Genomic DNA, 49507 nt, shown 5'->3' on the forward strand with positions numbered 1-49507 from the left:
TCTCCAATGGCGATTTTACCGCTTCCATGGATATTCAGACAGCCGATGAGATGGGGGTTATGGCAAATCGCTTCAACTCCATGACGGCAACCCTGCGCGAAACGCTAGGTCAAGTCAGCTTCAACGCTCAACAGGTTGCTGCTACGTCTGAACAATTGATGGCAAGTGCGGAACAGACAAGCAAAGCAACAGAGCAGATCGCTCAATCCGTTCAAGAAATTGCCTACGGTACGGAGCAGCAAGTGGACGCGACCGTTCAAGGCTATGAGGTTATCAACGAGATTGCCGTCCACATCGAAACGATGGAAAAAGGCATTGAGGATGTAAATCTCTCTACACAAGAAGCGAACCGTCAAGCCACAGATGGCAATCAGATGGCAACCAAAACGGTCGAGCACATGGATGTAATCCATAGCCAGATGGCCAAGACCTCTACCATTGTCAATTCGCTAGGCCAACGCTCCCAAGAGATTGGAGAAATGATCTCACTCATCACGACGATCGCCAATCAAACCAACCTCCTCGCTCTGAACGCCGCTATCGAAGCAGCGCGCGCCGGAGAACAAGGACGAGGCTTTGCGGTTGTAGCCGACGAGGTGCGCAAGCTGGCGGAGCAGTCGAGCTCAGCCGCCGAGCAGGTCAGTCACATCGTCACGGTGATTCAGCAGGACACAGGCTCAGCAATTGCGGCAATGAATCATGGCGCTACTATTTTGGGAGAAGGCATGACTCTCGTTCGCTCAACAGGAAATGCATTTGAGCAAATTACGGGCTCCACGTCGGAGTTGCTTGTCCGCATGAATGAAGTGACAACGGAAATGAGCAAGATCAGTCAGCAAATGCAGTCGATTGTATCCGCCATTACACATATTACACAAATCGCAGAGCAATCAGCCGGTAACTCTCAAACCGTTGCAGCAGCAGCGGAAGAGCAAACCGCTTCCATGGAGGAAATCTCTTCGGCTGCAACGATGCTCGCGAAAATGGCAGAAGAGCTTAATGATGCAGTACGAACATTCAAGTTGGAGTAGTTCGTCCATAACACAAAGAAAAGCCGGAGCACAAAAGCCCCGGCTTTTTTGTTTCCTATTCTTTTACCATCGCTTCGTATTTGTCTGCATCCATCAGCTTGTCCAACTCAGCTGTATCAGACAATTCGACGACGATCATCCATGCTTGCTCGTATGGCGAAGAGTTAACCAGTTCAGGTGCGTCTTCCAGTTCGCCATTTACTTCTACTACTTTACCAGTTACAGGAGCGTACAGTTCAGAAACGGTTTTTACCGATTCCACGCTGCCAAACGGCTCATCCTGTTGGATTGTCGCGCCTACCTCAGGCAACTCGACAAACACGATGTCACCCAGCTCTGCTTGAGCAAAAGAAGTGATTCCGATGTACGCCTTGTTTCCTTCTACTCGCACCCACTCATGCTCTTCACTGTAACGTAGATTTTTCGGGAATTCCATCGTTTACATATCCTCCTATCGGGTACAATCCATTACACATACATAATTAGACGAACATTCTAGGATTCCTCTTTGATCCCCAAAATTCTGAACAAGCGTTTTTTTACCAGTTGAAGACCCTTCTCTCCTGCCTGAAAATGACGTAACTGAAGAGTCTGGTCAAACAAATAAAAAGCGGGGACGTATTCATTCTGGAATGCATCGGCTATCTTTCTATCATTATCGATTGCAATAGGGTGTGTCAAATGTTGTTCTGCAATCGCCTTCTTGATCATCTCGATATCTGTATCTTTTTCCGAATGAGGCGTATGAATTCCAATGACCTTCAAACCGTTAGCAGCGTATTGGTCTCGCCATTCATTTATGCTTGGCATCGATTCCTTGCACATGTAACAACTGACGGACCAGATGTGCACCAAAACAGGATTTCCAGCCAAATCAGCTTTGGTTGCTTGCCCGTTGATCCACTCCGTAATCCCAGGAAAGTCAGGCATTTCTTCGCGCAAACGCATGAAAGCTCATCCCCTCTTTTTTGACTTCAACCGTTACACACTTGTTTTCATGCGAAGAATCCCGGATTGATCAATGGCTGCCACCGCCTCTAACAGGACCTCAGGAGGTTGGACGAGGGCAATTCGTACATACCCTTCTCCTTCTTCACCGAAGGCACTTCCCGGAACGACCACGACTCCGGCTTGCTCCAGTAAAGCGAAGGCAAACTCTCGTGACGTCCAGCCGTTCGGTACAGCTGCCCAGACGAACATGGTCGCCTTGGGAGATGGAATACTCCATCCTGCCTTTGCCAATGCCCCCAGCAGCACATCACGCCGTTCCTGGTAAACGGGCGCGACTGTGTTTTCCCCACCCGATTCCCGATCCTTTCGCAAAGCCTCAATGGCCATTTGCTGTACAGGCAAAAAGACACCGTAATCGATATTCGATTTAACGATCGCAAGCGGCTTGATGATGTCTGCGTTCCCTACAACGTAAGCAATCCGGCAACCTGCCATGTTGAAGCTCTTGGAAAACGAATTAAATTCAATTCCCACTTCCTTCGCTCCCGGCACTTGCAAAAAGCTCGGCGCTTGGTAGCCGTCAAACACCATCTCCGAATAGGCCAAATCATGAACCACGATAATGTCAAAACGCTTGGCAAAAGCCACGACCTCTTCAAAAAAGGCAAGGGTAGCGACCGCGGAAACCGGATTATTCGGATAGTTCAGAATCATAAACGTTGCACGAGCCGCAATCTCCTCTGGAATGTCTGTCAGCTTTGGCAAAAATTCATTTTCTGCCCGCAGAGGCATCCGGTAAGGTACCGCTCCCGCCAAGTGAAGACTGCCTTCGTAGATCGGATACCCAGGATCAGGTACGAGAACGATATCTCCAGGATCGGTCCATGCCAAAGCAAAGTGAGCCAAGCCATCCTGTGAACCCATCAAGGAATGAACCTCCCCATCCGGTGCCAGCTCCACCCCAAAACGATATTGATACCAGCGGGCTACCTCTTCTCGGAAGGCCGCAGTCCCCTCGCTCAACGGATAGCGAAAAGAGTTTGGTTGCCAGATAGCATGGATTAGCGTTTGCAGAAGCTTCTCGTCAGGCTGCTGATCAGGACTGCCAATACTCAAGTCGTATACCGTTCTTGTTTTGGCAACTTCCCTTTTGCGAGCATCCATTTCTGAAAAAATATCGGCGGAGAGATGATTCAGTCTTTTGGAAGGTTGGCGCATCATGCCTTCCCTCCCCAAGCCTTCTCCAGTTCTTCTTCTTTGAAACCAAGAGTTACAGTGCGATCACTTGCGATAAGAGGCCGTTTGATCAGCTTGCCATTGGAAGCCAACAGCTCAAGCATTTCATCCTCTGACATCGTAGGGAGCTTGTCCTTCAAGCCCAGCTCGCGGTATTGGACGCCACTCACATTGAAAAACTTGCGCAAATCGAGGCCACTTGTCTGCCAAATTTGGCGCAGCTCTTCTTTAGACGGCGGTGCATCCACGATCGGAATTTCTTCGAAGCCAATATTTTGATCCGTGAGCCATTTTTTCGCTTTGCGGCATGTATCACATTTGTTGTATAGATACGCTTTCATCGTCATATTCATTTCCTCGCTTTTGGTTTATGTCGTCGTTTCTTTCATTGTAAAAGAAGTACACCTAGCGGACAACGTTTACCGTCTCCACCGAATCTGTTTCGCTTTGGGATGTTTTGATCAAGAGATAGGTTTTGCCGTTTAGAGCGGTGTTAAATGACTGGCCCTGACTGTTTTGAATAAGCAGCTTCGCCCACGCTTGGATTTGCAAATCGGCTTCGGCTAGCTCCATCACACGATAGGTTGGATACATATTTTTCGGAAGCAGGTCTTGCTCTTGCTCCAGATCCGTGCTATACCCAGCTGTCATGTTGTACCCTTCTACCGACCACATTTGATGATGATTACTCCTTTTTTCATCGTCACCTCACACCACCATCGCTACCCAAGAAGAATCCAACCAGACTCGCATCGTCTGCCTCCTCACGTATTCACCGTGCTAAACAAAAACGACAGCCATCACGTTCTCTGGCTGTCGTTCATAAGTAAGCTGCTATTGCGGCAAGTTGCTTTCATTGCTCCTGCGATCCTCAGTCTCTTCTTCATTGGTCTGAACATCAGGATTTACCTGCCACATTTGCGAAAGCGGCGAGAAGGGCACCCCTAGTTGCTTGACATCCTGGTCTTCCACGGCCTCAGCCAGTGTCCCGGTTAAAGGCATGGTGTACTCGATGTGCTCATCCATCTGCCATCCTCCTTCACATGTCCTAGTGTGAGGAGTTTGCAGGTCATTATGCAGACGTTTTTGCTTTGATCTCGACTTGGTAGCCAGCGTGCTTTCTTACCTGGAATACACCCGTTTCAAAAATCAAATACTGTGCTTTCACACCAATCAATCGTCCGCCGAGTTGTTCTTCTTTATCAAGCGTCTTGGAATTAATTTTATCCAGTGACTCCAAGATCGGATAAGCAATATCTACCCATTCATCCTCGCGATATTGGAATGCTTTAAACTGTTCAGGAAAATGACCGTACACTTCGTCACGCATGGCGAGCAAGTCGATTTCCTTCACATCTCCCTTGAGCATTTTGCGCCAGTTGGTCTTGTCCGGCAAAAACTGACTCAAGTGGAATTCAAGCTCCCCAGCCATCCGACGAGTAGGAACCTCTGCAATCGGAATCGCGCGAATTGCGCCTTGATCCACCCAGCGTCTTAATTCATTATGCTTGCGAGTCAATCCTACCTTTATATCACTCGACACTGCCAGATAGACAAAATGCGGAATCATGCAATATCTTTCGCCGAAGCTCTCGTCCCGGCAAGTCCCCAAGTCAAAATGACATTCATGCGGCTTGACGATGCATAAGTCATTTTCCGGCAGCTTGGTAAAACAGGGATAGCAATACCCGCTGTTAAACGTCTTGTTTGTTTTGCGGCCACAGGCAATGCAATTTTTTTCGCCTAAAAACGAAATCGTCAATTCACTGCCCAGCCATTCATTAAGCGGAAGGCGATACCCGCCGATATTCAAATAGTAATCTACCGGCTTGTCCCCTCCATGGTACTCGTGTGTTAGTCCTTGCAAAATACCGCGGAGTTCCACCAAACTCTCTCCTCTCCTATGTACGGTTCTTCCATTTTAACATAACCACCACCTACTCTGACCGCTGTTTTCTTTTGGTAGCATGTTTTCCCTGGTAGGAGGTGAACCTAATCACATCCCAGAAGAAGGAGGCGATTGTTCATGCGCAACTACATAATGTACGCCTTGCTACTCGCCTGCCTTCTTGGCTACGGCACCCTACCTGCTTTTGCCCAGCAAACACTGCCTTCGTATGAGCCAATCCACAGAATCGACACAGAGAAAAAGGTCGTCGCTCTCACTTTTGATGATGGGCCGGATGCTATCTATACGCCCAAAATTCTTGAGGTGTTGCATCAGTACAACGTTCGGGCTACGTTTTTTGTCCTTGGCTCCCAAGTGGACAAGCATCCAAAGGTCATGCAGTGGATTTACAAGGCTGGGCACGAAATCGGAAACCACGGCTACCACCATTTTGATCTGAACAAGCTGACCGAGCATGAAGTGTACGAAGAAATCAAGCATGCAGAGCGCTCTATTTTGAAGACGACCGGCATTTTGGCGCAATACTACCGTCCACCCTACGGCATCCTGACACATGACGTCATGAGTGCGGTTCAATCCAGTGGCTACGACATCATTCACTGGTCGATTGATCCTCGTGATTGGTCTTTGGCACGCACGGCTAACGTCATTGCCAAAAGCGTCAAGAGCAATGTCTCCTCCGGGGATATCATCCTGTTTCATGACGGGGGCTTAAACCAACGGCAAACAGTCGCCGCTCTCCGGGAGCTTATCACTGATTTGCGTTCCCAGGGTTATCGATTTGTTACGGTCAGTCAATTGTTGGATGCAGCAAAATAATACGGCACCAGTGCCTCGTTTTCCTGATACGAAACGAAGCAGCTGGTGCCTTTTTTTTCACGCCAATACCTTGCCTAAGAATGAACGCAAGCGGTCGTTGATTTTATTGCCAAAAACCTCACTGGGATGGCCTTCTGCCATAATGATACCTTGATCCATAAAGATGATTCGGTCGCCCACTTCCTTGGCAAAATTCATTTCATGCGTCACGATTACCATTGTCATGCCTTCTTTGGCTAAATTTTTGATGACGGCAAGCACCTCTCCTACCAGCTCTGGGTCTAAGGCGGATGTCGGCTCGTCAAACAGCATAACCTTTGGATTCATGGCGAGCGCCCTTGCGATTGCTACTCGTTGCATCTGCCCCCCAGAAAGCCGCTCGGGATACACATCGGCCTTGTCCTGAAGCCCTACCTTCTGCAAGAGAGCCAAGCCTTGCATGCGGGCTTCTTCCTGAGACATTTTCTTTACTTTTACAGGGGCCAGCATGACGTTTTCCAGCACCGTTTTATGCGGAAAGAGATTAAAGCGCTGAAAGACCATCCCGACTTCTTCTCTCACTTTATTGATATCGGTCTTGGGGTCTGACAGATCATGTCCGTTGATGACAATCTTTCCGCTGCTCATTTCCTCCAGCTGATTCAAGCAACGTAGAAACGTGCTTTTTCCTGAGCCTGACGGACCAATGACACAGACTACTTCCTTTTCTGCTACCTGAGTCGTAATGCCCTTCAACACTTTCAGATCGCCGTAGTTCTTCGTCAAATTCGACACCTGTATAATCATTTGTCTGTCCCCCTATTGCGATAAAACAAGCTTGATTGTGGTTCATCCTCTTTCATCTTACCGCAATAGTCTAAAAATTGCATGAATTTACTATTCGGTGGGTGAATGCAAGCCTCATAGACGATCGACTCCATCCCATTTTTTCCAGTGCTTGTCGCATGCGTAACTATGCTCCCGGCGGCTCATGCTAAGTGTGAGGTGGTTTTCATGCATCGAAAAAAATGGGTCGCTCTTTTAATCGTACTGGCCGTTTTTCTATTAGGGCTTTTGGTCGAAGGTATTTACGGGACTTATACAGATCTCGTCGACCATCCTGGGTTCGCTTGGGAAGAAAATGTGGTATCCGGTTATGGCAACAGCAAAATTGTGCAGCTGTTTGTGAACGGCACTATTTCGGGGCAACAGAATAGCGCCGGGGTGCCTTCGATGACGGAGCTATTGACTGAACAGCTACGCCGAATTGAAGAGGATGAGCTGGTGAAAGCCGTGGTCCTTCGCATTGATAGTCCAGGTGGAGAGGTGGTCGCTACTGATGAACTACACAGACGCTTGCTACGGCTCAAGCAGGTTCGCAATCTTCCCATCGTCGTTAGCATGGGTTCCACAGCAGCCTCTGGTGGCTATTACCTGGCCACGACAGGCGATGCGATTTTTGCCAATCCCAACACACTAACTGGCAGTCTGGGCGTGATTTTCAATCTGTTTAACTATAGTGAAGCTGCGAACAAGCTGGGTGTGCATCAATACGCGATCAAAAGCGGACGCTTCAAAGACATCGGCAGTCCATCCCGGCCACTGACGGACCCCGAACGGCACATTTTCCAAACACTCGTCAACGAAAGCTACAACAATTTCGTCGACGTCATCGTTAAGGGCCGCAACCTCTCCCGTCAACGCGTACTGGAAATCGCTGACGGCCGTGTCTATTCCGGTGAGCAAGCAAAACGCCTGGGACTCATCGATGAATTCGGTGATCTGGAGGAAGCGACACGCTACGCGCTCTCTTTGTCTGGAGAAAAAGAAGCCATGGTCATCCGCTATGCAGACCAGCTCTCCATCAGCAAGCTATTATTCAGCATGAAGCAGTACTGGTCGAATCCAGATCCGCTTGGTCTCAATCGAATTTGGGACCGCCAAAGCTCACCTCGCCTCCTGTATCAGTTCATGCCTTAGCCTGTTAAAAAGGAAAGGAGTGGCTTCTCATGAACCAGCTTCCCGACGATGAAAAAGCACATGATCCTGCATCCCATGAGTCCTATCATGAAGCCCATCCACAGCATTCGTATGCAGGCTTCTGGATTCGTGTGGTGGCATCGCTCCTTGATTCGATGTTCTTGATTGGGATTAGCTACCTCATTTTCAATCCGTTGCGCCGTGTTTTTGCCGTTCCTTACGCCTCTTTTCCATTCATTGATTTTTTGGAGGTGTTGTTTGATCTCCTCTATATGATCATACTGACCTGGTGGACCGGACAAACCTTGGGAAAGCTGATCACAGGCATCCGTGTCATCAGTGCCAAGCAGGTGCGAGGCAATCTGACAGGCGGACAAGTATTTTTACGAGAAGTCATCGGTAAATTCGTCGCTTCACTCGTATTCGGACTGGGCTATCTATGGGTTGCCTGGCACCCACGCAAGCAAGGCTGGCATGATCTGATCGCCAAAACGTATGTCATCCGGGATCGTCGCCCGTAACCTCCGCTCTATAGCGGGGGTTTTATTTTTGCTTCCTTGGTCCCTATTTTTGTAGAGGCTTCCTGCCGATACCATTACCAACAAGGCAGATTCTATCTCAACCGAGGAGGAAGATACATGCGTAAACACAAAGTAACCAGCATCCTCGCCCTGAGCCTTTCGCTGGCTCTGCTCGGCCACGTTGCCCCTGTCCTTCCTGTTTCAGCTGCAACGGCTGCCCCTCAAGCAGCAGCCGTTAAAACCAATAACGTCTATAATCTTCAACTAGGAATGAGCACAGCGCAGGTCGAACAAACATTAGGCAAGCCTGCCCGCATTGATCCTAGTCATACGGGTGTGGAATGGTGGATTTACAATCAAGATTTGAACAACTACATTCAAGTCGGCATGCAAAACGGCAAAGTTGTGACATTGTTTACCAATGGAGCCAAGCTGAATTTGAAAGGCATCACGATTGGATCTACCACTAAAGACCTACAAAATAGCTGGGGTGCACCGCAAGACACGCTGACGATCATGCCGAGTTTGCGTATCCAAAAAAATACCCTTGCTCATCCGACCTATATCCAAAACAATCAAGCAATCACCTTCTCTATCGATCAGCTGGGTGGAAACAAAGTCGCAGGAGTACGCATCTCTACTCCTGAGCATTTTGCCACTATTGCGATTGGCTTGATGTATCCCATTTCCTATACGAAATTACCGGAACTGCCGAAACTGACAGACGCACAGATGAAGCAGGCAACGCTCGCATACGAGAAACAAAATTTGGACTTGCTCAACGTGGCGAGACAACGTGCCAAACTGCCTGTTATCACTTGGGATGAACAAGTGGCAGCAGTAGCTAGAGCACACAGCCAAGACATGGGCCAGCATAACTTTTTCAACCATACCTCCCCTTCTACGGGAAGTCCGTTTGACCGTTTGAAGAAAGCCGGCATTCGTTACAGCACAGCTGGTGAAAATATTGCCTACGGACAGCTAGATGGGGTCGAAGCCCATATGAGCTGGATGAACTCCGCAGGCCATCGTCAAAACTTGCTCAATCCAAAATTCAAGCAGCTCGGTGTCGGTATCGTTATGAAAGATGGCCGCCCGTATTTCACGCAAAATTTTGTTACTCGCTAAGTTTTGCGTGACTGCTTCAAAAGACGACCCTATCCTCAAATTTTTGGGGATAGGGTCGTCTTTTGTATGTTCCATTCAATACTCCTATCCAAGTACCTATAGATGCACGGTGCATTCGAGACTTTCTATCTATTGTTTGTCACCACTTCACATCCGATATCTCAATGTATGGGTATTTTCCCCTTTATTTATATAGATTGGATATCAGTCATTCATCTTTCAACACAAGCATCTTCCATCTGTATAGGAATCTGCCTGAGAGGAGGAGACTGCATGCCCAATATTGAAGATATCACCGTCCAAAAATCGAATGCGGAACGCAAGAGTTACGTGGTTGTTGGTGCCATTCTATCATGTAGCAACGGCAGTAAGGTAAGTCGGTTAAAAATGACGTTCAGTCATGGTGTTTTTGTAAAAGGGAAGCCCCAAATGAACATCATGGATTTTGTTCCCAATGTAAACATCATGCCTTTCGGAAAATGCAGTAGCTTAAAAAATCCCGTAGTCGCTTCTGCCACAGCAGCCAACAATGGCGTACTTACACCTATGCCGTGCACACCTCTGACGACAATGCCATGGATCGATGGCAAAGCGGACAAAGTGGTCGGAGACTATCCGGCATTGCTGAACAAATCAACCAATATGTGCTTCCATTGTGGACTGATCAAGATTGAAGATGATGGGCAGGATTTGGGTGGGGTGACGATAGGAGTTCAGTCGCTAGCACAAAGCGGGTCGACAGAATCCGGTTTTGGACAAGGACCAGCTTGCGAGAAGCCACAGGAAAAGCCAACTATGTGGGATAACTTCGTGAAAGGAATCTCCAAGTTGGGAGACGTTCCTGCTGCGATGCAAAAGGCGACAAGTGAGCTGCCCGGGGCTTTAGAGAAAGCCGCAAATGATTTGCCGAAAGGTTTGCAAAAGGCGGCAGAGGATTTGCCCAAGGGTGTTGGAGTATTTGTAAGGGAAGGCTATATCGAGCCAATGCAAGAGGACATCGATACGTTGCGGGATGATACTATCAATATCGCAGATGGAATTGCAATCGGTGGACTTGCCTTGCAAGCAATTACCTTGGGGAGAAGTAAAAACATAAAGGATTTAATCGATGCGGCAAAGAAAGGAAAGAAAGTACAGCGTAATATTCAACAAAATTTATACCGCCGAACCTCAAACACTGGAGAATTCAAAGACCTGTCTGAACCCATGCAATTAAGGCACGTTGAAAAAGTTGCAGAAGATGCAGGTATTGGATTAAAAGGAATTAAAATAGAAATAAATCGAGACGCTGAATTAGTTGGTAAGGACTTGTATGGGTGGGCTGACCCAAAAGGAAACAGGATAATATTATACCCTGATGCTTTTAGCAATAAGGAAAATTTAGTTAAAACATTAGGACACGAGAGAATTCATATTTACCAAACAAAAACTTTCGGGAAGCCCCAAGACCATGAAATGTTACTTGAGTTTGAAAAAGGGGCATATGGTTCAGAAGACTCATGGTGGGAGTATTATAAACGAAAGAGGAGATAGCAATTGAGTAACTCACAATTTAAGGATTGGATTAAGCTAACCACTATCATCGCTGAAATTGACCAAGAAGTTCCTGAAATTGAATGCCCTGATTGCCATCAATTAAAAATTGATTATCAATATGTCGGAGATTTAAAATCCAGAGCAGGATTTTTAGATATCTGGTGTAATTCTTGTCTGCACGGCATTCATTTATCTCGAACAAAAGCACCCGAAAATGTTAGCTTGCTTTCATTTGATGCTGCTGAAGAATACAAAAAGAAAGTGCCTAAGTTTACTCCAATAGAACCATAATGAAAGATGTTTGGGTACTTTCACTTTGGTGAGACTATCCAGTATTAGATAAAATCTGAGGTAGGAAATTAATATTTATTCATCCGAATCGAATCAATCGCATTTTTTCTAAAGAAAAAGGTACAGTCTCCTCATCTTTTGTGAGTGACTGTACCTTTCTCAGATCAACGGTCTTTTTTGTAGCCTCTTTGTCAGTTGCTATGGCTGCGAAGTTGCATTTGTAGTGGCAGGTGCAGGTGCAGACGGTTTCGGAGACTGGTCGTCATCTGAGAAAAACGGGATGATTACCAGACTGAGGACGAAAAATAAGATCCAGGCAATGCCTCTTCTGAAAATGCAAGGTGTCAGCATTGGGTAACCCCTTCCAATCATGCTGTTCTACTTACTATTCATACGCTTCCCTCCTTGATGCCCGTTTATGCTTTTTTGGGCAAAAAATAAAAGCCTCGCCAAAAACTTGGCGAAGCTTATCCTCCTTGTTTTTACCCCTGTTTTTGCAACGGCATTGAATACGTCTGTTCCTGCGTTGCTTTTTGCTTGAAAAACAGGCAAGCTGCCGCGAACACAATGAGCAGTGATCCCATCAGCCAAAAGATCGTCCACGGCTCCCACACGTCCATCAGCAGACCATTCACATTCGGAGCCAAAATACTGGCGACACCAAAATTGACGCCTGCGATAATTCCTGCGGTAGGAACCATCGAGGCTGGTAATATATCTGCAGAAAAAGCCAAGCCCAGCGAGTAAAACGAGCCGACAGCCGCTCCTGCTATGGCCAACAACAGCATCATCAGCCATACGTTTTCGCCTGCAAACGGGAACAGGAAGAAGGCCAACCCCCCTACAAGCGCACACACGAGCATGACCTGCTTTCGTCCGACTCGGTCACTCAATGCCCCCAGCGGCATCTGCAAGATAATGCTTCCCACGACAAACGACGGAAGGATCAAGGAAACCCATTCAACGGACAAGCCGGTACGCAAGGCGTAAACGGGAAAACTGCCATTGAGTGACGTCTCCATGAATCCGTACAAAAACGAAGGAATCAGCGCCAGCCAGGCAAGTCGCAATACAAATGCATATTTGTTTTGCTTCTTTTCCGTTTGTTCAATCTGTGCTGGGAATTCATTTTTGATCCGGGATAATAATAAGAAGGCAATCAGATAAAGAACGAGCAAGCCACCAAAAGGTACCCAAATCCCCAAATGCAGCACGCTTAAGCCTAGTGGACCAACACTAAAGCCCACTCCATAAGCCAACCCGTAAATGGAAAGATCACGTCCACGATTCTCAGGAGCTGCAATCTTCGTCACCCACATTTGGCTTGCATAATGTAAACCACTATCGCCCACACCCATCAATAAGCGTAATACGAACCAGACTGCCAAATGACTGAACATCGGGATGAGTGCTGTTGCGATCGTCACTAACAGCAATCCCCATAATATCGTGGATCGGTATCCAATGCGCCGCAGTGGGATTTCCAAAAATGGATTGACCATGACCATCCCAATATACAAGGCAGCAGCATTGAGCCCGTTCATTACGGATGAAACCCCTTGTTTTTCCAATAAAACCGTCAGCATCGGGATCGTCAAGCCTTGGCTTACCCCCGCAATACCGACAGCCAAAATCAACACCCAAAAGGTGTAACGTGACTGTGACATGGTGTTGTTTCTCCTCCCTAGCCTCCTATTAAGCACTCTCTACGGAAGCACTCCCCTGCTGAAGCTGATACATTTTTTGATAAAGACCATTTTGCGCCATGAGTTCATCATGGGTACCTCTTTCCATGATTTCACCTCGGGACAAGACAAGAATCTGGTCCGCGTGTTGAATCGTTGACAAGCGGTGTGCAATGATGAATGTCGTCCTACCTTTTGATAGTACATGCAACGCTTCCTGAATGGCTAGCTCTGTTTCACTGTCAATGCTTGCCGTTGCTTCATCCAGGATCAGCATCGCGGGATCTGCAACCAATGCACGTGCAAAAGAGATCAATTGACGTTGACCGGCGGATAGTGTCATGCCTCGCTCGACGACCGGTTCGTCATATGCGCCCGGCAGTTTGGAGATGAATTCGTCAGCACGTACCGCTTTTGCAGCCCGCTTCACTTCTTCATCCGTAATCGTATTCTTGTACATACGAATATTGAATCCAATGCTTCCCGTAAACAAGAACGGGTCCTGCAAAACGAGGCCGACATGACTGCGCAATGAGTGCGTATCAATCTGTCTCATATCTTGTCCGTCGATTAAAATGCTCCCTTTCGTCACCGGATAGAACCCGAGCAGCAAATTCATCAAGGAGCTTTTTCCCGATCCGGTGTGCCCTACCAGCGCAATCGTTTGACCAGGCTGCGCCGTAAAGGAGACGTTTTTCAAAACGTAATCATCACCCTGATAGGCAAAAGAAACGTTATCAAAGACAACCTCACCACGCGGGCGCTCGATTTGCGCACCAGCTTCTTTTTTCTCCGGCAGCTCATCCATAATTTCAAAGACGCGTCCCGCCGAAATAGTCGCCTGCTGCATTTGCGACAACCGATTCATGATCATATTGATCGGTTCGAAAAAACGCCCCATATAATCGACAAATGCAAAAAGCGCACCGAAGGAAATCGCACTGTGGAAAGATGTAGAGCCGTAATACCAGACGATCAGGGTCAAGGAAATTTTCCAGATCAAATCTACCGCTGGGCGCAAAAGCAAAGATTCAAGATTGATTTCTTTCATCCGCACCTTGAAGTAGTCTTCGCTTACATCAGCAAACTCCTTTTGTACACCTTTCTCCCGACGAAAAGCCTGCACAATCGTCATGTTCTGGATCATTTCATTGATCGTTGTGTTCATATCACCGAGCTTCGCGCGAATCACTGCATAGTAGCGAGAGCTGTACCTTTGATACACGTAGACTAACAGTACGAGCACTGGCACTGTCAAAAAGCAGAAGAGGGCGAGCTCAGGCTGCAAGAGGTAGAGTGCGATCAAGATTCCAATCAAATAAAGACCGTTCTGTACAAATGTGGCGAGCACACTTACATACAGCTCACGGATGGCTTCTGTATCATTGCTCACACGGGAGACAAGCGCACCTACTGGCGTTTTGTCAAAAAAGGCAACCGGGAGCTTTTGCAAATGGATAAACAGCTTCATCCGCATTTGCTGAATGATGCGCTGTGCGATTTTTTGTAGCCACAAAATCTGGACGTAATTGAATCCAGCTGAGAGCAAAATCAGTGCCCCATAACCTACGGACAGCCAGACAATAGGCAGAACATCCCCTTGGTACATCCCCTTGACTTCCTCTGCGGTTAGCCGAATCCCTGTGGAGGACATCTTTTGACCTGATGGATCCTTCGTTGTTACCTCGAAGAGTTCCCTGCCGTTTTCTGGCGCAATCGGGGTGAATTTCTTCTCCGTATTTGGATTCACCTTGCCAGAAACCAAGTAATAAGTCGTGCCTTCTGTCAGCACAGTTACTTCTTTTTGATTGCTCCTGTCCAAAGCAAGTCCTGTCTTTGCAGCGACATCTTCACGAATATAGTTCGTACCGTTTACTGAGGCGACTTGCCCCGCTGCTTGTGGTGGCACTTCGTCCAGCTGATACCAAGGCTTTTGGATCGCCAGGATGTGATTATCAATCATGACCTTGGCTAAAAAAGGCCCCGCTAGCTCTGCACTCGTTCCCAGCAAGAGCAGGAACAATGCGCCTAGTATTTGCTTTTGAAATGGCCTGGCGTACTCGGTCAAACGCCCCCATACATTTTGTTTGCTCATGAAACGTTTTCCCCCTCTCTCAACCAGCCACATCCTGCTCCATTTGCTGACGACGGTACTGCTCTGCATACCAGCCGTTGCGCTGCATCAGCTCGTCATGTGTCCCCCGCTCGACGATCTGCCCCTCATCTAGCACGAGAATCAGTTGAGCGTGCTGTACGGCAGAGAGACGATGAGCAGTAATAATGGTCGTTTTATCCGCGCGCTCCTGTCGCAGATGACGAAGGATACTCTCCTCCGTCCGCGCATCCACTGCCGATAGTGAATCGTCGAGAATCAGAATCCCCGCATCCATCAAAAGAGCGCGTGCGATGGAAATGCGCTGTTTTTGCCCCCCAGAGAGGGTGACCCCCTTCTCCCCAACCATGGTTTGCAAGCCCTCTCTGAATTGGGCCAAATCTCTCTTCATCTCCGCAAGCTCCAGCGCATGCATCACTTCCTCGGTCGTCGCTTGTGGTTTCCCGAATGCAACATTTTCGGCAATCGTCCGTGAGAACAGCAAATGCTCCTGGGGCACATAGCCGATTTTTTCCCGCAGCGTATCGAACGCGAGTCCTTCAATTGGGATGCCCCCGATAAACAGGACTTGTTCCTTCATCTGATATTGATGCAACAAGGCACGGCACAACGTCGACTTGCCGCTTCCCGTCCTCCCGACAATCCCAAGCGTCTCTCCTTCACCCAAACGAAACGAGATGTCGGTGAGTGCTGGCTTGTCAGTGCCCGGATACGTAAAGGAAAAATGGCGTGCTTCTACGGTATTGGCGATTTGGCTCGTGACTGGATTCGCTGCCTCCGTCACATCTGGCTGCTCCACCATTAGCTCTGTAAAACGTTTGTGGGAGGCACCACCACGTTGCAACACATTAACCAGCCAACCAAAAGCGAACATCGGCCAAATTAAAAGTCCCAGGTACAAATTGAACGCAACCAAATCCCCTAAGGAGATAGCGCTAGTGAACACCAAATACGTGCCATAGCCCAGCCCGATCAAAAAGCTGAAGCCAATAATAATCGCGATCGTCGGCTCGAACAAGGCGTCGATCCGCGAAACGCTCACATTTCGCTCCAACGTTTTTTCACTCACCCGGCGATATGCCTCGATATCGGCCTTTTCCTGAACAAATGCTCTCAATACCCGAACGCCCGATACGGATTGTTGAACATGATCATTCATCTCTCCGAAGGCTTCCTGTGCCAAGTAAAAGCGATCATGCAGCAACTTTCCATAGTACGCCGTTGACCAAGCCAAAAACGGCATCGGGATCAGCGCAGCCAGCGTCAGCTTCCAATCAATCGCGGTCACCATGACGCCTAGCGTTAACACGGTCATGAACAACGCATCGACAAGCGTAAGCACCCCTGTACTCGCCGTTTGTTCAATGGCGGGAATGTCGTTGGTAGCCACGGCCATCAGATCACCACTGCGCTTGCGATGAAAAAACGACGGGGTCATTCTGGTCAAATGGGCAAACAGTCGCTCACGTAGCGTTCTTTCCAGAATCAAGGCTCCCCCATTTAACAAGTACCGCCAAAGAAACCGCAACCCATACAAGCTCACACCCAATACGAGCAAGATGACCACTGTTTGCGTCAAGTCAGCGTCCGTCAGGGAACTGTTGCGAATCGAATCGACCGTATCCCCGATTAATTTCGGCGGCCATAGCATGAGAACATCGATGACAAACAGCACAGAGATTCCAATGACGTATCGCTTCCAATAGGCACGAAAAAACCAAGATAATTGCCGAAGTGTCTGCATGTAAATCACCTCTATTTATTTAGACCTAACAGCACGACTAAAAAAGGGCTTGCGAATCACGCGCAGCCCTCTTGATCTGTCTTCACCATCGTAATTTACAGAATTTTCATTGTCAATCAATGCATACAGTTCAATCTAAGATTTTTTATCGGTTTTCCAGTCAAGCCATTCCTCTTTTAGCAGGCTGTAAGTGGCATGATCCACGTAATGATCGTAAAGGAATTCATTCCGGCGAAGTATCCCTTCCAGTTGAAACCCTAATCGTTCCGGGATCGATCTGCTCTTGTAGTTTTCCGTAGCAGCCTGAATCGTTACTTTTTCCAAATCCCATGATCCAAAGATTAACACGTCCAAGTAGGTCGCCACTGCTTCTGTCATCAGGCCCTTTCCCTGAAATTGCGCACCCAGCCAATAGCCAATGGACGTCTTTTTGTTGATCCAATCCACTGTATGTACGCCGACTGTACCAGCCAGACGTCCTTGGTACCAAATACCGTAGTGGATGCCGCGATTATCGTTGTACTGATGAATCGTCGCTTGGATGAATTGGCGAGAATCCTCTACCTTCTTCGTATAATTCAGCCACGGCAGCCATTCCATAAGATTCTCCCGGTTCGAATCCGTAAGCAAAAATAACTGCTCAGCATCGGCTAATTCTAATTGCTTCAAGTACGTATCTTCATTGATTGCTATCTGTTGGATCGTTTGCATACGAATCTCCCCTTTTCTTGGATATTTTACTAGAAAACGCCAAAATGAGCAAAAAGCGCCCGCCAGCAACAATAGGCGAACGCATATAAAAATGTCTTTTATTTTTTGCTATTGCCGATCTCTTCCGGCTTGAAAATGCCTGTCTCGGTAACGATCGCTGTAATGTACTTCGCAGGCGTTACATCGAACGCAGGATTGTACACCTTGATATCGTCTGGAGCTACCTGTTTGCCCAAGCCATGGGTAATTTCCTCGGCTGGACGCTCTTCAATCGGAATATCTGCGCCTGTCGGTGTGTCCAAATCGACGGAGGACAAAGGAGCTGCCACGTAAAAAGGAATGCCGTGAGCTTTTGCCAATACCGCTACCCCATAGGTACCGATTTTGTTGGCGACATCGCCGTTCGCTGCTACGCGGTCTGTCCCCACGATGACAGCCTCTACTTTTCCTTGGGACATGACCATCGCCGCCATGTTGTCGCAGATCAGCGTCACATCAATTCCTGCTTGCTGCAATTCGAATGCAGTAAGACGAGCGCCTTGAAGAACAGGACGGGTTTCATCCGCGTACACCTTCAGGTTCCAACCGCGTTCCTTTGCCAAATAAAAGGGAGCAGTAGCCGTGCCGTACGCTGCTGTAGCCAATGCCCCTGGGTTACAGTGCGTGAGAATTCCCATACCATCATGCAACAGAGTGAGCAGATGCTCCCCGATGGTTCGGCATACTTCAGCGTCTTCCTTTTGAATCGCCAATGCTTCATCGAGTACTGCCGCCTTCAACTCGGCAATCGACGCACCGCTTGCTTTTTCAACACGAGCCTTGATGCGATCCAACGCCCAGAACAGATTCACCGCTGTCGGACGGGAAGAGCCCAGGTAGTCTGCCTGCTGGTTCAATTCCTGCCAAAACTCGTCGTAGTTACTCGCTTCACTTCCACGAATGCCCAGGTAGAGCCCGTAAGCTGCCGCCATGCCAATGGCTGGTGCGCCACGTACTTCCAAGCGTCGGATGGAACCCCATACTTGCTCGGAGGTGGTCAAGTTCAAATAAATCGTTTCTACTGGCAGACGCGTCTGGTCAAGCAAGACCAATGCGTCATTCTCCCACTTTACAGGTGCCAATTGAGTGCTGGTTGTCATACTGCTGTAGCCTCCTGGTAGTAGCGTTCAGTTATTGTGCGTACGATGTCCGTGATATCTGTCGATTCCTCGATGCCGCCGCGACCGAGAATCAGCGCTTCTCCAATCGAGAGAGCCAGACGCTCTGCTTCTGCGCGAGTCTGGTCGTCTTCGATGGCATTCAGGTCCGCTACGCCTGCCAAGCCAATGACACGACGCAAGATTTTGCATCCGGCATAGCCTGCTGTATCCTGAATCAGGCGCTTCACGTAGCTTTGCCACAGTCCTTCGACATGGGCGCTGCGCTCTTTGGCGTGCTTGTGCCAGAGTTGAACGAATTGTGAAACGAATTCATTCCAGACATCCTCGACTGTTTCCAGTAAGTATTCGCGGTATGCTTCCCGTTCTCCTTGATCTTTTTGCAGACCGTGCTGTCCTGCGTAGTTGAGCAGCAGATTGGCAATAATCGCTCCAATGTCAAAGCCGATTGGGCCGTAGTAAGCGAACTCTGGATCGATTGCCTTTAGGCTGTTTTCCGTGATGAAAATACTTCCAGTATGCAAGTCACCATGCAGCAGCGCCTCCGATCGCGTAAGGAAATCGTATTTCAGCTTGGCGATTTCCAGCTTCAGCGGCCTGTTGTTCCAGATCGCCTCGACTTCGCGGCGGATCAACGGGTTGAAGTCGTTGGTAGGCGCATTTTCATACGGATCGGTAAAGACGAGATCTTCTGTTATTTTGCATAATTCTGGATTTATGAATGTTCCGACTAGCGTTTTTTTATCGTATGGATGTGCGCCCAGATCGGATGTGAAGAATAACGTTTGCGCGAGAAAACGGCCAATCTGCTTCGCAAATAGCGGATACCGCTTTCCTTCGATCAACCCTTTGCGCATGATGATATGGTCCCCAACGTTTTCCATGACGGTCAACGCAAGTTCCCCATCGAAATGATACACCTGTGGCACCAGGTCTGGAACGTATTTGTGCTGAATCCGGAGTGCCTCGCTCTCGATGCGAGCCCGATCAATCGTAAGCGGCCAAGATTCCCCCACAACGCGGGCAAAAGGCAGTGCTTGCTTGACAATGACGCTCTTACCGGTTGCTGGCTCTTGAATGTCAAAAACCAGATTGAGGTTGCCATCCCCGATTTCTCGGCTGGTCAGCTCTGCTCCTTCGCTAAAAAGACCCGGTATTCCTTTTACGTACTCCACTGCTTCCTGTTCAGTCAATGCGCGATATGCCATGATTCCAAAACTCCCCTCTACTTATTTTTCCTCTATCTCTACTTGTTTTGTTTGTGTCATGAGAGCAAAAAAGACCTCTTTTCCCGAAGAAAAGAGGTCGCTGTCGTCACGTGTAAGAACCGTGTTGATGTCCCCCTTATCTTCCAGACCACTTTTGTTTCTGCAGGAATTAGCACCGTGCATGTCGCCTGTTAATCAGTCGCTTTCTCGCGTCTAAATGGCGTCATGTCGGTTGCCGGGTATCATCGGGCCAGTCCCTCCACCTTCTCTGGATAAGGTATCCAAAACGTATTCGGTTTTTGATTTAGTTTGAATCATACAACCAACGCTTCCACGATGTCAACACCCTTTTGTGCAAAAATTCGCACCTTGCTATCAGTAGCTGTATTGTGTTCCGGATGCCGCAGGTCGCTCCCAATTCCACCAGTCTACCTTGCCTAAAAACGCTGCTGTTATCGACTTTTCTGCCTTGAGCTTCAGCAGTTCTTTCGTAGGTCCGGTGAGGACGGCTCCGTAAATGCGAACCCCGTATTTCTGTATGTGACTGTATCGCTCTGCAATCTGTATATCTCTGCCAGGGAGTAAGGATTTTCCGATATCACGAGCCAGTTCCTCTTGCTCTGACAAATAACTCATCTCCTCCAGATAGTTTGCGATTACTCTGTCCCCAGCCCCTTTTTTATATACACCACCGTAATCCATTTCTCGCTGGGCAAATCCCCACACTTCCCCGGAACCAAAAAGCACATCTCCGCTTTCAGCTTGCTTGAGCTCTACCCCTGTATCTATTGCAAGCCAGACTGTATCTTGACCTGAAGAGGTAACATGGCGGGTAACCAGCTTATAATACTCCTCGTACGTCAGAAAGTGGTCAAAGGATATCGCAAGCTGCGAAACCGTTCCTTCGGGCAGCTTCTCCATTGTCGTCCAGGCAGCTGAGGTGAGAGACATGGTATCCTCCGTTTCCTCCTCTGCCGGATAACGGAAAAACAACTTTTGCTCCCTGACCCCGTTCGTCCATTGCGGCTTGGCATTCACATTCCACAGCACATTCGTACTCTCAAAACGACCCGCATTTTTTTCCTCTCCCCCAACCCGCTCGCTTAGTTCCATGCTGATGTTTCCGTACAGCAATCCGACCTGTGAACCACTCCCCCCCACTCTCACACCTGGCTGAGTAAAATTGACCATCGACTTTGCAACGCGGAACAGATCTTCATGCATCAGCGATCCCACCCAGCCATTCAGAATCAGCAACACAACTCCGGCCAGAAAGGGAAGCCCTATGGTGAATCCTGCGTTGGACAACCGATTTTTCCATTTCCCCCGGCGAACAATGGCACGCTGTTTTTCAGCTGACAGTGTTTCAGACTGTTTGGTTTTCGCGTTGTCCTCTTCTGTTTCTTCCCCCAACAAAAGCCTTTCCAACCGCTGTGCGTACTCTTCGTCAGCGGCTATTTCTTCCTCGAATTGTTTCGAATCCTCTGCCGTCATTTCTCCACGCAAATAAGCAAGCAACCTTTGCTCGCGATGATTCTCATCCTTGTTCATCACCGGATTTCCTCCCTCCACAACTGCCGCATCTTTTGTCGTCCCCGAAACAAGGAACGCTTGACGTCTGCCAGATCGATACCGAGCACCTCTGCCATTTCCGCGTAGGAAAACTGCATGGCAGACAACAAAATGACCTGTTTCTGCTTTTCCGGAAGTTGCTCCAAATAGTCATGGGCCACTTCCCACAGCTCTTTGTTCACGACATGCTCTGCCGGATCAACCGCCAAATGATCAGGTCGCTCTGGCAAGGCTACTACAAACGCAAAGCGTTGTTTTGTCTTCTTGCGATAAACATCCACGAAAGCGTGATAGGCCACCTTGAACAGCCAGGGCCGTACTTTTTCCCCACGGTAGTCCTCCAAGGAAGAGAAGGCGCGACAAAAGGTTTCCTGTGTCAAATCCTCTGCCAACCTCTCATCTCGTGTCAGCCGGAAAAGATAGCGGTAAATATCGTTTACATGCAGCTGGTACACATCCTCCAGACCTACTTTCCCAAGCCGTTCACACCCTTTCACCCCTTACCACGAAGGAATTGTAAAAAAGTTTCATCTTCGTCTTATTTTTCTAAAAATCCGCTGCACATTCTCTGCAAAAACAAAGATTGACTCCTGACAATGAACGTCATATCATGGGGGAAACGAATAACTCTTATCGCGAGCTGGCTGAGGGACTGGCCCTATGATGCCCGGCAACCGGCGCTATACCATGAATCGTACGCTCATCATGCGTACCTTGGATAGCGAAACGGTGCTAATTCCAACGGATAAGAGTCGAGATCGAGCAATTTTGGCTCGTTTCGGCTACTGACCCGAGAGATGAGAGGAGACGAGACGCTTTCATAGTCGACAACCGCCTCCCCGCTCAATGGGGAGGCTTTTTTATTAATTCAAGGAGGATTAGGCGTACCATGAGTGAACAACGTATCCTCGTCACCTATCTAACCCAAGCAAAAGACTTGAACAAAAAAGCGCAAGCCATTGCTGTCGGCATGACAGTCGGTTCCTGGACAGACCTGCCGCTTGCCAAGCAAGCTGAGCTAGCGCCATATCTCGGTGAAGCTGTGAGCGCGACACCTATTACGACACTGGAAAACGGAGAAACACGCGGTCTGATTACCGTTAGCTATCCGACTCGCAATTTTACAGCGGACATTCCATCCTTGTTAACCGGAATATTCGGCAAACTATCGATGGATGGCAAAATCAAGCTCATCGACATCGTTTTCCCTGAATCATTCCTACAGGCTTTTCCTGGACCGAAATTCGGCATTGATGGTCTGCGCGAACGTTTAGGGGCACATAACCGTCCGCTCTTGATGAGCATTTTCAAATCGTGCCTGGGTCTTCCTTTCGACGATCTGAAGACGCAATTCCGAGCACAAGCCTTGGGCGGAGTCGATCTCGTGAAAGATGACGAAATCTTCTTTGCAGATGACCGCGCTCCTTTTATCGAACGGATCAAAGCGTTCAAGCAGATCGCACAGGAGACCGAAGCCGAAACTGGCAAGCCCGTCCTCTATGCAGCCAACCTGACTGGACCTGTGCATGAGCTGAACGAAAAAGCGAAGCGTGCAGTAGAGGCGGGTGCTGATTGCCTCTTGTTCAACGTGCTGGCCTTTGGCTTCGATGCCCTGCACCGTTTAGCAGCCGATCCTGACGTACAAGTACCAATCATGGCGCATCCAGCATTGGCAGGCGCATACTATCCATCACCTGACTACGGCATTGCCACCCCCCTTCTACTCGGTACTTTGATGCGTGTAGCTGGGGCGGATTTGGTGCTTTTCCCATCCCCATATGGCAATGTCGCTCTGGACAAAACAGAAGCGTTGCAGCTCGCGAAGCATTTGACAGACCCACTGAATGGTGTACGCCGTTCCTTCCCGGTTCCGTCTGCCGGCATTCATCCGGGGCTGGTTCCACAGCTGTATCAAGACTTCGGACTCGATCAAATCGTCAATGCAGGAGGCGGAATCCACGGTCATCCCGGTGGAGCAACCGCAGGAGCAAAAGCTTTCGTTGCCGCGATTGAGGCAGTCACCGCAGGCCGAACATTGGAAGAGGCTGCCTCGGAATCACAAGAACTGGCGGTCGCCCTGGAAAAGTGGGGTGGCGCACGATGAGTAAGAAGCTCGTCCTGTTTTGCGATTTCGACGGAACGATTACCGAAAAAGACAACATTGTAGCGATTGTCCGCAAGTTTGCTCCCCCTGAGTGGGAAGCCTTGACGGAGCAAATCCTTTCGCAAAAAATAAGCGTTCAGGAAGGGGTTGGCAAGCTGTTTCAACTCTTGCCCTCCTCCTTGCGCCAGGAAATTATCGATTTTATTGTCCATGAAGCGACCATTCGCCCGGGATTTGCTGAATTTGTGAGCTATTGCCGCGCAGAAGGCATCGAGCTGTTGATCACGAGTGGCGGCATCGACTTTTTCCTGGAGCCTATCCTGGCACCCTTCGATCTTGTCGATGTACCGATCTACTGCAATGGCAGTAATTTCAGCGGAGAGCGCATCACCATTACGTGGCCAAACGCTTGCGATGAACATTGCACGAACGGCTGCGGCATGTGCAAGACGACCATCATCCGCCGTTACGATCCCGCAACCCATTTCCGCATCGTCATCGGCGACTCCATCACTGATTTGGCTGGTGCCAAAATCGCTGATTATGTGATTGCTCGTTCCTTCCTCGCTGACAAGGCGGAAGAGCTGCAATTGCCGCATAGCAAGTTTGCCACATTCCACGATGTGATTCGCATTTTACAGCAAGTCCAACAGGAGGTCGTCTAATTCATGACTGCAACACTCGAACAACGTCTGGATGCCTTTCGCCGTCTGGATGACGCCAAGCTGACATTTGCCCGCCGGGACTGGTTTCCCGGCACCAGTGGCAATCTCTCTATTAAAATACAAAGCGATCCCTTGCAATTTGCTGTAACGGCAAGCGGCAAAGACAAAACCAAGCTATCCCCCGAAGATTATCTGGTGGTAGATCAAGACTCGCGTCCAGTGGATGAAACTGCTCTCAAGCCTTCCGCGGAAACGCTCATCCACGCCGTCGTCTACAAAACGTTCCCGAAGGCAGGGGCTTGCTTCCACGTCCATACCGTATGGAATAATCTCATTTCCGAGCTGTACTTTGGACAACGAGCTTTCTCCATTCAAGGACAAGAGCTGATCAAGGGACTCGGAATCTGGGAAGAAAACGCGCGCATTACTGTTCCGATTGTTGAGAACTTTGCCGATATTCCGACCTTGGCTACCTCCATTGAAAAAGTGATTTCACCAGAAGTTCCCGGCGTACTCATCCGTAACCACGGTATCTACACGTGGGGCGGCAATGACTTCGAGGCCAAGCGCCATCTGGAAGCTTTTGAATTCCTATTCGAGTATCACGCCCGCTGGCTGCAATTGCGCCAAGCAGTCGTGTCCACTACAACCACCAATTAAGGAGGAATAAACGATGGCACAAATTCGTTTTCACGACAACAATGAGTACATCTCCGCACCCGAGGAAGTTGTCTCCTTCCTGGATACCCAAGAGATCATTTACGAAAAATGGGGCGTGGATCGCCTTGATCCCAAGCACCGTGATAACTACAGCCCGACAGACGAGGAAAAACAAGAGATTCTCGACACCTTTAAACCAGAAATCGATGCAATCAGCCAACGTCGCGGTTACTTGACAGCGGACATTATCGTTCTTTCTGACAAAACGCCTAACCTCGACGAGCTGTTGGTAAAATTCAAGGGCGAGCATCACCACACAGACGATGAGTGCCGCTTCTGCGTCGATGGTCACGGTATCTTCGCCATCAAAGGGAAAGATGGTCGCTACTTCGACGTTGAGCTGGAGCCAGGCGATCTGATCTCCGTACCACCGAACTACCGCCACTACTTCACCCTGATGGACGACCGCAAAATCAAGGCGATTCGCCTGTTCGTCACACCCGCAGGCTGGGAAGCGATCTATTAAATAACGAACCCCCTTGGCATTTACTGATTGCCAGGGGGTTTTGTCTTTCACTCTTCACTTTATGACGCCATTTCCCTTGATTGATACGTCTGGCTTGATTTCAACTATGGCATTGGAAAAAGCCTTCGTCCAATCATCCTCTACCTTTTTATATTCCTTATATTCATAGGCACGCGCATAGAGACCAAACCCAAATGGGTCTATACCGGTTTCCTGGCATTTCTTGATTAACTTCATGTAATCCTTCTGTAACTCGTCACTGATCATTCGCTCCATCTTTTTGTAGTCCTTTTCCATGTTGAACGGAAATATTCGCTCCGATATGGACACTCGCAACTTGAAATGAACGTCAAAATGAAATCGACCGTTCTGATAGGTTGTTTTTACTTTTTTTTGGACGCCCTTGATAAAAAAACTGACCCTGTCTTTCGAAATTTGTTTGTGATCATTCGGCTCTTTAATTGGGATGGTGACGGACAGTTCCCCTTGTTTTCCAAAGAGCAGCGTTTGCAAAAGAATCGAATCCCGCGGTTCTATCGAGCCTGCGTACGTTCCATTTTCTTTTAACAAAGCCGTCCCCGTTACCTTGACCGCCCGCTTTTCTTTCTTCAACGCAGTCAAGCTAGGTGTCATCCCTTTTTCATACATTTGCCGATGGAGCTCCTGCACCCTCGTCTTTACCGTCAGATTTCTGGTATTGGCTGTGTCGATCAACGTTGTTACATGAATGGACAGACGAGGCTTGTCCTTTGGTTTAAAATCAAACAACTCATGCACTGGACCATCAAGCATAGCCGTACGTGCGTTGACACTGAACTTTGCATCCCGAAAAACGACATCCAGCAACCGAAACCAGTCCGGATGAGCCAGCAGCTTTTTCCCTATCACAAGCACCTGAATTTTACCTGCTTGGGTCAAGCCTGTCACTAACTCATCAAAGCCCATTCTCGACTCTCTAATGGTAGATGATCGGATACCGTACTCCTCAGATTTTTCCTTTGCCTCCCGACTGAACACCGGGCTTGAGATATACATGAGAAGCTCGTTTTTTTCATTCAAATCCATTCCGATCATCAGCGATAAAGTGGTATCTTCCAAATTGATTTGATCCCTGCAACCTGCCAACATGGTTACCATCAAGCTCAATAACAGAATGTGAGCAAATGCCCTCATGCTTTTTTCCCTCCCTCTGCTCGTTTCGATAGCCTAATCGGCCCCCAAGCCAGTAAAGGAAGTGCATAAGCAAATCCCAAGCCTGCATAGCTCCAAATTTCTGTCGATTTCTTTAGATCAATAAAGGATGGCGTATAAAACCATAGCACCACCGGAACCAGAAGAAGGAGCAGACGCAAATGCTTACGGTGATCCTTCATGCCGAATAACTGACTGGATGAAAAGACACAGAAATAGGTGTACGGTACTGAAGTCGTTGACAATATAAACAAATAAGAAGAGAGAAAAAGAATATCGACGCGTTCTAAAAAGCGGAACTCAATGGCTTTCCATAAATTGAGCGTAGGCCATGTATACTGCGTGATTTCATCGGGACTAAAGTAAGCAAAGGAAACGATGGTGACAGACAAATACACAAGTAACGTCATTGTATTCGCAATGACAATGCCGATAGACGCATATTGCTTTTTTTGAAGAAAAGGGTAAGCGAAATAACCAAACTCAAATCCAAGAAAGGAGAGTACCGTGGTTTTACTCGCCTCCAATATCGGGTGCCAGCCCTCCTTGATTACTGGCAGCAAGTTTAACCAATGAACCTCTCGATAAGCCGACGTGAGAACTAAAGGTATCCAGAGTGTAAGGTAGAATACAAGCTCGGCGTACCTTCCAATAGCGCGAACCCCTCCCTGGAGGACGAGATAGGTCGGTAGCGCAAAAAGGAACACGACGACATAGGCGGGTGTCTGAGACAGTAGCCACACATTAATGATTGCCGTGGAATTTATCAGCAAAACGAACGACGAAAGTCCGAAATAAATGGACATCAAAGCAATAGCCACACGCCCGAGCCACTTGCCCAGGATCAATGGAAATATATCGATGATCGTCTTCTCCGGGTACTGCTTCATCATGTTCGTGATGACGAGACTGATTAACGTTGCCGCAAGCCATCCGATCAAAAGCGATATCCACCCGTCAGTGCTCGCCTTCTCCGCCAATTCTCTGGGAATCGTCAATACTCCTATCCCTACTTGTGCCCCATGAATGAGGAGAATGTACTGGATGACGCTCAATTGGTTGTACGTATACTTTTGCATCACCCATCCTCCCTCGGCCGATTATTTCCTTGTCTTTGGTCCTCAATCGTGTGGACTGACAGGGGACGATCTTTCATTTTCCACAGTGGCAGGCGGATAAATAAATCTTTCCAGTCCCCGAAGCGCACAGGGGCAAGAGGACTTCCATAAGGAACACCTAATGATTCCAGCGTAATCAGATGGCCGATCAATGCCATCAACCCGACAATAATGCCAACAAAACCAAACATCGCTGCGAGGATCATCATAAGAAATCGAATAAGCCTAACTGCCGAGGCCATATCGTAGTTCGGGATAATAAAGGATGAGATCGCTGTAAATGCAACGACAATCACCATAATATTGCTCACAATCCCCGCTTGCACGACCGCTTGACCAATCACGATACCCCCTACGATACCAACTGTTTGTCCAATAGGAGCCGGCAAGCGAATTCCCGATTCCCGCAGCATTTCCAGTGTGAGCTCCATAATGAATGCTTCTAGCAAGGGAGGAAAGGGAACCTTCTCCCGGGATTCCCCTACCGATAAAATCAAATCCAGCGGGATGACTTCATAATTGAAAGAAATCAAAGCGATATAGGTTGCAGGTAAAAAAGTAGCAATCAAAAAAGCTAAATAGCGAAGCAAGCGAATAAACGTGGCAACAGGCCAGCGAGTACCATAATCGTCAACATTTTGAAAAAAGGAAGCGAAAGTAGCTGGACCGATCAATACACTTGGAGAGCGATCAACAACCACAGCAATCTTCCCTTGCAGAATGTGAGAGGCGACAGTATCCGGCCTCTCTGAGGTCAAAAACTGAGGAAACATCGAGTAAGGATTATCCTCGATATACTCCTCCAGTTCAGACGCATTAAGAATCGAGTCAACCTTGATCATCTTGAGGCGATCTTCCATCTCCTGTAATACTTCCGGATTCGCCACATCAGCTAAGTACATGATCGAGAGCTTTGCAAGGCCTCGTTCTCCCAACCACATTTCCTTTATTTTTAATTCGCGGTTGGGAATATAGCGGCGAATGAGAGCAATGTTCATCGAGTCCGTTTCGACAAACCCTTGATGTCCTCCCTTTAACGCAGCCTCCAATTGCGGGTCTTCTATCGCCCGCTGTGGCCATCCATTCGTTTGAATCACAAGCACTTCTTTTCGACCCTCGATAAACAAAAGGCTGCTTCCAAGCAAAATCTCGGTTTCTACTTTCCGAAAGTCGTAGGCAACGGATACCTTTCCGACAGATAACAGGTCCAAAATACTCGATGTGTCACCATCCGGTTGTGACAAAAGTGGACGAAGCACATTGTTGTTAATCGAGTTTTTGTCAACCAAGCCATTTAGGTAGACGAGGGTAACCATGCCCTCTATATGCTGGCACGCAAACGTCCGAATGACCAAATCGGGTGTCAGCGTAAATATTGCATTCAGCTCCGCAAGGTTATCACTTAATCGTTCACTGATCTCACGGACATGGATGGGCTCACTCGAGTGGCTCATCCTGTCTTTGACAGATGTCTTTTTTCTTCTCAGCCACCCTCTCATCGCCATCTTCTACAGCTCCCGCCCTTTTACGATGTATGTTCCATTAGCGTTCGTGAGAGCTTCCCAAAATATGCATGCAACTTGGCACATTCTGCCGCTGAATCAAACAAGAATGGAAACGTGCGTAAAATGCAAAAGGAGCAAAGCTCAATGCTTTGCTCCTTTTCCTATCTACTGTTTGGAACTACACCACATATGCCCCCGCTTCGATCACGCGGTCTGCAATTGACCGTTTGAGTGCCACTGTGTTGATCGGCGTGCGGCGGGTCAGCTTTTTCAAAATCGACAGGCGCAGACGAAGCTCGTCGCCCTCTTCCATCGCCGCCAATGCTTCCTTGGCCCAGCCTTCGATACGATCGAATGCCTCATGTACATAGACAGCGGTCATTTCCAGCTTTTGCTGCTCGGCTTCGATGCCTTTTGCCGCCATTGCTTTCTCTGTCCGCTTCACGATGCTATCCATTGCGTAAAGCTCGATCAGCATGTCAGCCGCCAATGCCAAGAGTTCCTGTTCTTTGGACATTTCCTGTTGGTATTTCATCAACGCAGAGCCAGCCACCATCAAAATGATTTTGCGCGTGATGTTGATCAGATGCTTCTCCATAGCCAGGGGTGCATCCTCAATCTCTTCTGGATAATAGCTCATCAGATCTGCTTGCAGACTGCTTGCTGCTTGCAAGAGCGGCAATTCACCTTTCATCGCCTTTTTCACGAGCGTATCCGGGATGAGCATGCGATTGATTTCGTTCGTTCCTTCGAAAATGCGGTTAATCCGCGAGTCACGGTACATGTTCTCGATCTCATACTCGGACATAAAGCCGTATCCACCGTGGATTTGCACGCCTTCGTCCACGCAGTAATCCAAAACCTCAGTGGCAAATACTTTATTGATCGAGCATTCGATCGCATAATCCGCAATCGCCTTCGCAACCTCCGCGCCATCATCCGCTTTTTCACCCAAGCGAGTCAGCGCTGTATCGAACAGACCCACTGTGCGATAGACGGAGCTTTCAGCCGCATACGTTTTCACTGCCATGTTCGCCAATTTGTTTTTGATTAAAGGAAAGTTGGCAATTGGTGTTTTAAACTGCTTGCGCTCTTTTGCGTAGTTGGTCGCGAGTTCCACCGCTTTTTTCGAGGAGCCAACTGCGCCCACCGCGAGCTTGTAACGACCTACGTTCAAGATGTTGAACGCGATCACGTGACCTCTTCCAGGCTCACCGAGCAGATTGTCTACCGGCACAGGTACATCTTGCAAAATGACCGTGCGTGTCGAGGAGCATTTGATCCCCATCTTCTTCTCTTCCGGTCCAAACGAAACACCTGGGAATGTGCGCTCAACGATAAAGGCAGTAAATTTCTCGCCATCAATTTTCGCGTATACGATAAATACATCAGCAAAGCCAGCATTCGTGATCCATTGCTTCTCTCCGTTGAGAATATAGTGCGTGCCATCTGCGGAGAGAGTCGCTGTCGTTTTCGCACCCAGCGCATCTGAGCCAGAGCCTGGCTCAGTCAGGCAGTAAGCTGCGATTCGTTTTCCAGACGCCAGATCAGGCAGGTAGCGCTGTTTTTGCTCCTCGTTTCCAAAGTACACAATCGGCAGTGAACCGATACCGACATGGGCACCGTAGCTGAGCGCAAAGCCGCGAGCCAGCGAGAACTTCTCTGTTACGAGTGCAGTGCTGACTTTATCCAGCCCCAGTCCCTCGTACTTTTCAGGAACGTCTCCAGCCAACAGACCGAGCTCCCCTGCTTCCTTCAACAGACGAACCGAAATATCAAATTGATGGTTTTCAAGCTCTTCCAGATGAGGACGAACTTCATTGTTGACGAAATCCTCTGTCGTCTTGGCAATCATCTTCTGCTCTTCGGTGTATTCTTCTGGCACGAATACATCATCAGCTGAACCTGCATCGATCAAAAAGCTTCCACCGCGGATCAAATCTTTTGTTTCTGCCATTACTATCCCTCTCCTTATTTTAAAATTAGATCATTTCAAAAACGCCAGCGGCTCCCATACCACCACCGATACACATCGTAACGACTCCGTACTTGCCGCCTCTACGCTTCATTTCATTCAAAAGCTGGACGGTCAGCTTGGCACCACTGCAACCGAGTGGATGCCCTAAAGCAATTGCCCCACCATTTACATTGACCTTTTCTGGATCGAGTCCCAGCTCGCGAATGACGGCAATCGATTGGGAGGCAAACGCTTCGTTTAACTCAAACAGATCGACATCCTCCAAGCTGATTCCCGCTAGCTTCAATGCTTTTGGAATTGCAACAACCGGACCAATCCCCATGACATCAGGGTCTACGCCGCCAACCGTAAAGGAACGGAACTTGGCAATCGGCTCGACACCCAGCTCGGCTGCTTTTTCGGCAGACATCACGAGAACTGCCGCCGCGCCATCGCTCGTTTGCGAGGAGTTTCCTGCCGTTACGCTGCCTTGCACATGAAAGACTGGTCTGAGCTTGGCGAGTGCCTCCATCGTCGTGTCCGAGCGCGCTCCTTCATCCTTGTCGAAAACACGTTCCTGGACGTGAACCTTGCCAGCTTCATCGACAAAATGCTGCTTGACTGTCAAAGGTACGATTTCATCCTGGAATTTCCCTGAAGCAATGGCGGCAGTCGCACGCTGATGGCTTTGCAGAGCAAAAGCATCCTGATCCTCACGCGAAATGTTGTACCTCTTCGCCACTTCCTCAGCCGTATGACCCATGCTCATATACGCTTCCGGCTTCGTTTCTACCAGAGTCGGATTGAGTGCGATTTTGTGACCGAGCATTGGCACCAGACTCATGCTCTCCACCCCGCCAGCGACAACTACATCGGAGCTACCAACCATGATTTGCTGAGCAGCGTAAGCAATCGTCTGCAAACCGGAGGAGCAAAAGCGATTGATCGTGATCCCCGATACATTTGTCGGCAATCCGGCGCGCAGGCCGATCAAGCGAGCCATATTCATGCCTTGCTCAGCTTCCGGTACAGCTGTCCCTATGACGATATCCTCGATATCAGCCGGATCGAGCTGTGGTACGCGGCGCAACAGGTCGCTTACAACTGCAGCTCCCATATCGACTGGGTGAAAATCCTTGAGACTTCCTTTTTTCGATTTACCGATAGCGGTGCGGGCGCCCGCGACAATAACTGCTTCTCTCATCGTTATCCCTCCCTCTCCCTAGTTACGCAAAGGCTTGTTCTTGGTCAGCATGTGCTGCATCCGTTGCTGGCTTTTCGGCGTCTTGATCAGTTCGAGGAACGCTTGCTTTTCCAGCTCCAGAATGTATTTCTCTGTCACTTCTGTACCCGCTGGCACGTTACCACCGGACATGACATAGGCAACTTTGCTTGCGATCAGCTCATCATGCTCGGAAATATATCCACTCTTCTTCATGGCATAAATATTTTGGCGGAGGTTCGCATAACCCGTTTCACCGATGACGCGAATTTTGCGTGGCGCTGGCGGCGTGTAGCCTTCTTTATCCATCGTAAGCACCAGCTGCTTCGCATCATATAGCTGATGATCAGCATTCACGCTGATGCGGTCAGTCGGTCGCAGGTACCCCAGATTGATGGCTTCCTGACCACTCGTAGATACCTTTGCCATGGCAATGGCTTCAAACGCCTTCGCAACGAATGGGAACGGATCAACTGGCACGCTTCCTCCCTCTGGAACGTTTTCCATTGCTCGGAACAGCATCTCCTTCGTTCCTCCGCCACCTGGCAGAAGTCCTACTCCCACCTCTACCAGTCCGAGGTACGTCTCTGCCGATACCTGCACGCGATCCGCGAGATAGACCACCTCGACACCGCCACCCAGCGTCATGCCGAATGGTGCTGCTACCACTGGACGATGCATGTAGCGCAGTGCCCGTGCTGTTTTGTGGAAGTTCGTGACGAGCATGTCGAGCTCCAGCCAGTTCTCATCCTGTGCTTCCATCAATGCCATTGCGAGATTCATCCCGACGCAGAAGTTTTTGCCTTCATTACCGATGACCAGACCTGCGAAGTTCTTCTGCACTTCCTCTGCGGCCTGACTTGCCATGTGCAAGACATCCATCCCGAGTGCATTATGCGGAGAGGTGAATTCCAGACATGCGACTCCATCGCCCAAATCAATCAAGGCAGCACCCGCATTTTTCTTGATTAGCTTGCCTTGTTCCTTAAGGGCTGCCAGATTGATGTTTTCCTTGCTCTCTTCGACGTCCTTGTATGTGCCTCCGATGGAAAACACGCTGCGCTTCCCTTGCTCTTTTTGATAAAAGGAGGTTTTCCCACTCGCGAGCAGCTCCTCGACGAGTGCCGGAATCTTCTCGTTTTCCTCACGCATTCTTGCCACTGACTTTTCGAGACCGATGGCATCCCACGTTTCGAATGGCCCCATCTCCCAGCCGAAGCCCCACTTCATAGCCTGGTCAACAGAGACGATATCGTCAGCGATCTCATATGCCTTTTCCGCAGAGTACAGCAGTACCTTTTTGAAGACACTCCAGACGAACTCACTGCCCTTGTCTTTTCCGTATGCGAGCGCTCTCAACTTCTCAGGCAAAGTCTTGGCTGTTTTGGCTGCTTCGAGGGAAGCAAACTTCGGCCTCACACTTGGACGGTATTCCAGCGTGTCAACCGACAGTGCCAAAATCTCTTTGCCTTTCTCCGTCTTCACCTGCTTGAAAAAGCCTTGCCCAGCTTTTTGCCCGATCCATTTTTTCTCCACCATTTGCAGAACGAACTCTGGCACTTCAAAAACAGAGCGCTCCTGCTCATCCGTGCTTTTATTCCTGACGTTACCCGCCACATGCACGTACGTATCCAGTCCCACGACATCGAGTGTGCGGAACGTCGCACTCTTCGGACGGCCGATGACCGGACCTGTCAACGCATCTACCTCATCTACCCCAAGCCCCAGTCGCACCATTTCGTGGATCGACACCTGCAATCCATATGTACCGATCCGATTGGCGATGAAGTTCGGTGTATCCTTACAAACGACCATTCCTTTTCCGAGCACATGCTCACCAAAATGCTTCATGAAAGAGATGACCTGCGGGTCTGTATCAAGACCTGGGATCAGCTCCAACAGCTTCAAGTAGCGCGGTGGGTTAAAAAAGTGCGTGCCGAGGAAATGCTTGCGGAAGTCATCCGAGCGTCCCTCTGCCATTTCGTTGATAGAAACCCCAGACGTATTGGAAGACACGATGGTCCCTGGCTTGCGATGCGCTTCTACCATAGCGAAGACGCTTTTCTTCACTTCGATGTTCTCGACAACTACCTCAATAATCCAATCGACCTCGCTCAAGCAAGAGAGATGATCCTCGAAGTTACCAACTGTAATCAAGTCGATGTTCTTTTTATCGTAGAGCGGCGCCGGCTTCTCCTTCAACAGTCGGTCACGGCCCGCTTGTACTATCCGGTTTTTCACCACGCTATCAGACAAAGAAAGTCCTTTATTACTCTCATCTGCTGTCAATTCACGCGGCACGATGTCCAGTAAATAAGTGGGAATACCGACGTTGGCTAAATGTGCTGCGATCCCGGCGCCCATGACGCCTGAACCGAGAACTGCCGCCTTGCGAATTTTGCGTTCCATCTCCAAATCCTCCTTTTTAAAAAACCTAGTTATGACTGATCCATGGTCAAAAAGAATGGGCTCGCAACAGTGAATACCTAATATTCAGACTAGCAGAGTATTTTTAAAACTTCTACTTTCTCCATAGATATTCCTGTGTGCGTCAGCACATGTCTTATATTGAATGAATACTCATTCAGTATGTGGGTTAAAAAATGACATCCCACGTTTTGGCTGTTTTACACGCCCGGAGATGCTACGCTCCCACCAACTGAATCACCGTTCAGTTTTCATTGTAATCGAAAATTCTGTCAGTTGCAATCGTCACTTCATGAAAGAAAAGAAAAGGGGCACACTGTTGTCCAATGCCCCCTTTTCTGTGCTATTTTTGTGTGTAAATCAGCGCAGTGATCTTGCGTCCGTATGCGTTGGACGTGTCTTCTTCCAATCGGTATTCAATCTGGAAGTCTCCGTTTTTCGGGTCTAGATAATGAGCAATCACCCAAAGGACTTTCGAATTGTTTTCGTCTGCCTTGACTGATACTTTTACCGGCCCGTTGTACGTAGGCACTTGCTCCAGCTTTGCCATGCTTTTTATCGCATCGTCTGTAAAGAGTGCAGACAGCTGCTTCTGATTTTTTGTTTCGTACGCCAAATTCGCTGCTCGTAAATACACCTGCGCGATGTGCTTCTGATTCGCAGGTGAACCCCGGAACTGCGAAGCTACATCCATCCTGTAATAATCAATCAGTCGATCCATCACAACGATGTATTCTGCACGCGTCAGGATCTTGTTAGGAGAAAAGGTCTTCTCTGTGCGAAACAGATTGAATTCCCGGATCGCCAGTGGATATGGTGAATATGTATCCCGATAGAATCGGTCGCGCTTCCATTCGTAATAGCTGTTAAAGAAAGAGACTGTATCTTGTGGTTTAATATTGGCTGTACGGAATTTTTGTGGGGCCATCATATGAAACAATATCAAGCTGGCCTCTTCTCTTGTCAATGGCCACTGCATCCCGGCACTGGACATCCACCACTTCGGATTTTCCTTCTCTTGCTTTTTCATCAAGTGCCCGGTTTCAGCCAAATATAGATAGTACAGCATCCGGTCTCCTGGATCAAACTTGCCCAGATCGTCTGTTTCGATTTTCATCATGGTCTTTAAGTTGCTCAGCAGTTGATCTACTTCCCCCCGGAGTAGATAGCGCTGATCCAGGTTTGGCTTGCGTTCTGGCTTTTCTATCGGTCCGTATATTGTCTCGAATACGCGATTCAGCATAACCAGAGCTTCGCCTCGAGTAACCGGCTTGTTTGGGTAAAAAGGCTGATATCCCGTTCTCTTTACGATGCCGAGATCCGCCATTTTTTCGATCTGCTCACTTGCCCAATGTCCCTGTATGTCCGTATACATGCCAGGCGCAGACGCATTCGCACTCCCTGAAAAAACGCTTTGCACCACTAGCAGTGCCAAGAGAAAAACGATAGCAAAACGCTTTACCATGACTTACGATAACTCCTTTCTTTTCATGATCGTTTCCTTACTCCCTTTTTTTGGTAATTCTCCCCCAGTAGCATCCATTCCTGCCATATTGGTCTATTTTCCTGGGTCTGATCTCTCCCTTTCTTGTATCGGGATGAAAACGGAACTTTGTTATACTTTTTCAGAAGAAATGAAAAAGAGCCGCACTTTGTATGAGCGGCCCAATTATATCCTTTTTCTCTATTCGCTGACTATCCTTCAATCTGCTCTAACCAGCCTGGTCCCCTGGTCACAAGGGGTTCATATAAGAAAATGTTGATGAGAGTAAACAGGACGATAATCCTAAGAGCGGTCCCCAACATGGATGTCCCCAGCGAAAAACTGGCGAGGACAACTAGACCTCCTGCCATAAGGCCTATAACCAGCGGGAATAGAAAAAGAGCCGTCGGTTATCCCAACGGCTCTCATGATTAGTTTTGTGGTACAAAGCTGCCATCACGAAGCATCGTCAACTCGCCCATCATGAATGCTAAATCTTCGTTTTCGTCAAACTTTCCACTTTCCTCCAAAGCTTCCAAACGACGCAGAAGCATGTTGGCAAAGTCTTGAATCTGTACCGGATGTCCCTCCGTATCGGCATCATCCAAAATGTCAAAACCAGTCAAGGCCTCCAAGTGGGTCACGATACGAAAACCGCCAATTTCCCCCAGTAACTCCGGCTTGTTCATTTTTGATTTCTCCAATTTTTGCAGCATGGACAAAATATCATTCGCTACCACGCTAGGGAAAGCAACCTGATAAAAGTTGCGATTTTTCGCTTCATCGGTTTTGATAATCAACACATCAATCCCGTCTGGTTTTTTTGCTTTTTTGCCAAACCCAAACATATATTCCACCTCAATCGTTCGATCTGTCCAACTCTCTCCATGATAGACATAATCCGAGAGTCAGACAACCCCTATCCATATATTAACTGGGCTATTTGTCTTTTTTGACACACACGCTAACGTTAAACGACTGCTCCCAAGTGAGGTGCGCCATGAAAGTTAACTGGAAAAACTGGATGTTTATTCTCGTTCTCTCTTTGCTCGTCACAGGATGCATGACGCAAGTAAAGCAGGAGCATGCAAAAAACAAGGCCAAAACACAGAGTAAGCCCGCCGCGCAGTCTGCCATCCAAAAGCTTGGGGATAACAAAATGGATGTCGTCCTCTTTTTGAAACAAGCCGAGCATCAACTGGAAAATGTATATTACGCTGCCGCGGACAATGCCAAGGGCAAATCTGTAGTTGAGGATGGTCTCGTCTTTCGGGAATTGCCTAAGCGCTTCGACAGTAAAGACAAGATTACGGGGTATTTCAGTCGTTTTTGGAGCCGTCCACTGGCAGAAGCCATGTACGACAACATGACAACCAAGTTGGTAAAGGAAAAGGTATATGTAGCAATCCCACGCGTCGACTATCCGACTTTGATCTCGGTTCGAAACACGACTGTTCAAAAAAACAATGGGGAACTCAATGTGACCGTGGAAGATGTAACCGATTCCTCCTTTGCTTCTGACCGCACGCTGCGCTACCGACTCGTGCGCGATCAAAAGACGAAACGATTCGAAATCAAATCACGGATGGGCGCTTATGGGAATGAACAATTTCAATAAGCCTCTTGACATTTCTTGCGGATCCAGCGAATAATAGTGAATTAATAAGCACATAGTGAGCGGCAATGACGGGGAATAGTAAAACCGCCCTTCAGGTCCAGAGAGCGAAATCCACCGGCTGAGAGGTTTCGTCCTTGAATCGGTTTGAACCCACCCCAGAGCATCCAGGGAAGACCTGGACAGGTTTCTTTCACCTGTTATCAAAGAAAGAGAGCCGGGCGTTTCTTGGCTGAAGTATGCCTTCAGTCCAAAACGTCAAATAAGGTGGTACCGCGTGAGGTTTTCAAGCCCTTTCGTCCTTATCAAAGAGACGAGAGGGCTTTTTTGTATGTAAGAAGGAGGTTTTGAACATGAAAAAGGGTAAATTACGTTTGGTAGTAAAGGTGGGGAGCAGTTCGATTGCAGCAGCTACAGGCGGTGTTGATCCGGCGAAAATGTCGCTGCTCGTCTCTGCTATCAGCCAATTGCGCGAAGTGGGTCATCAGGTTGTCCTAGTCTCCTCAGGAGCTGTCGCCAGCGGGTATCAAAGTCTCGGCTATCAGCAGCGCCCCCGATCCTTGGCAGCCAAGCAAGCAGCGGCAGCCATCGGGCAAAGCCTGTTGATGCAAACCTATACGCAAATGTTCGGCGCCCATAACTTCAGCGTGGCGCAAATCTTACTCACACGCGGAGACTTTTCTCACAAGGAACGATATCAACACGCATTCTCTACGCTGTCACTGCTTTTAGATAAAAACATTTTGCCAATCATCAATGAAAACGACACAGTATCCGTAGCGGAATTGACCTTCGGAGACAATGATATGCTGGGCGCACTCGTTGCTGGTCTCATCCATGCCGATTTGTACATGATCCTGACTGATACGAATGGCCTGTATGACAAGGACCCGCGTTATCATGCTGATGCCAAACACATGGGCTGGCTCGAATGTGTGACGGAAGAAATCGAGGCACTTGCAGGCGGAGCTTCCCAACTGGGAACAGGGGGTATGCGCTCCAAGCTGATCGCAGCAAAAACCGCCCAATCATTAGGAATTCCCAGCTTTATCGGAAAATTGACGAATCCCACTGATTTGCTCGATGTCCTTACTGGCAACGGGAATGGCACCTACGTCAGCTATCATCCAGAAGCATCTGCAACAAACAGCGTTCCTACTCGCAAGCAATGGATTGCGCTTCACTCCCCTATCCGTGGAAAAATCATGGTTGATAGCGGTGCAGCGGAAGCGATTTTGGAAAACAGCAAAAGCTTGCTCCTAGCAGGTGTCCGCGATGTATCCGGCATGTTCGAGCAAGGTGAGGTTATTGAGGTTTACTGTGAGGGGACGTTGATCGGTCGTGGTATCAGCAGATTTACCGCAGCACAGTTAAGTGATTTTCTTTCCCCTGATAACGTAACGCGACACAGCGGTACCGTTATACATCGAGATGAATGGGCGCCTGTCATCTAAACGAATCCATGTAGATAGAAAAAGGAGCTGGAGAAACCATGGAAAGCTTGAAGGAAAAAGTGCATACACAATTGAGCCTGGCCAAACAGGCTTCACGAAAAATGGCTATACTCTCTCGCAAACAAAAAGACGAGGTGCTCGTCGCAATCGGCAACCAGCTGCTGGCAGATGAGGCTGTTATTCTCTCCGAAAACGCCAAAGACATCGCCATCGCGAGAGCAGACGGTCAGCCTGCCTCCTATCTAGATCGTCTCTTGTTGACGCCGGAGCGAATAACACAACTCGTGGATAGCCTTGCACAGCTGGTATCCCTCGATGATCCTGTCGGGGAACGGATCGACTCGTGGACACGGCCAAACGGACTTTTCATCGAACAAATCCGCGTCCCTCTCGGCGTCATTGGAATGGTGTACGAAGCCAGACCGAACGTTACCGTTGACGCAGCAGCAATCGCCATCAAAACAGGCAATGCGATCGTCTTGCGCGGCAGCCACAGCGCTGTTCATAGCAATCTCGCGCTGGTGACTAGTATTCGTCAAGCGCTCACTGCGACCGGACTTGACGCGGAAGCCGTGCAGTACTTGCCTTTTGCCGAACATGCTTCTGTCGATTACTTGTGCACCGCCAATGGTCTCGTCGATGTCATCATCCCACGGGGTGGCGCAGGACTGATCCAGCGAGTTCTACAAATTGCAAGCGTTCCTGTACTCGAAACAGGCGTCGGCAATTGCCACATTTATGTGGATGAAGCGGCTCACTATGACATGGCTGAAAGCATCGTGATCAATGCCAAAACAAGTCGTCCTGCCGTATGCAACGCTGCCGAAACACTACTTGTGCACCGCAGTTGGCCACAGGAAAATCAACGTGCCTTGCTTCAAAAGCTCTTGGCGAAGGGCGTTGAGCTCCGCGCTTGTGCGCGTACGATAGAGCTGCATACTGACCTCTCCGCTCAACTGCACCAAGCAACCTCAGAAGACTGGGACACAGAATACTCTTCGCTGATTCTGGCGGTTCGCACTGTCGATAGCCTGAGCGAGGCCATTGAACATATTACAGCGCATACTTCCGGCCATTCCGAGGCAATCGTAACGGAAGATGAAATCGCAGCCCGTCAGTTTTTGACTGCGATCGATGCCACAGCGGTTTATCACAACGCCTCTACCCGCTTTACTGATGGTGGAGAATTCGGCTTCGGTGCTGAGATCGGCATTAGCACGCAAAAATTACATGCTCGTGGGCCAATGGGCTTGCCAGCGCTCACTTCTTACAAGTATGTCGTACGCGGAAACGGCCAAATCCGATAGTCCAAAAGGGAGGGAATCATCATGAGCAACCAAGCAACAGCGATTACAGAAGGGCGGATCGGTTTTCTCGGTGCAGGATCGATCGTGGAGGCCATGCTTTCCGGTATCGGAAAAAAAGGGTTACTCCCTTCTGAGCGTATTTCCGTCACGAACCGCAACAATATGGAGCGTTTGGAGCAGTTGGCAAATGACTACGGAGTAACCGCTACCCAGGACAAATTTGACGTAGTCCGTTCTTCCGATATTTTGATTTTGGCTATCAAGCCGAAGGATGCCGCAGAGGCTTTGCTGGATTTGCGTGGGGTCGTTCGTTCCGACCAATTGATTATCTCGGTAATCGCTGGCGTCTCCACCAGCTTGATCGGAGAGTGGCTCGGTGCAGAGTGCCCGATTATCCGCACGATGCCCAATACATCGTCTGCGGTTGGTTTGTCTGCTACCGGACTGTGCGCAAATCCGTTTGTCCAGAAAGAGCACGGCGAGCTGGCTACCAAACTTTTCGAAGCAATTGGCACTGTATATGAAGTCGCCGAGGAAGAGCTGGACATCATTACAGGATTGTCTGGAAGCGGTCCTGCTTATATTTACTATCTGGTAGAGGCCATGATGGGGGCAGGTGCCAAAGCGGGACTGGATCGGGAAATGGCGCGACAATTAACGCTACAAACCGTGATTGGCGCGGCACATATGCTGCTCGATACACGCGAAGAGCCTTCGATTCTCCGCCAAAAAGTAACGAGTCCGGGCGGAACGACCCAGGCAGGGCTGGAAGTATTGGAAGCCTATCAGTTTCAGGAGGCTGTCACGGCAGCCATCCTGCGTGCTGCCGAAAGATCGCGGGAGATGGGGGCACAATACCAGTAAAGTCGTTTTGTCCCTCCTTCTTGTCATGTATAATAAAAAGGATCAAGCATAGTCGAGAAAAATGACGAAGGAGGTCCCATGGAAATTTACGCCTTGTACGGCACCAGTGGAACAGGAAAAAGCACCAGTGCATTAGAACTTGCTCACCGAATGAACATCGACGCCATTATTGATGATGGCATCCTGATTTACCAGGGACGCAAGGTGGCCGGAACCTCTGCCAAATATGAGAAGACAAAAATTCAGGCGGTAAAACGAGCTATTTTTCATTATAAGGAGCACGCTGAAGAAGTACGGCGAAGTCTTGGCGAGATTCAACCAAGCCGACTGCTCGTGTTAGGAACTTCGCAACGGATGATTGGTCGTATCGTTGAAGCGCTGCATTTGCCTTTTCAGGTGGACTTCATCCCGATTGAATCCATCAAGCCTCCGCAGGAAATCGAGGCTGCCCGCTACGTGCGGGAAACAATGGGCAAGCACACGATACCGATTCCGCGTGTGGAGGTAGAAAAAGATTTCCTTCAGCGTCTCATCTCTTCTGCCCAACAGATTTTCAGCTCGAAAAAAGAAGTCATTGGGGAAACAACCGTGGTTCATCCTCCGTTTTCCGGTGGACGCATCATGATTCATCCCCAGGTGTTGCGAAAAATCGTTGAAGCGGCCTGCAACCAGTTTGACGAGGTCCAGCATGTGGTCAAGATCGTCTCCAGCTTTGAGGATTTGCCTCGGTTCCAGGTTTCGATTGCTCTTCAACTGCCTTACATGACAAATATTCCAGCACTTATCTATGCCCTTCAATCTACATTGTACAAAGAAGCTCACTATTGTCTCAATATCGCTCCTGCCAGCATCGACATCGTCGTTTCATCGCTGGAGCTAACCTGATCCGGTCCTTTGCGACCGGATTTTTTTGGCTGCAATCCTCAGGGGTTGCATCCTAACTTGTTGCTCATCCTATACATGATTCCATCTGAAAGGAGCAACCTTATGCCATCCATCCTGTCTTCCAATCCCTTTGCTCAAGCTCCGATTCCCGAACCGCCTAAGGTCATCTCGACAAAGGACTTGAGCTATCTCAAGGATGCTTTGTCATGGGAACTGATCGCTTTCAAAAAGCTGCATGCTTTTGCACAGCAAGCTACTGATCCCCAGGTCAAGCAATGTCTGGAACAACAAGGACAAATGCACCAGCGACACTACCAAAAGCTGATGAGTCACCTGCAAAACAACAACACCGCAGTGATGGCGACCATTCCGCAGATGCAGTCCCAGCAACAGCAATCACAACAGCAACAACAAATGCAGTAAGGGAGGAATCGGGATGCCAAACCAAAACCAGATCGCCAATCCACAATCCGGACAGCTGCCACAAGTAAAAGGTCCGCAAATGAACGATCGTGATTATCTCAACGATTGTTTAGCTACCTGCAAATACTTGACAGATAACTTTAACATCGCTGTTCGTGAAGCCAGCCACCAGCAGCTTTATGATGATATGCTGCAAATTTTGAATGAAACCCATCAATCAGCCCGCGATGCTTTCAATCTCATGTTCCAAAAGGGATGGTACAAGTTGGAGGCTGCCGAGCAACAAAAACTCCAGCAAGCTTATCAGCAGTTTAGCGGGTACTCCACACAGTTCCCTTATCATTGATATAGCAGAAGACACCTGACCCTAGCAGGTGTCTTCTTTTCGTTACCCCCTACCACGCAGGAGCTGTGCTATTACATATAACGCCTTTTCCATGTCGGCTTCTTCTGCGTACACGTAGGACAAGCGAAGATGATGACTATCCGTCTGATCATAAACAAAGCCCGGATTTAACAGGACCCCTTTAGCCAGTGCTTCCGTAAAAAGCTTGCGCATCGAGACCGCCTGATGCAGACGCAGCCAAATGTAAAAACCGCCATGCGGAATACGCCAATCTGCCATATCGCCAAACCAGCGAGCAAGGCATTCGCACATCCTGTCTCTTCTATGTCGCAGAGCTGCTCTAAGCTGATCCAGATGCCGGGAATATCTATCGCTTGTGAGCCATTCTGTCGCCACCCATTGGGAAATCGCACTCGCTCCGTAGTCCGTCTGCATTTTTACATCCGCGAGGCGTTCTATGACAGGCTCAGGACCTACAATCCAGCCGATCCGCAGCCCTGGACTGAGCGTTTTGGACAAGCTGCCCAGATACAAGACTAACCCGCTCTGATCCCTCGCCTTTAACGGCAATGGCCCCGGTTCGTCTAACCACAATTCTCCATAAACATCGTCTTCCAATACAGGCAGCCTCTCCCGCTCGCATGCAGCCAGCACTTGCTCCCTTCGGTTCTCTGACATACTAATCCCAGTCGGATTGTGGTAAGCCGAAATCGTATAGAGTAGTGCCGCGTTATGCGCCTGCTTTTGTCTTGTTAACACTTGGGGAGAGATTCCTTCCGCATCCATCGGTACACCAACCAGACGCATTCCCGATGATGGAAACAAAGGCAAAGAGAATAAATATGAAGGCTGCTCGAGCAAGATAGCAGATCCACGGTGAAGGATGCCAATCGATATCAACTGCAAGGCTTGAAGGGCCCCCGAAACGACCAAAATAGACGCTGGTGAAGCCTCGATCCCCCTGCTCCGTAAATGATCGCTGATCGCTTGGCGCAAAGGCAACAGCCCTTTTGGCTCCGAATATCCGAGATGAGTCATTTTGCCCTGCAAGCTAGCCATGACCGCTTCCATCTCCGCAACAGGAATCAAGCTCGGTGACAGCTCACCAGTCCCTAAGCGAATGTACCTCGGATCTGGCTCATAACGATTGATATCCTGAATCGTCGGCGAATTGGGGAGATGCTCTCCTGCTTGCACGTAGCCCAGCCAATTGGGTGGCGGCGCGGTCGTCAATAAGGACCACGTGTTGTTACTAACGACGGAGCCACTACCTACGGTTGCTTCAATGAAACCATCCGCTTTTAGCTCTTCCAACGCCGTCACCACCGTACTGCGGTTTACCTCAAAGGCTTGCGCCAACGCTCTTTGTGTTGGCAATTTACTATTGATCGGCCATTCTCCACCTGCAATTTTCCCCTTCATATAAGCTACGATCTGCGCGTAGATCGGTATGTCAGATGATTTGTCAGGCTTCCAGTCTATCGTCAGCACAGGCATATTCCTCCTCGTCTGATCATTGTACAAATTGGTTGGTTTGGATGTAAACCAATTGGCTGGAGACAACGGATTCACAACCGTGAATAATGACAGTAATGCAAATGGCCTTTGCATCGAGAGAGAAACGGGGAGGAAACGATCATGCTGGAAGCGATTTTGCACGGTTTTGTGCTTGCTTTTGGACTTATTTTACCGCTCGGCGCACAAAATGTTTTCGTTTTTAATCAGGGGGCTCTACAACCTACATTACTTCGCGCCATGCCCGTCGTACTGACTGCGGCACTCTGCGATACCCTGCTCATTTTATTGGCAGTATTGGGAGTCTCTTTGGTTGTATTGACAGTCACATGGCTGAAAACGGTGCTGTATGTCGTCGGCTTCTTCTTTTTGGTGTACATGGGATATTTAACGTGGCGTAGCCGTCCAGGTACTGAGGCTGGAGAGAAAGAGCGCTTTTCGGCCAAAAAGCAAATCATGTTTGCTGCCTCTGTCTCTTTGTTGAACCCGCATGCGATTCTCGACACGATCGGGGTCATCGGCACTAGCTCACTCAGCTATTCGGGAACAGAAAAGTGGGGCTTTACTGTTGCCTGCATCCTCGTATCCTGCTTCTGGTTTTTCGGCCTTTCTGTAGCTGGTCGTACAGCAGGACGATTGGACCGGTCCGGAAAATTGCAGCGTGGCCTGAATATGATTTCGGCTGTGATCATGTGGGGAGTGGCCTTCTATATGGCAGCCCAATTACTCATCTCGTAAAGAGTTCATGAAAAAGTGAATAATCCCCATCCCCTCCACTCAAAATACTCCTATTCGGGTTTTCGAAGTGGAGGTTTGTTTAATGCTTTTTACCAAATCGGATGCACTCTTGGATGACTTGTATGAGATTGCGAAAAATGTGCATCAGACGGCGATCTATTTTAACGAATACAAAATCACTTCACTAGAGACTGTCAAAACCTTTGCTACAGAGATGAAGGTGTACGAAACAAAAGGCGACAAGCTCATCCATGAAATCATCGTGCAAATCAACAAGACATTTATTACCGCAATCGAGCGTGAGGACGTTCTGGACCTTGCTGTCAAGCTGGATGATGTGCTGGACGGATTGGAGTTTTGCGCTTCGCGACTCTATATGTACGACATCATGGAACCAGATCAAACGATGGTACGATTCGGTCAACTCATCGAAGAAGCTACCAAGCAAATTCTTCTCGCCATCGAACTGCTTCAAAAGCAAAAGTTGTCTGCTATGAAAGAGTACATCATCCGCATTAACGATTTGGAAAGCGAAGGGGATGAATTGGTGCGGAGCAGCATTCGGCAATTGTTCAAAACCTCAAGCGATCCCATTCACATTATGCAGCTCAAAGAGGTTTACGAAGTGCTCGAAGATGTCATGGATCATTGCGAGGATGTCGCGGATGCGATGGAATCTGTGATCATGGGCAACTCTTAAACAAGGAGACCTACTTTCATGTATACGAGCCTTCCCCTTGTGATTGCCGTTATCATTTTGGCTGTTTTCTTTGATTTCATCAACGGGTTTCACGACACTGCCAATGCCATCGCAACCACCGTATCCACCAAGGCTCTCCCGCCTAAGATTGCCATTTGCCTAGCGGCTATCATGAACTTTATCGGTGCCCTGACATTTACCGGGGTCGCCAAAACTATTGGTGGAGATATCGCCGATCCAACCAAGCTGGAATTCGGTGTGCTTGTGGTCATGGCTGCTCTCTTGGCTGCGATTCTTTGGAATTTGATTACGTGGTGGTACGGTATCCCCAGCAGTTCGTCTCACGCTCTCATCGGCTCACTCGTAGGGGCAGTCCTCGCTTCCGCCGGGAGTGCGCAAATCAACTGGATTGGTTTTTCAAAAATATTCGAGGCACTTATTGTGTCACCGGTAATTGCGCTCGTTGCCGCTTACCTCATGATGAATTTGGTTTATTTCATTTTTAGTCGGATCATGGTTCCTCCTTCCAAGGTCAACCGGGGATTTCGCTTCTTTCAGATTTTCACGGCGGCCCTGCAATCCTTTACACATGGAACGAATGACGCACAAAAAGCGATGGGCATTATCGTGTTCGCTCTCGTTGCCGCTGACCTGCATACAGATACCAACACGATTCCTTTCTGGGTGCAGTTCATTTGTGCCCTCGCGATGGGCTTGGGAACCTCTATCGGAGGCTGGAAAATCATCAAGACGGTCGGGGGCAAAATCACCAAGATTGAACCGATTAATGGAGCCACTGCCGATCTCACTTCGTCTTCGATCATTTTTACCTTTACGCAGTTAGGCTTACCTGTGAGCTCTACCCATGTCATCTCTTCCGGGATCATGGGGGTCGGTGCAGCCAAACGGCTAAAAAGCGTCAATTGGGGCGTTGCCAAACGCATCGTGATCACCTGGTTTATTACGCTGCCGATTTCTGCCTTGCTCGCAGCGGCCATTTATTTGTTGTTACATGTATTTATCTAAAAGCAAAAGGGACGAGTAGCAGGCTCGCCCCTTTTTTCTGTTAGCCGAATGAAAAGCCCAAGTAAGACTCTTCATTTTGTATAGATAACCGCATATCGTCCAAATACTTACGTCTTTCCGCGCCAGTCCCTTTGGTACTGTCTTCGTCAACAACGATGCCAAATCCTCACCGAAAAGATGTCGGTCGTCTTGTCCTCGTAATGAATCTCAATCGTAAACTTCTTCGGGCGGAGCTGAAAGGTGTGCTTACGATCACTTAACGGTAGATGATTGAACATGACCAGATTCGAAGTAGCGCAAATAGGCAGCCCGGTCGTTTTATTGTTTTACCTGGTACACCAGATAGGGTGCTGGCGTCCGTTTTCCGTTTAATTCCGGCCAAACATAAAGCAGTTCCAGCGAGGGACTATTCCCCTTGTTAGGCTCTGTAGACGCTTTCCCTATTTCTGAAAAATTCCCTTCCAGGCCTACTACCTGTCTACTGGTGCTATCCACCCAAACCTTATACTTGTGACTCTCCGCTCTTGCTCCTTGTGTAATGGCAATGAAGTCTATCCTGATTGCTGAGTCTTCCACCACCGCGCCCTCCATTGCAAGCTGCGTGATTTGTCTTGGCAAATAGTACGCCAGTTTTTTGACACCGATTTGGGCTGCTTCTGCTTGAGACAGCTTCGGGGAAGTATGTGACTCCGTATTTGTTTTCATCTGATACGCCAGCAGTTGACCAGATTTCTTGGCAAACCTCGCAGTGAGATAAGTAGCATCTGTCATTTTCCACGTATATTCCATGTACGATTCGTGTTCTTCTCTTGATAATGGACGGTTATCCCCTTCGATACGTACACCGAACTCTTTCTGGATCAGAGTGGCTATCTCCTCATCTGAGTTGGCCATGAGCAGCTTACCTTGTGCCTGAATCGGGATGAGGCTATAGCTTCCAGTTTCTGCCACGCTCTGAAAGCGATGATCGAGGACTTCCCCGTTCAATGCGTTGATATAGCCTGCAAAAGCCGCTACTTCTTCTTGCTTCAAACTGGCTGTCAGCCTTTGTACTGCTTCCTCTTTGGAAATTGCTTTTTCTGGATTGGGAAATAGCGAGAGATCTGCTTCTGCATCGAGATTCTCTTCCATGACCATACCCGCTGGTGTTCCATCTGACTCCAAGTGAACCTTCACGACACTGTCGGCGAACGGTATACCGTTAATGACGCGTAGAAAAACAGCCGTATCTTTTTCCAGATGGTTAGAAGCGAGTTGATATTGCTTACTTTTATCGCCTAATTTCTGCTTCATATATTGCTCGACAGACAGCGTTGGCGTATTGCTTGCCGTGGCTGCCGTTTTTGGCAGTGCTTGGCTTTTGGGGAGCGATTGTGATTGCGTAATGACACTCTGTTCTTTCTGTTTGGGCTGTTCTTTCACCTGGCTTATTTTCCGCTGCTCGGCAACAGGAGGAATATTCCTTTGCTCCGGTATGTCCTTCTCTTTTGCCAGTGAAGGCGCATTCTCTGCAGGCTGCTCCGTACGTACACTGCTAGTCCCATTTGGTGCTTCTTTTCCGTCAGGCACAGCTACCAAGAGAGCCAGTACGACAGTTGCAGCTGCACCTCCTGTCATCGACAAGATACGGCCCACTTTTTTCCTCTGCTTCATCTGCCTTGCCTGTTTAACCAGCGTCTGATCCAAATAGGTGACAAATTCCTGACGTGGGGGTGGGTCCTGCCTTCTTAACCCTCGCAGCTGGACCGTCAGCTTCTCATCCTCTAGCCCACTCATTTAGAAAGCCCCCTTCCTCCGTATCATCCATCATTTCTTTGACCAGCTTTAATGCCCGATGGGTGTTTACTTTCACCTTGGATTCCGATACACCCAGGATTTCTGCCGTCTCCTTGACGCTGTGTTCCTCGATGCAACGCAAAATCAGAACCAGACGATAATGGGGCGCTAGCTTTTGGATCGCTTGCTTCAGCTCACGAACGTTTTCCCTCTTGGTCAGGACGTTTTCCGGACTCCCTTCCTTGGTCGCCAGCTTCATCAGCCAGTTTTCTGAGAAAAAGGACTTGACCTTCTGCTTGCGATGCTGGTCAATCGCCGCATGCTTGGCAATGGAGAAGAGCCATGTTTTCAGAGTGACTCTGCCATCAAATCCGGCGAGCCCTTTTAACACTCTCGTAAAAACCTCCTGCGTCAAATCCTCGGCATCAT

Annotated in this window: 48 protein-coding genes, 1 pseudogene and 2 riboswitches (1 of these 51 cut by a window edge); of the genes and pseudogenes, 21 read left to right on the plus strand and 28 right to left on the minus strand. The window is 48.8% G+C overall.

All coding sequences use genetic code 11. From position 1 onward, the window contains the following. A protein-coding gene (locus HP401_RS09630) for a methyl-accepting chemotaxis protein (RefSeq protein ID WP_173604865.1) crosses the window boundary here: on the plus strand, positions 1 to 1031 show its 3' portion. Its footprint begins 1024 nt before the window's first position; the window shows 1031 of its 2055 coding nt (coding positions 1025-2055); its start codon lies beyond the left edge, outside the window; its stop codon occupies positions 1029 to 1031. A gap of 55 nt (positions 1032 to 1086) precedes the next feature. Here the strand turns inward: HP401_RS09630 and gcvH are convergent, their stop codons facing one another. The 7 genes from gcvH to HP401_RS09665 form a co-directional block, all read right to left on the minus strand. Beyond that, on the minus strand, positions 1087 to 1467 hold the full coding sequence (gene gcvH, locus HP401_RS09635) for a glycine cleavage system protein GcvH (RefSeq protein WP_007726364.1): 381 nt from the start codon (positions 1465 to 1467) through the stop codon (positions 1087 to 1089). Positions 1468 to 1526: 59 nt separating this feature from the next. Next, entirely contained in the window at positions 1527 to 1979 is a 453-nt protein-coding gene (locus tag HP401_RS09640) for a redoxin domain-containing protein (protein ID WP_064201510.1), read from the minus strand. A 33-nt stretch (positions 1980 to 2012) separates the two neighbouring features. Then, a complete protein-coding gene (locus HP401_RS09645) occupies positions 2013 to 3203 on the minus strand; it encodes an aminotransferase class I/II-fold pyridoxal phosphate-dependent enzyme (RefSeq protein ID WP_173604866.1) in 1191 nt (396 codons plus the stop codon). After that, entirely contained in the window at positions 3200 to 3565 is a 366-nt protein-coding gene (locus tag HP401_RS09650) for an arsenate reductase family protein (RefSeq protein ID WP_041749627.1), read from the minus strand. The genes HP401_RS09645 and HP401_RS09650 overlap by 4 nt, the downstream gene beginning before the upstream one ends. Before the next feature lie 58 nt (positions 3566 to 3623). Next, positions 3624 to 3893, minus strand: coding sequence for a hypothetical protein (locus HP401_RS09655; RefSeq protein WP_173604867.1), 270 nt, complete (start codon positions 3891 to 3893; stop codon positions 3624 to 3626). 159 nt (positions 3894 to 4052) lie between these two features. Further along, positions 4053 to 4244 carry a hypothetical protein gene (locus tag HP401_RS09660; protein WP_173604868.1) on the minus strand — a complete coding sequence of 64 codons (192 nt, stop codon included), beginning with the start codon at positions 4242 to 4244 and terminating at the stop codon, positions 4053 to 4055. Positions 4245 to 4290: 46 nt separating this feature from the next. Then, positions 4291 to 5103, minus strand: coding sequence for a DUF2797 domain-containing protein (locus tag HP401_RS09665; protein WP_173604869.1), 813 nt, complete (start codon positions 5101 to 5103; stop codon positions 4291 to 4293). A gap of 141 nt (positions 5104 to 5244) precedes the next feature. On the opposite strand from HP401_RS09665, the gene HP401_RS09670 reads away from it, so the two are divergent. After that, positions 5245 to 5946 carry a polysaccharide deacetylase family protein gene (locus HP401_RS09670; RefSeq protein WP_173604870.1) on the plus strand — a complete coding sequence of 234 codons (702 nt, stop codon included), beginning with the start codon at positions 5245 to 5247 and terminating at the stop codon, positions 5944 to 5946. Positions 5947 to 6003: 57 nt separating this feature from the next. On the opposite strand, the gene HP401_RS09675 is transcribed toward HP401_RS09670, so the two are convergent. Then, a complete protein-coding gene (locus tag HP401_RS09675) occupies positions 6004 to 6732 on the minus strand; it encodes an amino acid ABC transporter ATP-binding protein (RefSeq protein WP_217366016.1) in 729 nt (242 codons plus the stop codon). 207 nt (positions 6733 to 6939) lie between these two features. Here HP401_RS09675 and sppA point away from each other — a divergent pair, with 207 nt between their 5' ends. From sppA to HP401_RS09700, 5 genes and pseudogenes are all read left to right on the plus strand, one after another. Then, complete coding sequence (gene sppA / locus HP401_RS09680) at positions 6940 to 7905, plus strand: signal peptide peptidase SppA (protein ID WP_173604871.1); 966 nt, start codon at positions 6940 to 6942, stop codon at positions 7903 to 7905. Positions 7906 to 7934: 29 nt separating this feature from the next. Next, on the plus strand, positions 7935 to 8426 hold the full coding sequence (locus tag HP401_RS09685) for an RDD family protein (protein WP_173604872.1): 492 nt from the start codon (positions 7935 to 7937) through the stop codon (positions 8424 to 8426). A gap of 117 nt (positions 8427 to 8543) precedes the next feature. After that, positions 8544 to 9554 (plus strand): CAP domain-containing protein, encoded by a 1011-nt coding sequence (locus HP401_RS09690; RefSeq protein ID WP_254457038.1) that lies wholly within the window; start codon positions 8544 to 8546, stop codon positions 9552 to 9554. Between the two features lie 273 nt (positions 9555 to 9827). Beyond that, positions 9828 to 10244: pseudogene (locus tag HP401_RS35600) on the plus strand (DUF4280 domain-containing protein); the annotation flags it as partial. An 846-nt stretch (positions 10245 to 11090) separates the two neighbouring features. Next, positions 11091 to 11381: a hypothetical protein gene (locus tag HP401_RS09700; protein WP_173604875.1), complete on the plus strand. Its 291-nt coding sequence runs from the start codon at positions 11091 to 11093 to the stop codon at positions 11379 to 11381. Positions 11382 to 11863: 482 nt separating this feature from the next. On the opposite strand, the gene HP401_RS09705 is transcribed toward HP401_RS09700, so the two are convergent. From HP401_RS09705 to HP401_RS09740, 8 genes are all read right to left on the minus strand, one after another. Continuing rightward, the gene (locus HP401_RS09705) at positions 11864 to 13048 is read right to left on the minus strand and encodes an MFS transporter (RefSeq protein ID WP_172141263.1); all 1185 of its coding nucleotides are present in this window, start codon (positions 13046 to 13048) and stop codon (positions 11864 to 11866) included. A 28-nt stretch (positions 13049 to 13076) separates the two neighbouring features. Then, positions 13077 to 15161: an ABC transporter ATP-binding protein gene (locus tag HP401_RS09710; protein ID WP_173604876.1), complete on the minus strand. Its 2085-nt coding sequence runs from the start codon at positions 15159 to 15161 to the stop codon at positions 13077 to 13079. A gap of 19 nt (positions 15162 to 15180) precedes the next feature. After that, the gene (locus tag HP401_RS09715) at positions 15181 to 16923 is read right to left on the minus strand and encodes an ABC transporter ATP-binding protein (protein WP_173604877.1); all 1743 of its coding nucleotides are present in this window, start codon (positions 16921 to 16923) and stop codon (positions 15181 to 15183) included. Positions 16924 to 17058: 135 nt separating this feature from the next. Then, positions 17059 to 17634: a GNAT family N-acetyltransferase gene (locus tag HP401_RS09720; RefSeq protein ID WP_087343494.1), complete on the minus strand. Its 576-nt coding sequence runs from the start codon at positions 17632 to 17634 to the stop codon at positions 17059 to 17061. A 98-nt stretch (positions 17635 to 17732) separates the two neighbouring features. Further along, positions 17733 to 18773 carry an S-methyl-5-thioribose-1-phosphate isomerase gene (mtnA, locus tag HP401_RS09725; protein WP_087343497.1) on the minus strand — a complete coding sequence of 347 codons (1041 nt, stop codon included), beginning with the start codon at positions 18771 to 18773 and terminating at the stop codon, positions 17733 to 17735. Then, the gene (mtnK, locus tag HP401_RS09730) at positions 18770 to 19999 is read right to left on the minus strand and encodes an S-methyl-5-thioribose kinase (protein WP_087343500.1); all 1230 of its coding nucleotides are present in this window, start codon (positions 19997 to 19999) and stop codon (positions 18770 to 18772) included. The genes mtnA and mtnK overlap by 4 nt, the downstream gene beginning before the upstream one ends. Before the next feature lie 133 nt (positions 20000 to 20132). Further along, positions 20133 to 20278: riboswitch (SAM riboswitch) on the minus strand. 96 nt (positions 20279 to 20374) lie between these two features. Further along, the gene (locus tag HP401_RS09735) at positions 20375 to 21550 is read right to left on the minus strand and encodes an anti-sigma factor (protein WP_173604878.1); all 1176 of its coding nucleotides are present in this window, start codon (positions 21548 to 21550) and stop codon (positions 20375 to 20377) included. Further along, positions 21550 to 22026, minus strand: a complete 477-nt coding sequence (locus HP401_RS09740) for a sigma-70 family RNA polymerase sigma factor (RefSeq protein WP_173604903.1) — start codon at positions 22024 to 22026, stop codon at positions 21550 to 21552. Before HP401_RS09740 ends, HP401_RS09735 begins: the two co-directional genes overlap by 1 nt. 172 nt (positions 22027 to 22198) lie before the next feature. Further along, a riboswitch (SAM riboswitch) is annotated at positions 22199 to 22375 on the plus strand. A gap of 85 nt (positions 22376 to 22460) precedes the next feature. Between HP401_RS09740 and HP401_RS09745 the strand changes: the two genes are divergently transcribed. From HP401_RS09745 to HP401_RS09760, 4 genes are read left to right on the plus strand one after another with little or no spacing between them, the layout of a single operon-like run. Further along, on the plus strand, positions 22461 to 23675 hold the full coding sequence (locus HP401_RS09745; RefSeq protein WP_173604879.1) for a 2,3-diketo-5-methylthiopentyl-1-phosphate enolase: 1215 nt from the start codon (positions 22461 to 22463) through the stop codon (positions 23673 to 23675). Further along, positions 23672 to 24340: a 2-hydroxy-3-keto-5-methylthiopentenyl-1-phosphate phosphatase gene (locus HP401_RS09750; protein ID WP_173604880.1), complete on the plus strand. Its 669-nt coding sequence runs from the start codon at positions 23672 to 23674 to the stop codon at positions 24338 to 24340. Before HP401_RS09745 ends, HP401_RS09750 begins: the two co-directional genes overlap by 4 nt. A gap of 3 nt (positions 24341 to 24343) precedes the next feature. Next, on the plus strand, positions 24344 to 25000 hold the full coding sequence (locus tag HP401_RS09755) for a methylthioribulose 1-phosphate dehydratase (protein ID WP_173604881.1): 657 nt from the start codon (positions 24344 to 24346) through the stop codon (positions 24998 to 25000). Positions 25001 to 25013: 13 nt separating this feature from the next. Beyond that, a complete protein-coding gene (locus tag HP401_RS09760; RefSeq protein ID WP_015893125.1) occupies positions 25014 to 25526 on the plus strand; it encodes a 1,2-dihydroxy-3-keto-5-methylthiopentene dioxygenase in 513 nt (170 codons plus the stop codon). Positions 25527 to 25580: 54 nt separating this feature from the next. Here the strand turns inward: HP401_RS09760 and HP401_RS09765 are convergent, their stop codons facing one another. The 8 genes from HP401_RS09765 to HP401_RS09800 all read right to left on the minus strand — a co-directional run bounded on the left by HP401_RS09765 (position 25581) and on the right by HP401_RS09800 (position 37277). Continuing rightward, on the minus strand, positions 25581 to 26699 hold the full coding sequence (locus HP401_RS09765) for a Ger(x)C family spore germination protein (protein WP_173604882.1): 1119 nt from the start codon (positions 26697 to 26699) through the stop codon (positions 25581 to 25583). Continuing rightward, positions 26696 to 27796, minus strand: coding sequence for a GerAB/ArcD/ProY family transporter (locus HP401_RS09770; RefSeq protein WP_173604883.1), 1101 nt, complete (start codon positions 27794 to 27796; stop codon positions 26696 to 26698). The genes HP401_RS09765 and HP401_RS09770 overlap by 4 nt, the downstream gene beginning before the upstream one ends. Next, positions 27796 to 29340, minus strand: a complete 1545-nt coding sequence (locus tag HP401_RS09775; RefSeq protein ID WP_173604884.1) for a spore germination protein — start codon at positions 29338 to 29340, stop codon at positions 27796 to 27798. Before HP401_RS09775 ends, HP401_RS09770 begins: the two co-directional genes overlap by 1 nt. A 178-nt stretch (positions 29341 to 29518) precedes the next feature. Continuing rightward, complete coding sequence (locus HP401_RS09780; RefSeq protein WP_173604885.1) at positions 29519 to 31297, minus strand: acyl-CoA dehydrogenase family protein; 1779 nt, start codon at positions 31295 to 31297, stop codon at positions 29519 to 29521. Between the two features lie 25 nt (positions 31298 to 31322). Next, positions 31323 to 32501, minus strand: coding sequence for an acetyl-CoA C-acetyltransferase (locus HP401_RS09785; protein ID WP_173604886.1), 1179 nt, complete (start codon positions 32499 to 32501; stop codon positions 31323 to 31325). Between the two features lie 18 nt (positions 32502 to 32519). Then, positions 32520 to 34928: a 3-hydroxyacyl-CoA dehydrogenase/enoyl-CoA hydratase family protein gene (locus HP401_RS09790; RefSeq protein WP_173604887.1), complete on the minus strand. Its 2409-nt coding sequence runs from the start codon at positions 34926 to 34928 to the stop codon at positions 32520 to 32522. A gap of 361 nt (positions 34929 to 35289) precedes the next feature. Next, complete coding sequence (locus HP401_RS09795) at positions 35290 to 36411, minus strand: S-layer homology domain-containing protein (RefSeq protein WP_173604888.1); 1122 nt, start codon at positions 36409 to 36411, stop codon at positions 35290 to 35292. A gap of 449 nt (positions 36412 to 36860) precedes the next feature. Next, positions 36861 to 37277, minus strand: a complete 417-nt coding sequence (locus tag HP401_RS09800) for a hypothetical protein (protein ID WP_015893134.1) — start codon at positions 37275 to 37277, stop codon at positions 36861 to 36863. Between the two features lie 152 nt (positions 37278 to 37429). Here HP401_RS09800 and HP401_RS09805 point away from each other — a divergent pair, with 152 nt between their 5' ends. From HP401_RS09805 to HP401_RS09835, 7 genes are all read left to right on the plus strand, one after another. Next, positions 37430 to 38047, plus strand: coding sequence for a hypothetical protein (locus tag HP401_RS09805; protein WP_142497019.1), 618 nt, complete (start codon positions 37430 to 37432; stop codon positions 38045 to 38047). Positions 38048 to 38397: 350 nt separating this feature from the next. After that, positions 38398 to 39498, plus strand: a complete 1101-nt coding sequence (gene proB / locus HP401_RS09810; RefSeq protein ID WP_173604889.1) for a glutamate 5-kinase — start codon at positions 38398 to 38400, stop codon at positions 39496 to 39498. 38 nt (positions 39499 to 39536) lie between these two features. Next, positions 39537 to 40805 carry a glutamate-5-semialdehyde dehydrogenase gene (locus tag HP401_RS09815; RefSeq protein WP_173604890.1) on the plus strand — a complete coding sequence of 423 codons (1269 nt, stop codon included), beginning with the start codon at positions 39537 to 39539 and terminating at the stop codon, positions 40803 to 40805. Positions 40806 to 40826: 21 nt separating this feature from the next. Continuing rightward, complete coding sequence (proC, locus tag HP401_RS09820) at positions 40827 to 41669, plus strand: pyrroline-5-carboxylate reductase (protein ID WP_173604891.1); 843 nt, start codon at positions 40827 to 40829, stop codon at positions 41667 to 41669. A gap of 78 nt (positions 41670 to 41747) precedes the next feature. Beyond that, the gene (locus HP401_RS09825; RefSeq protein ID WP_015893139.1) at positions 41748 to 42554 is read left to right on the plus strand and encodes a hypothetical protein; all 807 of its coding nucleotides are present in this window, start codon (positions 41748 to 41750) and stop codon (positions 42552 to 42554) included. A gap of 102 nt (positions 42555 to 42656) precedes the next feature. Beyond that, the gene (locus HP401_RS09830) at positions 42657 to 42977 is read left to right on the plus strand and encodes a ferritin-like domain-containing protein (protein WP_173604892.1); all 321 of its coding nucleotides are present in this window, start codon (positions 42657 to 42659) and stop codon (positions 42975 to 42977) included. 13 nt (positions 42978 to 42990) lie between these two features. Further along, a complete protein-coding gene (locus HP401_RS09835; protein ID WP_015893141.1) occupies positions 42991 to 43323 on the plus strand; it encodes a spore coat protein in 333 nt (110 codons plus the stop codon). Between the two features lie 42 nt (positions 43324 to 43365). On the opposite strand, the gene HP401_RS09840 is transcribed toward HP401_RS09835, so the two are convergent. Next, on the minus strand, positions 43366 to 44814 hold the full coding sequence (locus tag HP401_RS09840) for an aminotransferase-like domain-containing protein (RefSeq protein ID WP_173604893.1): 1449 nt from the start codon (positions 44812 to 44814) through the stop codon (positions 43366 to 43368). Between the two features lie 147 nt (positions 44815 to 44961). On the opposite strand from HP401_RS09840, the gene HP401_RS09845 reads away from it, so the two are divergent. The 3 genes from HP401_RS09845 (at position 44962) to HP401_RS09855 (ending at position 47302) form a co-directional block, all read left to right on the plus strand. Further along, positions 44962 to 45576, plus strand: a complete 615-nt coding sequence (locus tag HP401_RS09845; protein WP_173604894.1) for a LysE/ArgO family amino acid transporter — start codon at positions 44962 to 44964, stop codon at positions 45574 to 45576. A gap of 82 nt (positions 45577 to 45658) precedes the next feature. After that, the gene (locus HP401_RS09850) at positions 45659 to 46276 is read left to right on the plus strand and encodes a DUF47 domain-containing protein (RefSeq protein ID WP_173604895.1); all 618 of its coding nucleotides are present in this window, start codon (positions 45659 to 45661) and stop codon (positions 46274 to 46276) included. 18 nt (positions 46277 to 46294) lie between these two features. Continuing rightward, positions 46295 to 47302, plus strand: a complete 1008-nt coding sequence (locus HP401_RS09855; protein ID WP_173604896.1) for an inorganic phosphate transporter — start codon at positions 46295 to 46297, stop codon at positions 47300 to 47302. Between the two features lie 146 nt (positions 47303 to 47448). On the opposite strand, the gene HP401_RS35785 is transcribed toward HP401_RS09855, so the two are convergent. The 3 genes from HP401_RS35785 to HP401_RS09865 form a co-directional block, all read right to left on the minus strand. Beyond that, positions 47449 to 47610: a DUF4825 domain-containing protein gene (locus tag HP401_RS35785; RefSeq protein ID WP_483862062.1), complete on the minus strand. Its 162-nt coding sequence runs from the start codon at positions 47608 to 47610 to the stop codon at positions 47449 to 47451. Positions 47611 to 47620: 10 nt separating this feature from the next. Beyond that, a complete protein-coding gene (locus HP401_RS09860; RefSeq protein WP_173604897.1) occupies positions 47621 to 49078 on the minus strand; it encodes a hypothetical protein in 1458 nt (485 codons plus the stop codon). Further along, the coding region (locus HP401_RS09865; protein WP_173604898.1) for an RNA polymerase sigma factor at positions 49059 to 49507 on the minus strand (449 nt) is incomplete at its 5' end. The genes HP401_RS09865 and HP401_RS09860, both read right to left, overlap by 20 nt.

This window comes from Brevibacillus sp. HB2.2, from assembly GCF_013284275.1.
Classification (GTDB): Bacteria; Bacillota; Bacilli; order Brevibacillales; family Brevibacillaceae; genus Brevibacillus; species Brevibacillus brevis_D.

What these genes read in the sequence shown, in the direction of transcription:
- gcvH (WP_007726364.1), bottom strand. Translation starts at nt 1,467, where the DNA reads ATGGAATTCCCGAAAAATCTACGTTACAGTGAAGAGCATGAGTGGGTG.
- HP401_RS09640 (WP_064201510.1), bottom strand. Translation starts at nt 1,979, where the DNA reads ATGCGTTTGCGCGAAGAAATGCCTGACTTTCCTGGGATTACGGAGTGG.
- HP401_RS09645 (WP_173604866.1), bottom strand. Translation starts at nt 3,203, where the DNA reads ATGATGCGCCAACCTTCCAAAAGACTGAATCATCTCTCCGCCGATATT.
- HP401_RS09650 (WP_041749627.1), bottom strand. Translation starts at nt 3,565, where the DNA reads ATGACGATGAAAGCGTATCTATACAACAAATGTGATACATGCCGCAAA.
- HP401_RS09655 (WP_173604867.1), bottom strand. Translation starts at nt 3,893, where the DNA reads ATGTGGTCGGTAGAAGGGTACAACATGACAGCTGGGTATAGCACGGAT.
- HP401_RS09660 (WP_173604868.1), bottom strand. Translation starts at nt 4,244, where the DNA reads ATGGATGAGCACATCGAGTACACCATGCCTTTAACCGGGACACTGGCT.
- HP401_RS09670 (WP_173604870.1), top strand. Translation starts at nt 5,245, where the DNA reads ATGCGCAACTACATAATGTACGCCTTGCTACTCGCCTGCCTTCTTGGC.
- HP401_RS09675 (WP_217366016.1), bottom strand. Translation starts at nt 6,732, where the DNA reads ATGATTATACAGGTGTCGAATTTGACGAAGAACTACGGCGATCTGAAA.
- sppA (WP_173604871.1), top strand. Translation starts at nt 6,940, where the DNA reads ATGCATCGAAAAAAATGGGTCGCTCTTTTAATCGTACTGGCCGTTTTT.
- HP401_RS09685 (WP_173604872.1), top strand. Translation starts at nt 7,935, where the DNA reads ATGAACCAGCTTCCCGACGATGAAAAAGCACATGATCCTGCATCCCAT.
- HP401_RS09690 (WP_254457038.1), top strand. Translation starts at nt 8,544, where the DNA reads ATGCGTAAACACAAAGTAACCAGCATCCTCGCCCTGAGCCTTTCGCTG.
- HP401_RS09705 (WP_172141263.1), bottom strand. Translation starts at nt 13,048, where the DNA reads ATGTCACAGTCACGTTACACCTTTTGGGTGTTGATTTTGGCTGTCGGT.
- HP401_RS09710 (WP_173604876.1), bottom strand. Translation starts at nt 15,161, where the DNA reads ATGAGCAAACAAAATGTATGGGGGCGTTTGACCGAGTACGCCAGGCCA.
- HP401_RS09715 (WP_173604877.1), bottom strand. Translation starts at nt 16,923, where the DNA reads ATGCAGACACTTCGGCAATTATCTTGGTTTTTTCGTGCCTATTGGAAG.
- HP401_RS09720 (WP_087343494.1), bottom strand. Translation starts at nt 17,634, where the DNA reads ATGCAAACGATCCAACAGATAGCAATCAATGAAGATACGTACTTGAAG.
- mtnA (WP_087343497.1), bottom strand. Translation starts at nt 18,773, where the DNA reads ATGACAACCAGCACTCAATTGGCACCTGTAAAGTGGGAGAATGACGCA.
- mtnK (WP_087343500.1), bottom strand. Translation starts at nt 19,999, where the DNA reads ATGGCATATCGCGCATTGACTGAACAGGAAGCAGTGGAGTACGTAAAA.
- HP401_RS09735 (WP_173604878.1), bottom strand. Translation starts at nt 21,550, where the DNA reads ATGAACAAGGATGAGAATCATCGCGAGCAAAGGTTGCTTGCTTATTTG.
- HP401_RS09745 (WP_173604879.1), top strand. Translation starts at nt 22,461, where the DNA reads ATGAGTGAACAACGTATCCTCGTCACCTATCTAACCCAAGCAAAAGAC.
- HP401_RS09750 (WP_173604880.1), top strand. Translation starts at nt 23,672, where the DNA reads ATGAGTAAGAAGCTCGTCCTGTTTTGCGATTTCGACGGAACGATTACC.
- HP401_RS09755 (WP_173604881.1), top strand. Translation starts at nt 24,344, where the DNA reads ATGACTGCAACACTCGAACAACGTCTGGATGCCTTTCGCCGTCTGGAT.
- HP401_RS09760 (WP_015893125.1), top strand. Translation starts at nt 25,014, where the DNA reads ATGGCACAAATTCGTTTTCACGACAACAATGAGTACATCTCCGCACCC.
- HP401_RS09765 (WP_173604882.1), bottom strand. Translation starts at nt 26,699, where the DNA reads ATGAGGGCATTTGCTCACATTCTGTTATTGAGCTTGATGGTAACCATG.
- HP401_RS09770 (WP_173604883.1), bottom strand. Translation starts at nt 27,796, where the DNA reads ATGCAAAAGTATACGTACAACCAATTGAGCGTCATCCAGTACATTCTC.
- HP401_RS09775 (WP_173604884.1), bottom strand. Translation starts at nt 29,340, where the DNA reads ATGGCGATGAGAGGGTGGCTGAGAAGAAAAAAGACATCTGTCAAAGAC.
- HP401_RS09780 (WP_173604885.1), bottom strand. Translation starts at nt 31,297, where the DNA reads ATGGCAGAAACAAAAGATTTGATCCGCGGTGGAAGCTTTTTGATCGAT.
- HP401_RS09785 (WP_173604886.1), bottom strand. Translation starts at nt 32,501, where the DNA reads ATGAGAGAAGCAGTTATTGTCGCGGGCGCCCGCACCGCTATCGGTAAA.
- HP401_RS09790 (WP_173604887.1), bottom strand. Translation starts at nt 34,928, where the DNA reads ATGGAACGCAAAATTCGCAAGGCGGCAGTTCTCGGTTCAGGCGTCATG.
- HP401_RS09795 (WP_173604888.1), bottom strand. Translation starts at nt 36,411, where the DNA reads ATGGTAAAGCGTTTTGCTATCGTTTTTCTCTTGGCACTGCTAGTGGTG.
- HP401_RS09800 (WP_015893134.1), bottom strand. Translation starts at nt 37,277, where the DNA reads ATGTTTGGGTTTGGCAAAAAAGCAAAAAAACCAGACGGGATTGATGTG.
- HP401_RS09805 (WP_142497019.1), top strand. Translation starts at nt 37,430, where the DNA reads ATGAAAGTTAACTGGAAAAACTGGATGTTTATTCTCGTTCTCTCTTTG.
- proB (WP_173604889.1), top strand. Translation starts at nt 38,398, where the DNA reads ATGAAAAAGGGTAAATTACGTTTGGTAGTAAAGGTGGGGAGCAGTTCG.
- HP401_RS09815 (WP_173604890.1), top strand. Translation starts at nt 39,537, where the DNA reads ATGGAAAGCTTGAAGGAAAAAGTGCATACACAATTGAGCCTGGCCAAA.
- proC (WP_173604891.1), top strand. Translation starts at nt 40,827, where the DNA reads ATGAGCAACCAAGCAACAGCGATTACAGAAGGGCGGATCGGTTTTCTC.
- HP401_RS09825 (WP_015893139.1), top strand. Translation starts at nt 41,748, where the DNA reads ATGGAAATTTACGCCTTGTACGGCACCAGTGGAACAGGAAAAAGCACC.
- HP401_RS09830 (WP_173604892.1), top strand. Translation starts at nt 42,657, where the DNA reads ATGCCATCCATCCTGTCTTCCAATCCCTTTGCTCAAGCTCCGATTCCC.
- HP401_RS09835 (WP_015893141.1), top strand. Translation starts at nt 42,991, where the DNA reads ATGCCAAACCAAAACCAGATCGCCAATCCACAATCCGGACAGCTGCCA.
- HP401_RS09845 (WP_173604894.1), top strand. Translation starts at nt 44,962, where the DNA reads ATGCTGGAAGCGATTTTGCACGGTTTTGTGCTTGCTTTTGGACTTATT.
- HP401_RS09850 (WP_173604895.1), top strand. Translation starts at nt 45,659, where the DNA reads ATGCTTTTTACCAAATCGGATGCACTCTTGGATGACTTGTATGAGATT.
- HP401_RS09855 (WP_173604896.1), top strand. Translation starts at nt 46,295, where the DNA reads ATGTATACGAGCCTTCCCCTTGTGATTGCCGTTATCATTTTGGCTGTT.
- HP401_RS09860 (WP_173604897.1), bottom strand. Translation starts at nt 49,078, where the DNA reads ATGAGTGGGCTAGAGGATGAGAAGCTGACGGTCCAGCTGCGAGGGTTA.